At 68.0% G+C, this 49,038-nt stretch carries 41 protein-coding genes and 2 pseudogenes (1 of these 43 cut by a window edge); 18 read left to right on the forward strand and 25 right to left on the reverse strand.

Annotated features, from left to right (window positions below; genetic code table 11):
* Positions 1-185, reverse strand: partial view of an acyl-CoA thioesterase gene (locus ACZ3H8_RS28330; RefSeq protein WP_467406620.1) — the 5' end (the start) only. Its footprint begins 583 nt before the window's first position; only the first 185 of its 768 coding nucleotides appear in the window; its start codon is at positions 183-185; its stop codon lies off the left edge, out of view.
* Positions 186-414: 229 nt separating this feature from the next.
* Between ACZ3H8_RS28330 and ACZ3H8_RS28335 the strand changes: the two genes are divergently transcribed.
* The 4 genes from ACZ3H8_RS28335 to ACZ3H8_RS28350 all read left to right on the forward strand — a co-directional run bounded on the left by ACZ3H8_RS28335 (position 415) and on the right by ACZ3H8_RS28350 (position 2,723).
* The gene (locus tag ACZ3H8_RS28335) at positions 415-714 is read left to right on the forward strand and encodes a DUF1876 domain-containing protein (protein WP_467406623.1); all 300 of its coding nucleotides are present in this window, start codon (positions 415-417) and stop codon (positions 712-714) included.
* Positions 715-812: 98 nt separating this feature from the next.
* Positions 813-1,538: a hypothetical protein gene (locus tag ACZ3H8_RS28340; RefSeq protein WP_467406625.1), complete on the forward strand. Its 726-nt coding sequence runs from the start codon at positions 813-815 to the stop codon at positions 1,536-1,538.
* Positions 1,535-2,053 (forward strand): SixA phosphatase family protein, encoded by a 519-nt coding sequence (locus ACZ3H8_RS28345; protein WP_467406628.1) that lies wholly within the window; start codon positions 1,535-1,537, stop codon positions 2,051-2,053. The genes ACZ3H8_RS28340 and ACZ3H8_RS28345 overlap by 4 nt, the downstream gene beginning before the upstream one ends.
* Before the next feature lie 160 nt (positions 2,054-2,213).
* Positions 2,214-2,723, forward strand: coding sequence for a mycothiol transferase (locus ACZ3H8_RS28350; RefSeq protein WP_467406630.1), 510 nt, complete (start codon positions 2,214-2,216; stop codon positions 2,721-2,723).
* On the opposite strand, the gene ACZ3H8_RS28355 is transcribed toward ACZ3H8_RS28350, so the two are convergent.
* The 5 genes from ACZ3H8_RS28355 to ACZ3H8_RS28375 all read right to left on the reverse strand — a co-directional run bounded on the left by ACZ3H8_RS28355 (position 2,695) and on the right by ACZ3H8_RS28375 (position 10,692).
* Complete coding sequence (locus ACZ3H8_RS28355) at positions 2,695-5,151, reverse strand: SpoIIE family protein phosphatase (RefSeq protein WP_467406633.1); 2,457 nt, start codon at positions 5,149-5,151, stop codon at positions 2,695-2,697. The genes ACZ3H8_RS28350 and ACZ3H8_RS28355 overlap by 29 nt on opposite strands.
* Positions 5,152-5,153: 2 nt before the next feature.
* Complete coding sequence (locus ACZ3H8_RS28360) at positions 5,154-7,283, reverse strand: SpoIIE family protein phosphatase (RefSeq protein WP_467406636.1); 2,130 nt, start codon at positions 7,281-7,283, stop codon at positions 5,154-5,156.
* A 382-nt stretch (positions 7,284-7,665) separates the two neighbouring features.
* Positions 7,666-8,139 (reverse strand): ATP-binding protein, encoded by a 474-nt coding sequence (locus ACZ3H8_RS28365; RefSeq protein ID WP_467406638.1) that lies wholly within the window; start codon positions 8,137-8,139, stop codon positions 7,666-7,668.
* A complete protein-coding gene (locus ACZ3H8_RS28370) occupies positions 8,136-8,330 on the reverse strand; it encodes a DUF5999 family protein (RefSeq protein ID WP_398985041.1) in 195 nt (64 codons plus the stop codon). The genes ACZ3H8_RS28365 and ACZ3H8_RS28370 overlap by 4 nt, the downstream gene beginning before the upstream one ends.
* Before the next feature lie 208 nt (positions 8,331-8,538).
* Complete coding sequence (locus ACZ3H8_RS28375; RefSeq protein ID WP_467406642.1) at positions 8,539-10,692, reverse strand: ATP-binding protein; 2,154 nt, start codon at positions 10,690-10,692, stop codon at positions 8,539-8,541.
* Positions 10,693-10,918: 226 nt separating this feature from the next.
* Between ACZ3H8_RS28375 and ACZ3H8_RS28380 the strand changes: the two genes are divergently transcribed.
* Positions 10,919-13,222, forward strand: coding sequence for an ATP-binding protein (locus tag ACZ3H8_RS28380; RefSeq protein ID WP_467406644.1), 2,304 nt, complete (start codon positions 10,919-10,921; stop codon positions 13,220-13,222).
* A 56-nt stretch (positions 13,223-13,278) separates the two neighbouring features.
* Here the strand turns inward: ACZ3H8_RS28380 and ACZ3H8_RS28385 are convergent, their stop codons facing one another.
* The 4 genes from ACZ3H8_RS28385 to ACZ3H8_RS28400 form a co-directional block, all read right to left on the reverse strand.
* Positions 13,279-14,700, reverse strand: coding sequence for a cytochrome P450 (locus ACZ3H8_RS28385; protein WP_467406647.1), 1,422 nt, complete (start codon positions 14,698-14,700; stop codon positions 13,279-13,281).
* A gap of 3 nt (positions 14,701-14,703) precedes the next feature.
* A complete protein-coding gene (locus ACZ3H8_RS28390; RefSeq protein ID WP_467406649.1) occupies positions 14,704-15,786 on the reverse strand; it encodes a terpene synthase family protein in 1,083 nt (360 codons plus the stop codon).
* Positions 15,783-16,892, reverse strand: a complete 1,110-nt coding sequence (locus ACZ3H8_RS28395) for a polyprenyl synthetase family protein (RefSeq protein ID WP_467406652.1) — start codon at positions 16,890-16,892, stop codon at positions 15,783-15,785. Before ACZ3H8_RS28395 ends, ACZ3H8_RS28390 begins: the two co-directional genes overlap by 4 nt.
* Positions 16,893-17,086: 194 nt before the next feature.
* Positions 17,087-19,882, reverse strand: coding sequence for an ATP-binding protein (locus tag ACZ3H8_RS28400; protein ID WP_467406654.1), 2,796 nt, complete (start codon positions 19,880-19,882; stop codon positions 17,087-17,089).
* Positions 19,883-20,350: 468 nt separating this feature from the next.
* Between ACZ3H8_RS28400 and ACZ3H8_RS28405 the strand changes: the two genes are divergently transcribed.
* Positions 20,351-22,297 carry a diguanylate cyclase domain-containing protein gene (locus ACZ3H8_RS28405; protein WP_467406657.1) on the forward strand — a complete coding sequence of 649 codons (1,947 nt, stop codon included), beginning with the start codon at positions 20,351-20,353 and terminating at the stop codon, positions 22,295-22,297.
* Between the two features lie 10 nt (positions 22,298-22,307).
* On the opposite strand, the gene ACZ3H8_RS28410 is transcribed toward ACZ3H8_RS28405, so the two are convergent.
* The gene (locus ACZ3H8_RS28410; protein ID WP_467406658.1) at positions 22,308-23,492 is read right to left on the reverse strand and encodes an aminotransferase class I/II-fold pyridoxal phosphate-dependent enzyme; all 1,185 of its coding nucleotides are present in this window, start codon (positions 23,490-23,492) and stop codon (positions 22,308-22,310) included.
* A 757-nt stretch (positions 23,493-24,249) separates the two neighbouring features.
* Between ACZ3H8_RS28410 and ACZ3H8_RS28415 the strand changes: the two genes are divergently transcribed.
* The 7 genes from ACZ3H8_RS28415 to ACZ3H8_RS28445 all read left to right on the forward strand — a co-directional run bounded on the left by ACZ3H8_RS28415 (position 24,250) and on the right by ACZ3H8_RS28445 (position 30,884).
* Positions 24,250-25,335: an ABC transporter substrate-binding protein gene (locus ACZ3H8_RS28415; protein ID WP_467406660.1), complete on the forward strand. Its 1,086-nt coding sequence runs from the start codon at positions 24,250-24,252 to the stop codon at positions 25,333-25,335.
* Between the two features lie 86 nt (positions 25,336-25,421).
* Positions 25,422-27,092, forward strand: a complete 1,671-nt coding sequence (locus ACZ3H8_RS28420; RefSeq protein ID WP_467406663.1) for a sugar ABC transporter ATP-binding protein — start codon at positions 25,422-25,424, stop codon at positions 27,090-27,092.
* The gene (locus ACZ3H8_RS28425) at positions 27,089-28,060 is read left to right on the forward strand and encodes an ABC transporter permease (RefSeq protein WP_467406665.1); all 972 of its coding nucleotides are present in this window, start codon (positions 27,089-27,091) and stop codon (positions 28,058-28,060) included. The genes ACZ3H8_RS28420 and ACZ3H8_RS28425 overlap by 4 nt, the downstream gene beginning before the upstream one ends.
* Entirely contained in the window at positions 28,057-29,121 is a 1,065-nt protein-coding gene (locus ACZ3H8_RS28430; RefSeq protein WP_467406668.1) for an ABC transporter permease, read from the forward strand. The genes ACZ3H8_RS28425 and ACZ3H8_RS28430 overlap by 4 nt, the downstream gene beginning before the upstream one ends.
* 103 nt (positions 29,122-29,224) lie before the next feature.
* Positions 29,225-30,268 carry a LacI family DNA-binding transcriptional regulator gene (locus ACZ3H8_RS28435; RefSeq protein ID WP_467406669.1) on the forward strand — a complete coding sequence of 348 codons (1,044 nt, stop codon included), beginning with the start codon at positions 29,225-29,227 and terminating at the stop codon, positions 30,266-30,268.
* 72 nt (positions 30,269-30,340) lie between these two features.
* A complete protein-coding gene (locus ACZ3H8_RS28440; RefSeq protein ID WP_467406670.1) occupies positions 30,341-30,673 on the forward strand; it encodes an aldose epimerase family protein in 333 nt (110 codons plus the stop codon).
* A gap of 49 nt (positions 30,674-30,722) precedes the next feature.
* Complete coding sequence (locus tag ACZ3H8_RS28445) at positions 30,723-30,884, forward strand: hypothetical protein (RefSeq protein ID WP_467406673.1); 162 nt, start codon at positions 30,723-30,725, stop codon at positions 30,882-30,884.
* A 76-nt stretch (positions 30,885-30,960) separates the two neighbouring features.
* Here the strand turns inward: ACZ3H8_RS28445 and ACZ3H8_RS28450 are convergent, their stop codons facing one another.
* The 5 genes from ACZ3H8_RS28450 to ACZ3H8_RS28470 all read right to left on the reverse strand — a co-directional run bounded on the left by ACZ3H8_RS28450 (position 30,961) and on the right by ACZ3H8_RS28470 (position 36,298).
* On the reverse strand, positions 30,961-31,743 hold the full coding sequence (locus ACZ3H8_RS28450) for an Fpg/Nei family DNA glycosylase (RefSeq protein WP_467406676.1): 783 nt from the start codon (positions 31,741-31,743) through the stop codon (positions 30,961-30,963).
* 134 nt (positions 31,744-31,877) lie between these two features.
* A complete protein-coding gene (locus ACZ3H8_RS28455) occupies positions 31,878-32,714 on the reverse strand; it encodes a carbohydrate ABC transporter permease (protein WP_398985014.1) in 837 nt (278 codons plus the stop codon).
* The gene (locus tag ACZ3H8_RS28460; RefSeq protein WP_467406678.1) at positions 32,711-33,691 is read right to left on the reverse strand and encodes a carbohydrate ABC transporter permease; all 981 of its coding nucleotides are present in this window, start codon (positions 33,689-33,691) and stop codon (positions 32,711-32,713) included. Before ACZ3H8_RS28460 ends, ACZ3H8_RS28455 begins: the two co-directional genes overlap by 4 nt.
* Positions 33,692-33,704: 13 nt before the next feature.
* Positions 33,705-35,000: an ABC transporter substrate-binding protein gene (locus tag ACZ3H8_RS28465; RefSeq protein ID WP_467406681.1), complete on the reverse strand. Its 1,296-nt coding sequence runs from the start codon at positions 34,998-35,000 to the stop codon at positions 33,705-33,707.
* Positions 35,001-35,065: 65 nt separating this feature from the next.
* Positions 35,066-36,298 carry an aminotransferase class V-fold PLP-dependent enzyme gene (locus ACZ3H8_RS28470; protein WP_467406683.1) on the reverse strand — a complete coding sequence of 411 codons (1,233 nt, stop codon included), beginning with the start codon at positions 36,296-36,298 and terminating at the stop codon, positions 35,066-35,068.
* Between the two features lie 430 nt (positions 36,299-36,728).
* On the opposite strand from ACZ3H8_RS28470, the gene ACZ3H8_RS28475 reads away from it, so the two are divergent.
* The gene (locus ACZ3H8_RS28475) at positions 36,729-37,445 is read left to right on the forward strand and encodes a FadR/GntR family transcriptional regulator (RefSeq protein ID WP_467406686.1); all 717 of its coding nucleotides are present in this window, start codon (positions 36,729-36,731) and stop codon (positions 37,443-37,445) included.
* 218 nt (positions 37,446-37,663) lie between these two features.
* Here the strand turns inward: ACZ3H8_RS28475 and ACZ3H8_RS28480 are convergent, their stop codons facing one another.
* On the reverse strand, positions 37,664-38,032 hold the full coding sequence (locus ACZ3H8_RS28480; protein ID WP_467406688.1) for a dihydrofolate reductase family protein: 369 nt from the start codon (positions 38,030-38,032) through the stop codon (positions 37,664-37,666).
* 60 nt (positions 38,033-38,092) lie between these two features.
* Between ACZ3H8_RS28480 and ACZ3H8_RS28485 the strand changes: the two are divergent.
* A pseudogene (locus tag ACZ3H8_RS28485) lies at positions 38,093-38,587 on the forward strand (Rossmann-fold NAD(P)-binding domain-containing protein); the annotation flags it as partial.
* Between the two features lie 90 nt (positions 38,588-38,677).
* On the opposite strand, the gene ACZ3H8_RS28490 reads toward ACZ3H8_RS28485, so the two are convergent.
* On the reverse strand, positions 38,678-40,114 hold the full coding sequence (locus tag ACZ3H8_RS28490; RefSeq protein WP_467406691.1) for an alpha/beta hydrolase family protein: 1,437 nt from the start codon (positions 40,112-40,114) through the stop codon (positions 38,678-38,680).
* A gap of 160 nt (positions 40,115-40,274) precedes the next feature.
* On the opposite strand from ACZ3H8_RS28490, the gene ACZ3H8_RS28495 reads away from it, so the two are divergent.
* Positions 40,275-41,261: an ArsR/SmtB family transcription factor gene (locus ACZ3H8_RS28495; protein ID WP_467406693.1), complete on the forward strand. Its 987-nt coding sequence runs from the start codon at positions 40,275-40,277 to the stop codon at positions 41,259-41,261.
* Positions 41,262-41,364: 103 nt separating this feature from the next.
* On the opposite strand, the gene ACZ3H8_RS28500 is transcribed toward ACZ3H8_RS28495, so the two are convergent.
* Both ACZ3H8_RS28500 and ACZ3H8_RS28505 read right to left on the reverse strand, forming a co-directional pair.
* Positions 41,365-42,288: a glutamate ABC transporter substrate-binding protein gene (locus ACZ3H8_RS28500; RefSeq protein WP_467406695.1), complete on the reverse strand. Its 924-nt coding sequence runs from the start codon at positions 42,286-42,288 to the stop codon at positions 41,365-41,367.
* A 78-nt stretch (positions 42,289-42,366) separates the two neighbouring features.
* Positions 42,367-42,555, reverse strand: a pseudogene (locus tag ACZ3H8_RS28505) (amino acid ABC transporter ATP-binding protein); the annotation flags it as partial.
* A 206-nt stretch (positions 42,556-42,761) separates the two neighbouring features.
* On the opposite strand from ACZ3H8_RS28505, the gene ACZ3H8_RS28510 reads away from it, so the two are divergent.
* Together ACZ3H8_RS28510 and ACZ3H8_RS28515 are read left to right on the forward strand one after the other, a co-directional pair.
* Positions 42,762-43,268, forward strand: coding sequence for a GNAT family N-acetyltransferase (locus ACZ3H8_RS28510; protein WP_467406698.1), 507 nt, complete (start codon positions 42,762-42,764; stop codon positions 43,266-43,268).
* A gap of 446 nt (positions 43,269-43,714) precedes the next feature.
* Positions 43,715-45,079, forward strand: coding sequence for a DUF1996 domain-containing protein (locus tag ACZ3H8_RS28515; RefSeq protein WP_467406700.1), 1,365 nt, complete (start codon positions 43,715-43,717; stop codon positions 45,077-45,079).
* 108 nt (positions 45,080-45,187) lie between these two features.
* On the opposite strand, the gene ACZ3H8_RS28520 is transcribed toward ACZ3H8_RS28515, so the two are convergent.
* The 5 genes from ACZ3H8_RS28520 to ACZ3H8_RS28540 form a co-directional block, all read right to left on the reverse strand.
* Positions 45,188-45,496, reverse strand: coding sequence for an SCO5918 family protein (locus ACZ3H8_RS28520; protein WP_467406702.1), 309 nt, complete (start codon positions 45,494-45,496; stop codon positions 45,188-45,190).
* 52 nt (positions 45,497-45,548) lie between these two features.
* Complete coding sequence (locus ACZ3H8_RS28525; protein WP_467406704.1) at positions 45,549-45,947, reverse strand: CBS domain-containing protein; 399 nt, start codon at positions 45,945-45,947, stop codon at positions 45,549-45,551.
* Between the two features lie 58 nt (positions 45,948-46,005).
* On the reverse strand, positions 46,006-47,553 hold the full coding sequence (locus ACZ3H8_RS28530) for a DEAD/DEAH box helicase (protein WP_467406707.1): 1,548 nt from the start codon (positions 47,551-47,553) through the stop codon (positions 46,006-46,008).
* A gap of 364 nt (positions 47,554-47,917) precedes the next feature.
* Complete coding sequence (locus ACZ3H8_RS28535; protein ID WP_069775160.1) at positions 47,918-48,121, reverse strand: cold-shock protein; 204 nt, start codon at positions 48,119-48,121, stop codon at positions 47,918-47,920.
* A 454-nt stretch (positions 48,122-48,575) separates the two neighbouring features.
* Positions 48,576-48,923, reverse strand: a complete 348-nt coding sequence (locus tag ACZ3H8_RS28540) for a MerR family transcriptional regulator (RefSeq protein WP_467406709.1) — start codon at positions 48,921-48,923, stop codon at positions 48,576-48,578.
* Between the last annotated feature and the right edge of the window lie 115 nt (positions 48,924-49,038).

The following is a 49,038-nucleotide window of genomic DNA, read 5'->3' on the forward strand; positions in this document are numbered from 1 at the left end:
CGGAGGGGATGGCCGTCGACCGGTGCCAGGAAGTGCGTGGTGAGCGTCCGTACGACGGGTGCCTCGCCGAGCAGGCCGCGCATTCCGGCCAACCCCTGTGCCGCCAGATAGCCGCCGTGTACGCCGGCCCACGACCACCACGAACGACCGACGCTGACCGTTGTGCCCGCAGCCGTCATGCTCATGTCGCCGCACCGCCTCTCGGTGAGTTTGAAAACTGGACTTACAGTCGCCACCTTACTCCAGCAGGCTGGAAGAGCGAACCCGTTGCGGAGTGAACTACGCCGAAGTGCAGCACCGTCTTGGCGACTTCGGCCCGCGCGGTCATGGCACCGATGTCGGCCGTGGGGGATCCTGGAGACAGGACCGCGTCCTGGTGGCGCACTCGGGCCGGACGCGGCGAGGAGGTGTGCGATGACTCGGACGCTGGAGTGGAGCGTCCGCCTCCACCTGTCGGAGGAGGACGGCACGACGAAAGCCCGCGCGGTACTGGACACCGGTACCGCTACCCTCACCGGTCATGGGGTAGCCCGCTGCAACCCTCAGGACGTGGACATCCCCACGATCGGCGACGAACTCTCGGCGAGCCGTGCGATGAGAGACCTCGCGGTGCAGCTGATGAGGGCGGCCGACGCTGAGCTGGAGGCCGCGGGCGCCGGAGCGACGAGCGGGCGCGCCGGGCCGCCGTACAGCTGGTCGGACACGGCGACCTAGGTCTGGGGTCACCGGAGACCCGCCGCGACAGGCTCGCAGTCACTCCGACCGGTCGTTCGCGGTGCGGAGTCGGGGCCTGGGCGCCTAGGCTCGGCTGTGTGCTGCGCATCGTTGACGAACTGGCAGGCCGTGGGCCGCTGCGGATCTGCGCCCACGTGCCACCGCCCGGCGGGCCGGGCGGACTGACCGGTCTGCGCGTGCTGCTGGTCGCGGATGTGCTTGCGCGCGTCGTCGAGCTGCGCGGCAGACAGGTCCTGCTGGGGCGGACGGGCCCGAGCGTCCCGTCGGCCGCCGCTGTCGGTATCCGGCCGGCCGACGCCCACGGAACCCCGGACCACATCGCCGACATGCTCGGCGGCCCACCCGGCGTACACCTCACCGACCGCGCGTACGAGGGCGGAAGCGGCGCCTCCCTCCAGGTGGCAGAGGCACATACCTCCATGTCCCTGGCGGGACTTGAGGAGCGGGATCCGCTCGCCGTACGCCTGCTCCTGCTCTCCCACGCCCATCATGAGCCGGTCGCGCTCCGTGCCGAAGCCCTCGACGAGGCCCGCCGCACACTGGCTCGATGGCGGCGTGCCGTAGCCGATTGGGCAGAGCAGCCGTCGAAGCCGATGCCCGCCGACCGCGTGCGCCCGGTCCTTACCGCGCTGGAGGACACGCTTGGCACCCCCGCCGTACTCGACCTGCTGCGGGATCTGGAGACGGCCACGGACGTGTCGGCCGGAGCGAAGTTCGAGACCTTCGCCCATCTGGACCGCGTCCTCGGCCTGGAACTCGCCCGCGAGATCGGCCACCCGCACCCCGCGGGAGCGCCGGCATGAGCCCGCTGCGGCGGCTGGTCGTCCTGCGGCACGCCAAATCCGCACGGCCCGAGGGCGTTCCCGACCATGAGCGCCCCCTCGCCCCTCGCGGCCTGCGCGACGCCCCCGCCGCCGGCCGCTGGCTGGCGGAAGCCGATTGCCTGCCCGACCTCGTCCTGTGCTCCACCGCCCGCCGTACCCGCCAGACCTGGGAGCTGGCCGCCGCGGAGCTGGGCAGCACCCCGCCGGTGCGATACGAGTCCCGCCTCTACGCGGCGGACGACCAGACCATTCTCGATGTCGTAAGCGAAGTGCCCGCCGATGTCGGGACGTTGCTGCTGATCGGACACAACCCCGGCCTCCAGGATCTGATCCTGCTGCTCGCCGGCGAGGCACTCGGCGGCACAATGCAGCGCGCACAGACGAAGTTCCCGACGTCCGCCGTCGCCGTGCTGACCTGGCGTGGCACATGGTCCGCTCTCGCACCGGGCGCCGCGCTGCTCACAGACCTGGCCGTCCCCCGTGGACACCGGTGAGCCCGGCCTCTCATTCACCGCGGCGTGGGGCCGCAGTGCACTGGGCTGAAGCGGCCGGTGGGGTGCGCGTGTCGACCGCATGGCCAGGGCCGGCGACGGTCCATGGTGGTTTCGGAGACACAACTTCTCGCCGGGACCGCCCAGGACCGAGGATCAGCGAATGAACAGCGCAGACTTGCTGGCAGATGCGTTCGAGCGCGTCCGGGAGGCAGTACACGGGGCGGTCGAGGGGCTTTCACCGGATGACCTCAACGCCCGGCTGGACGCCGACGCGAATTCGATCGCCTGGCTCGTATGGCATCTGTCGCGCATCCAGGACGATCACGTGGCTGATGCGAGTGAAGTGGAGCAGGTGTGGTTCTCCCAGGACTGGGCGGCCCGCTTCGAGCTGCCTTTCCCCAAGGGAGCGACCGGGTTCGGCCACTCCAGCAGGCAGGTCGCCGCGGTACAGGTCCAGTCGGCCGAGCTGCTGCTCGGTTACTACGACGCCGTCCATGAGCAGACCATGCGGTTCGTGCGCGGGCTCGACGACGCGGCGCTGGACCGCGTCGTGGACGAGTCCTGGTCGCCGCCGGTCACTCTGGGAGTCCGTCTGATCAGCGTCCTGGCCGACGACCTGCAGCACGCCGGCCAGGCAGCGTTCATCCGAGGCTCGCTGGAGCGCCGTTGAGAAGCGGCTGTTCGGTCCAGATCGTCTTGCCGTCGCGCGTGTACCGGGTGCCCCACTGCTCGGTGAGCTGGGCCACCAGGAAGAGTCCGCGGCCGCCCTCGTCTGTGGTGCGGGCCCGGCGGAGGTGCGGTGAGGTGCTGCCGGTGTCGGACACCTCGCAGATGAGGTGGTCGTCACGGATGAGCCGTAGGGCGATCGGCCCGCTGCCGTACCGGTAGGCGTTGGTGACCAGTTCGCTGACGATCAGTTCGGTGGTGAAGACCATCTCCTCCAGCCCCCACTCGGCCAGCTGGCATGCCGTAAGCATCCGCGCCTGAGAAGCGGCGGTTGCCTCCACGGGCAGCTCCCACGTGGCCACCTTCTCCGCTGCCAGAACGCGGGTACGGGCGATGAGCAGAGCCACGTCATCGGCCACGTCGTCGGTGGGCCGGTCGCGCAGCAACGCGCCCTCCACCGCCCGGCATGTCTCTTCCAACGAGCGGGTCGGCGGGGTCAGTGCCCCGCACAGATCGGCCAGACTCTCGTCGACGTCTCGCTTGAGGCCCTGGATGAGGCCGTCGGTGTAGAGGGTCAGGAGGCTGCCTTCGTCCAGTTCCAGCTCGACGGCCTCGAACGGCAGCCCGCCCAGGCCCAGCGGCGGGCCTGCAGGCAGTTCGAGGAGGTATACCTGTCCGGCAGGCGTCACCACCGCGGGCGGCGGGTGGCCGGCGCGGGCCACGACGCAGTGCCGCGAGACCGGGTCGTAGACCGCGTACAGGCAGGTTGCGCCAATGACTTGAGGGGAACATTCGTCGGTCGGCTCCTGCTCGGCCGCCAGACGGCCCACGAGATCATCGAGGTGGGAGAGGACCTCGTCAGGAGTGAGGTCGAGGTTGGCCAGGGTGTGTACGGCGGTACGCAGCCGGCCCATGGTGGCCGCCGCGTGGATGCCGCGGCCGACCACGTCGCCGACGACGAGGGCGACGCGGAGCCCGGAGAGGGGGATGACGTCGAACCAGTCACCGCCGACGCCGGTCGTCGCGTCGGCCGGCAGGTAGCGGTGGGCGACTTCGACAGCCGGGTGCCTGGGCACGTCGTGCGGGAGCAGGCTGTGCTGCAGGGTGAGGGCGGCCTCGTGCTGCTGGGTGTAGCGGCGTGCGTTGTCGATGCACACGGCGGCGCGGGCGGCGAACTCCTCGGCGAGTGTGAGGTCGTCCTCCTCGAATGGCTCGACCCGCTTCGACCGCCACAGACTGAGCAGGCCGAGCACGAGCCCCCGCGCGACCAGCGGCACCACCATCAGAGAGTGGACGCCCAGACTGAGGGCGCGCTCAGCCCGCTCGGGGTCCAGGGGGAGCCACCCGGTAGGGCCTTCCAGCTGCGCTTGGAGGATCGGACGCCGCTCGGCCAGGCACCGCGCTTGCACAGTTCCCGGCGGTATCTGAATGGTGCGGCCCACCGGATACATCACCTCCGCCGTGTTCCGCAGGATGCTGCGGATCGCCGTCCGGCGCACGGGTCCGAGCGTCTCCTGGGTGGGCTCTTGGCCGCGGGTCACCGGCTCCAGCAGGTCCACGGAGACACAGTCAGCGAGGTCGGGGACCGCCACTTCGGCCAGCTCACGCGCTGTCTTCGCCACGTCCAGCGTGGTGCCGATGCGGGTGCTGGCCTCGTTGAGCAGGGCCAGCCGACGGCGGCCCTGATAGCGCTCGGTCACGTCCTCGACTGTCTGCGTCACCCCGAGGATGCGTCCGGAGGGGTCCTCCATCCTGAAGGCCGATACGGACACGACCAGTTCACGGCCGGGATCCCGCCGCAAACGGGCGTGCTGCTCGGTGAAGATCGAGGACCGGCCCGTCGCCAGTACCTCCCGCAACTGCCTCTCCACGGTGTCGCTGTCCTGCTGGATCAGGAAGTCGCTGGTGTGGAGCCCGCGATGCTGCTCGACCGGTATCTGACTGAACTTGGAGATCGCCCGGTTCACACGCAGGATGCTCAGGTCCGGGGCGCGGACGGACAGACCGATCGGGGACCGGCGGAACAGCCCGTCCAGGACCGACCGGTCCGTCTCCCACTGGACAACCTCCTCGGCGGGCGCACCGACGAGGACCCATTCGCGGGGGGAGCCGCCTCTCACGGTCATCCGGGCCCGGCACCCCAACTCCACACGATGGCCGTCGCGATGCCGGACGGGCACGACCCCGAACCATCCCCGGTCGCGTACGCATGCCGTCACCGCGTCCATGACGACGTCCTGGTCGCGCGGGTCGACCAGAAAGTCGACCGTCGGCCGCCCCAGCGCCTCCTCGGGCGGGTAGCCGAGCAGCGCCTCGGCCCGCTCGCTCCAGCCGACGACCCTCCCGCGGTCGTCCAGCACCACCAAGGCCGCGCGCCGCACCGCAAACGGGTCTTCCGGGCCTTCGCTGAACGTTGTCACCGGAGTGTCCATCCCTACCACCCTTGCACCTTCCGAGCGGGACCGCCCAAGCCGTGCCGCTCAGGGTGACTTCTCACCGGGCCTGGCGGACGCAGAGTTCTGGCGAGGAGCACCGCCACATCGTCCTGGGCCGCGGAGGGCAGCAAGCGGTCGAGGATGCGGTCGCAGATCTCCTCCAACGGGTCGTCGAGGTGTCGCAGCGCCTGGGCGAGCTGTTGCATGCCCTGGTCGAGATCTCTGTCGCGAGCCTCGATAAGTCCGTCGGTGTACAGCACCAGCAGACTGCCGGGGGGCAGCGGCACCTGCTCGGTCGGGAACTCCTGTCCGCCCGCTCCCAAGGGCGTACCCGGGGGGCCGTCGAGGAACGCGATCGTCCCCTGGGCGTCGGCCACCGCCGGAGGTGGATGGCCGGCCCTGGCGATCAGGCAGCCGCCGGCAGCCGGGTCGTGGACTGCGTAGACGCACGTCGCCATTTCGTTCTCCCCCAGGTCTGCCACGGCGGCATCCAGGGAGCAGAGGATCTGCCCCGGGGGGATGTCGTGGCGTGCCAGCGTTCGCACCGCTGTGCGCAGCTGTCCCATGACGGCCGCGGCATGGATTCCGTGCCCCATGACGTCTCCGATGACCAGCCCGGTCCTGCCGTCAGGCAGGGCGATGACGTCGAACCAGTCGCCGCCGACCTCGTGGTCGCTGGCGGGGAGGTAGCGCCCGGTGAGTTCCAGGCCGGTCACTTCCGGCAGCACGTTGTTCGTCAGGCTGCGCTGCAGAGTGAGGGCCGCTTTTCGCTGCCTGGTGTACATGCGCGCGTTGTCGATGTTCAGCGCGGCTCGGGCGACCAGCTCGTCGATGAGCACGCAGTCCTGCTCGTCGAGCGGCTCGCGGCCGCGGCTACGCGTCACCACCACGGCGCCGAGCACCTTGCCGCGGGCGACCAGCGGGACCAGTCGGGCGGAGCCCACACGGGCAGCGAGGTACGTACGCAGTCCCTCGGCGCGCGGATCGTTGATCAGCGCCGGGATGTCGGACAGGTAGAGATTCATGGGGTGCCCATCGGCGATGACCTGCTCGTACACCGAGCCGAGCGGAACCTGGAAGGTCAGGCCCGCTGCCAGCTTCTCGGCAGGGGCCAACGGATCGGTGAAGGCGGCCGCCATACGACGGACCACGCCGTGGGTGGATGCGGCCGCCTCATCGGGGTCGAGTACCTGTTCCAGCAGTTGTACGTCGGCCGAGTCGGCCAGCTGCGGCACCAGCACCTGCACCACTTCTTCGGCGGTCTGCCGCAGGTCCAAAGTAGTCCCTATCCGCGCGTCGGCCTCGGCCAGCAGGGCGAAGCGTTGCCGTGCCTGCTCGGCCTCGGCCTGAGCCTGCTGCCCCTCGGTGATGTCGATCAGGGAAGCGATCACTCCCAGCGGCCGACCGGCGCTGCCGAGCAGCGGGGCATAGGAGCAGGACCAGGTCCGGTCGTGATCGGGGTCGGCCGGGGTGCGCCCGGTGCGGCGCACGTCGACCACCGCTCTACCGCTGTCCAGGACCTGCTGCATCACCGTCTCCAGCGCCGCGGCGTTGACCCCTGGCGCGACCTCGGTCGGCCGCTTGTCGAGGTGCTCGGCCGCGGAGACGCCGTTCATCCGCGCCAGCGCGTCGTTGACCCGCAGAAAGCGCAGATCGGGGCTGAGCGTGGCCAGACCGATGGGGGACTGGGTGAACAGACCTTCCAGGGCAGCCAGCGAATCCCGCATTCGCAGCACCGCGGAGGTCTCCACGGCGATGGCCAGGAGGCCCGCTCTTCCCCGCGGGTCCACAGACGGGCAGAGCCACATCTCCATCGGCACGAGGTGCCCGTCGCGGTGCCGCAGCGGGAGGGTTCCGACAACCGTCTCACCCGCCATGACCTTCTGCGCGAGCTGCTCGGCCGACTCCCAGTTGGGCTCGGGGACCAGTATGGGGATCCCGTACCGGCCGAGCAGCTGCTCCGGCACGTAGCCGAGCAGGTCCTGGGCGGCGAGCGACCACTCCACGACGCGCCCCTGCGCATTGACTCTCCACAGCGCGATCGGAAGCAGGTCGCGGAGCACACCCGCGTACCCGATCGCCGACAGGGGGTGACCCGGCACATCGCTCGTCGACTCGTGTGTGTCCACGCAATGACCTCACCCCGGGGCGTGGGGGCTCTGCTTGCCGACCACTCCCTGGCGATCTTCCCGGCGAGCGCTGCCGACGCACAGTCAATGCAGCGGCTTCGGGTACGGCGACTTTGGGCGCAGCTTTTCCGGACGCAGTTGCTAACACATCAGCCTATCCGAGGCTCTGGCAGGGGCGAACTGAGCATCCCGTACCCGATGGCTCATGGGAGCTGTTTCATGGCGTGGAGGGCGATGGCGTGGAGGGCGATGGTGAGGCCCAGGGCCGGGAGGCTCGATGGAACTCGTCTCCCAGACCCTGGGCCCATATCGATGGCTGTCATGTTGTTCGCGTGTCTCTGTGCCGTCGATAGTTCCTCCTTCCGCCGTCAGGCGCAGCCCTCTATACGGGGCCGGTGCAGGCTTGCAGCTCGAACCACACCACCTTGCCGACGTGTGTCCGGTCGCTGCCCCAGCGGCGGGACAGCCGGTTCAGCATGTGCAGCCCCCGTCCCTCCTCGTCGTGCTCCTCGACATGGCGCCTCAGCGGTCCGGCCGGATTCGCGTCCTCGATCTCGCAGCGCAGCCCGCCGTGCGGGGAGGGCAGGCAGAAGGTGAGTCGGATCGGCCCCCACGCGTGGCGCAGGGCGTTGGTGACCAGCTCGCTGACGAGCAGCTCCGTGTCGTCGATCTGATCGTCGAGCGCCCAGTCAGCCAGCTGGGCACGGGTGAGTCGCCGTGCTTCACGCACCGAGGACAGGTCGCTGGGCAGGAGCCAGGTCCTTCTACGGGCGGGCCGGGCCGGGATACCGCCGAGCCCGGCATGCCATGGCGCGATAGCCGCGGTCTCGGGCATGGGTGCGGTGAACGGTTTCATGCCGCCCTGCCCTCCATGGCCTGAACAGTCTGAGCGGACCTGCCGTCGGGCAGGAGCTCACCCATGTCCTCGAACACCGTCACACCGTTGCAGAGGAGGCCCCACCCCTGCTCGGGGTGGTAGGCCACGAGGCGGGCGGCGTCATGGTCGGGCGCGGTTGAGGTGGGGCAGGATGGCTGGTGCTGGCACATTTTTGGTCGGACCTTCGATTCTCCGCCCGGCTGGGGTGGATCTCGTATGACGCGACCATCATGTGCCGACAGCGAAGTGACGGGGAGGGGATAAATCCCCGGATTAGTACCTGAACCACCCGCAGTGGGCCCGCGACGTGCTTCGCAGGGTGTCGAAGTCATCGCTCCGCGTGCATCGCCGCTGCGGATTCCCGCATTCCCGCCCCCGTCACTGGCCGGCCGCCGCCTCCCGAGAAGCCCACGGAGTCGAGGCCGAGGAGCCGTACAAGGCCCAGTCCGCCGCCCGGTCGAGTCCCATCTTCGCTCCGCGCCGGACTGCCGCGGCATATCGGCGATCGCCGAGATCGGTGCGGAGCCGGATCTCAGTCCCCTCGTGTCCCGCGGCCAGGTGCCGGAACCCGGACTGCGAGATCCCTATGGAACGCCACACGACCTCCGCCGCGCCCAGCAGCCGGGCACCGCGTTCCGCCTCGCCGGCTGAGGCGGCGGTCCAGGCCAGTGCCTCCATGCACAGGGCGATTCCCCACCCGTCCCCTACGACCCGGCGGGCGTTCAGGGCGTCGCGGAGGAGTTCTGCCGCACGGCTCGGCTCGCCCTGGCGCCAGAGGTGGAGGCCGAGCGCCCACAGGGCATAGGAGCGGGACCAGGGCGCGTGCGCCTCATTGCACAGGTCCAGGCACTCCTTCCCGACATCCGCGGCACGCGGATCGCCGGACATGGCGCATGCCAAGGTGAGCTGATACAGGGCGGTCATCAAGCCATTGCGGTCGCCGGCCGCGCGGTGGCCTTCCACGGCTTCTGCCAGAAGGCCGATCGCCTGGCGGAAGTCTCCTTCGTAAAGCGCGCGTCCGCCCAGGTACTGCGTGGCGTGGACCAGGGTCGAGGCATCGTGAAGCCGGAGAGCGAGAGCCCGGCACTCCTCCAGCCGCGGCAGCGCAGAGGCCGTGTCGCCCCGGAGCACCGACAGCCAGCCGTCCACCCACAGCGCCTTGCCGCGGGCCACCGTGTCCTGCGGCGCGAGCGCCAGCGCCCTGCCGAGCCAGTGGCGGCCCTCGCTGATCAGTCCGCTGCACAGCCAGTGGAACCACAGCGACGCGGCGATCTTCAGCCCCGCCTGTGTCTGGCCGGGCTCGCTGAGGCAGAACTCCAGAGCGGTGCGGATGTTGGCGTGCTCGCTCTGCAGCCGGGCGAGCCAGGTCTCCTGGCGCGGGCTCAGCCACTCCGCCTCCGCGCGGTCCACCAGCTGGAGGTACCAGTCCCGGTGGCGGCGCTGCAGGGCCGGCTTCTCCCCGGCATCGGCCAGGCGCTCCGCGCCGTACTGCCGGATCGTTTCCAGCAGGCGGTAGCGCACCTGGGTACCCTGCTCCTCCCGGATCAGGACCGACTTGTCGACCAGCCCCGCCACCAGGTCGAAGATGCGCTCCTCGGGTATGCCGTCACCCGAGCAGACCGCTTCGGCCGCCTCGAGCCCGCAGCTCCCGGCGAAGACCGACAGGCGCGCCCACAACCGCTGCTCACCGGGGGAGCAAAGATCGAAGCTCCAGTCGATCGACGAGCGCAAGGTCTCGTGCCGGGGCAGGTCCGCCGTGGTCTGTGCCGGGGAGAGCTCGAGACGCTCGTCCAGCCGTCGGAGGAGTTCTTGGGGCGTGAGCGTCCTCAGTTGCGCCGCCGCCAGTTCGATGGCGAGCGGGATGCCGTCCAGGCGCCGGCAGAGCCGAACGACCGTTTCCAGGTTTTCGGCGCCGAGGGTGAAATCCGGCGACGCCTCCGCCGCCCGCCGCTGGAGCAGCCTGACCGACGCGTAGTGGCCGGCCTCCGCGGGGCGGAGCGTCCGATGCGGTTCCGGCACGGCCAGTGCGGGCACCGAGAGGACTGACTCGCCGTCCACCCCCAGGGGCTGGCGGCTGGTGACCAGCACGCACAGCCGGGGAGCCGCACGCAGCAGCCGGTCGGTGAGCGCCGCGCAGCCGTCCAGGATGTGCTCGCAGTTGTCCAGGATCATCAGGGACCGCGCGTCACGCAGATGGTCGCAGAGCATGTCCGTCGGGTGTCTGGCCGACTGGTCCCGCAGCCCGAGCGCGGTGGCGACGGTCTGCGGGAGCAGCCCTTCTTCCTCCAGCGCGCCGAGCTCGACCAGCCATACGCCGTCCGGGAAGGCCCTTCGCACCTCGTCGGCAACTCCCGTTGCCAGCTTGGTCTTGCCCACGCCCCCCACACCGGTGAGGGTCACCAGGCGAGAATGCCGCAGCATCCGTTTGGCCTCGGCCAGCTGCCGTCGGCGGCCGATCAGCGAGGACTCGTCGCCGAAGGAAGTGCCCCGCCGGAGATGGGGACGAGTGCCATTGGCACCGTGGGCGGACATAACACCATGGTTGCACCCTGCGGGAGGCAGAGCCGGATTCCTCTTCGGCCCCCGCCGGGCGGGGACGGCCGGAGCTGCGGAGGAATAGGCTGGTTTGCGTCGGCCCGGCACAAACGGCAGGTACGCCGTGGATCGGGACCGATCCGAGGAATCGATGGCTGTCGTGGCACCAAGCGTCTCGACACGTCGGCAAGAGGGCAAGCTGCCTGCCGAGGTGACGAGCTTCGTGGGACGTCGGAACGAGGTGGCCGAGGTCCGCCGCAGGCTGTCCGGATCGCGCCTGGTGACGCTCACGGGTGTGGGGGGAGTCGGCAAGACGCGGCTGGCCTCACGTGTCGCAGCCGAGGTCCGGTCGGCGTTTCCGGACGGCGTGTGGCTGGTCGAACTCGCGGGCCTGGAGAATTCCGAGCTGCTCGCCCAGACCGTCGCCGAAGCGCTGGAGATCCGGGACCACTCGTCCCGGCCGCCACTGGACGTCCTCACCGACCACCTGCGGGACAAGCGCACGCTGGTGATCCTGGACAACTGCGAGCACCTGCTGCCGCAGTGCGCAGTGCTGGCCGATTCCCTGCTGCGCTCCACCGCCGACCTGAAGATCCTGGCCACCAGTCGGCAGGTGCTCGGCCTCACATACGAGCACACCCTGGCCGTGCCGACGCTGGACCTGCCGAGCACCGAGAACCCCCGGCTCTCCACCAAGTCGCTGACCCGGTGCGACGCCGTACGCCTGTTCATCGAGAGGGCGGGCGCCGTCCTGCCCGGCTTCTCCGTCACCGAGGCCAACCGCGAAGCAGTGGAACGGATCTGCCGGCAGCTGGACGGCATCCCCCTGGGAATCGAGCTTGCCGTCGTCCGGCTGCGGGCCCTTTCCGTACAACAGTTGCTGGAGCGGCTGGACGACCGGTTCCAGTTGCTGACCGCCGGTTCGCGGGTGGTGCTGCCGCGCCACCAGACACTGCGCGCGCTGATCGACTGGAGTTACGTTCTGTGCACCGACCAGGAGCGGATGCTCTGGGCTCGCGCCTCGGTATTCACCGGCGGCTTCGACCTGGAGGCGGCCGAGGAGGTGTGCTCCGGCGACGGCATCAGCCGCGAAGAGGTCCTCGACGTGGTGACCGGACTGGTCGACAAGTCCGTCCTCCTCAGAGAGGAGCCCCATGCGACGGTGCGCTACCGGCTGCTGGACACACTGCGGCAGTACGGCCGGGAGCAGCTCGTCGCAGCCGGGCAGACGGGGCCTTGGCAACGGCGCCACCGCGACTACTACCGGCGGCTGGCGGGCGAAGCGCGTGCCGAGCTGTTCGGTCCGTCCCAGGTGGCCTGGTTCACCCGGCTCCACCTGGAGCACACCAACCTGCGCACAGCCCTGGAGTACAGCTTCGCCGAACCGGGGGAGGCCGAGACCGGCCTGGCCATGGCCTCGGACCTCCTCTACCACTGGATCACGAGTTACTACCTCGGCGAGGGACGGCGCTGGCTGGACGAAGGGCTCGCCATCTGCACCGAACCGAGCCGGGTCCGGGCCCGAGCGCTGTGGACCAACAGCTGGCTGGCCGTCATCCAGTCCGAGACCGCCGTCGCGGCGACCATGCTCGAGGAGAGCGGGAAGCTCGGTAAACAGCTCGCGGACGAGTCCGTACTCGCCTACACCGCGCTGTACTCCGGCATGATCGCCATGTACCGGGGGGACGCCGAATCCGCGATCGGGCTCTACGAGGAGGCGGTGGCCCGGCATCAGGCCACCAACGACCCCGTGGGACTCGCGCTGTCGCTGATCCGGCTCTCCCTGCTCCACTCGTTCCTCGGTGACTCGCCGCGCGCCATCTCCATCGGCGAGGAGTCCCTGAGGGTGTGTGACGCCTATGGAGAGGGCTGGCACCGGGCCTACACGATGATGGCGCTCGGAATCGAGGTCTGGCGCCAGGGCGACACCCGTCGCGCCGCCGAGCTCGAAAAGGCGAGCCTGGGCTTCAACCGTTCGCTCGACGATCCGCTGGGGGTCGGCGTCAACCTCGAGGTGCTGGCCTGGATCGCCGCCACGGCGGAGCACTACGAGCGCGCCGCCCAGCTCCTGGGCATCCTGCAGACCGTCTGGCAGGCGATCGGCGCGCCGCTGTCCGGGTACGGGCACCTCGTCAAGTACCACGACGAATGCGAGTCCCGCACGAGCGGGGCCCTCGGCACGACGGCCTTCCGTGCCGCCGTCAAGAAGGGCTGTCGGCTCTCCTACGAAGAGGCGCTCAGCTACGCGCTCGAGGAGCACCTGGCAGCGGTGGAGCCGGGTGGAGAGGACGAGCGGCCCTCCCCGCTGACCCGTCGGGAGACCGAGATCGCCCAGCTGGTCGCTCAGGGGCTGAGCAACAAGGAGATCGCGGCCACGCTGGTGATCGCCCAGCGCACGGCGGAGGGCCATATCGAGCACATACTGAGCAAACTCGGCTTCACCTCCCGTGCCCAGGTGGCTGTCTGGGTCTTCGAACACGACCGCGCGGCAGGCGGGGAGGAGCGCTCCCCCGAGGGCGAGCGGTGACCGGCTGAGCCGGCCGCCGGATGAGCGCCGCCGCTCGGCAGACCGGTGGGTCGGTGTCAGGGATTCGTACCCCCCGAGCCTGCCCCGAAGCGGCGCGGCTCGGGGAGCATGCGGAGGGGACCGGTGCCCAGGGCCGCTTCCGGCTTCGGCCGGATCGTCGTCCCGGGCACGGGCCGCAGCTGCCACCGTGTGCTGACGGCGGCGAGAGCCAGGATCGCCTCGGCCAGGCCGAAGGTGTCACCGACGCATTTGCGGCTGCCTGCGCCGAACGGCACCATTGCGCCGCGCGGCACTGATGACGCCCGCTCGGGAAGCCAGCGATCGGGGTCGAAGCGATCGGGGCCGGAGAAAGAGTGGGGGTTGCGGCCGAGAACGTAAGGGCTGAACAGAACGGCCGTACCCGGCTTCAGCTTCTGCCCGCACAGTTCCGTCTCGACGGTGACGATCCGGCTGAGCAGCCAGGCGGGCGGATAGAGGCGAAGAGTTTCGGTGACGACGCGTCGGGCGTAGTCCAGGGCGGGCAGGTCGGCGAAGGCAGGCAGTCGGCCGTCGAGGATGCGGTCGGCTTCGTCCTGCAACTGCTGCTCGACCTCGGGGTGCCGGCTCAGGAGGTGGAAGGTCCACGCCAGGACGCTCGCGGTGGTCTCGGTACCGGCGATCAGCAGGGTCATGACCTGGTCGCGGATGTCGTCATCGGTGAAGCGCTCACCGCTTTCCTCGTCCTGGGCCCCGACCAGGATCGACAGCAGGTCCCCGTTGTCCGCCCCCGAGAGCCGGCAGCCCTGGACCGTCTCGTCGATAACTGCGCGCAGCCTCCTGCGTGCTTGCTCGAAGCGCCTGTTCTCCGGAGTGGGCAGTCGCTCCAGGAGACCGACCGGCGCGGTCATCCGCCGGTAGATGCCCCGAAGGATGATGGGCAGACACTGCTGTACGTCGGCAACGGCCCGACCACCGATCGTGGTGGAGAACAACGTTCGCGTGGTGACCCGGACCGTCAGCGCATGCAGCGTGGCGCCGAGGTCGATGGCACGGCCTTCCTGCCACGAACCGAGCACGGCGTCGATCTCCTCGCACATCACGGCGGCGTACGACGCCGTCCGGCTGGAGTGAAAGGCGGGCTGCACCAGTCGGCGCTGCAACCGGTGCTCCGCCCAGGCCGAGGTGAACAGGCCGTTGCCCACGAGGGGGCGGACCTTGTCGAACAGCGGGCCGCCCTTGTCGTAGGTGCGCGGGTCCAGCAGGACCTGACGTACGAGCTCGGAGTGGCAGGCCAGGTAGGCGCGCTGGGGGCCGAGACGGACCTCGACCAGGTCGCCGTGGGCGGGCAGGGCAGCCAGGAACTCCAGCGGACGGCGCCGCAGAGGGATCGCATGGCCGAGAACGGGGAGCCGGCCGGGAGCGACGCCCTTCGTCGACGGCGCAGCCATGCCGGTGCCCGACAGGCGGGTGCTCGACCGCATGCGTGCAGTCTCTGCCACTCTTCAGCTCCTCGTCATGGATGGTGTCGCCGTCTGCGGCCTGCCGCTATCGGTATGGGTATGGGTGTTGGGCCGTGCTTGGAGTCGGGTGACGGGAGCGGTGAGGCTGATCCAGCCCGAGGTGGAACCGTCCCAGACGTAGCCGTCGCCGAAGTAGCGAGGCGTGAGGTACTCGAACTCCGCGCTGCCACCGATCAGATGGTCCAGGCCGTTCAGGTACGCGCGGATGTCCGCCCGCGTCGCGTGTGGACCGTTCAGCACCTGGTCCCGGGCTGCGATATAGGCCCGCTCGTGGTGCTCGACCAGCTCACGAAGCCGGTCGACGCAACTCTGCAGACCGAGTCCCTCGCGCTCGATCAGCACGCGGGCCACCGTCATCTTGTCGTCCTGCGCATGCTCCTTGCGCCACGAGAGCAGGTCGTTGACGATGATCATCTGCCGCATGCAGTGCGTGTGCACGTCCGCGAGCAGCCGATCGCATCCGGTCATGTCGACGCCCGCCGCGTATTCGGTCATCAACCGGATGAAGCCGCAGCCGAAACTGTTCAGACGCACGGTCATACAGGTCTCGTAGTCCGGCACCCGCTCCGTCAGCTTGAAGCGGATCTCGGTGACGCACCCGTGCAGAAACGCCTCGAGAGCACCGGCGAACCGTCGAATCTGACCAGGAGAGAGCCCGGGACTGATACGACGCCACAGCTCCTTGCCCGCCAAGCCGTAGGGAAAGTCCTCGCTCCCGCCGCCGTCACCGTGGAAGTTGTCCATGATGTCGGCGAACACCTCGCGCGCACCGGCCTCATCGGCTCCCAGCGCCGAACGGTCCGAGACGAAGCTGTCGATGACGGTGACGTACTGGTACCAGTCGGCTACATCGAGCGCCCGCTGCTCGTCGGCGTACGGCACGGTCAGTGGTCCGTACAGTCCGTTCCGCTGACGTAAGAAGGAAAGCAGGTCTTCCTCACTCGCGAAGCAGTCGCCGAGTCGGCGGCGCACCCAGCCGTTCGACCGGAACTCGATCTGCGCCGCCTTGGGGTGGTAGGCCACCGGCAGCAGCCGAGGCAGCTCGGGCAGGAAAAATTCGGTCATGACGTCCTTACGGAAGCGGCGTGGGCAAGTTGGCGCAGGGTTTCGACGGCAGCCTCCGGGAAGGGGGCGTGGTCGAGGGCATTCATGGCTCGGCGCAAGCGACGGGCGATCATCCGCTCCACCGCGAGGCGGGCACCGGTGGCTTCCAGAACGGCCCGCACGGAGTCGGCCTGCTCCTCGGTCAGATCGGGGCGGCCCACCAGAGCACGCAGAAGGCGGAGTTGCGCAGGCGTGGCTCTTGCGACGGCGAGGGCCATCAGCACGGTGCACTTACCGTGGCGGAAGTCGTCACTGATGGGTTTGCCGGTCGCCGCGGGATCGCCGAATCCTCCCAGGAGGTCGTCCCGGAGTTGGAACGCCTCTCCGATGGGAAGGGCGTAGGCGGTGCAGGCTTCCATGACGGCGGTGCTGCATCCGGCCAGAGCGCCACCGAGATGCAGCGGTCGCTCCACGGTGTACTTGGCGGTCTTGAAGCGGCTCACCGTCAGGGCATAGGCGATATTGCCGGTCGGCCTGCCAGTGCCGAGCAGGTCGAGATACTGGCCGTACATGACCTCGGTACGCATGGCGTTCACCACGCCAAGGGCCGCACGCATTGGCACGGGCGCGAGGCCCGCCGAGTGGAGCAACTCGTCGGACCAGGCCAGTGCGAGGTCGCCGAGCAGGATGGCGGCGTTCGCACCGAACTGGTCGGCGTCCCCGGGGCCTTGGCGGCTTCGGTGACGGTCGGCCAGGGATGCGTGGACGCTTCGATGCCCTCTGCGCGTGTCGCTGTCGTCCATGACGTCGTCATGAATGAGGGCGGAGGTGTGGAACAGCTCCAAAGACGCCGCGGCCCGCAGCACCGGTTCCGGGTCTCCGCGACCATGTGCGGCGCACCAGCCGCACACGCACATCACTGGTCGTATTCGCTTGCCGCCCACGCAGAGGAATCTGCGTAACGTGTCGATGAGTTCCGTGAGTTGGGGAGGAGCCGAACGGCTCTTCGCCGCCAGAAACTCCGCAAGCACCGTGTCGACCGCTTGCCGGATCTCCACCATGTCCAGCACGGCATCATTGAGGGCCATCGTGGTGTGGCCCCCCGCACCTGCCACAGCAACGCGCATGGCCCCCTCCGAGGGAGCGAGACGAGGAAAGCAAGAGCGAGCAAATCAGTGCGGAGACATGTACTCCCCGTTCGTTCGCCCTTGATGCTTCACCTCTCCACCCCGGGGGAAACCACGATGCTGCTGCCCCTGGCGCACCATTGCCCACCATGTGGTGCACGGCACAGCGCGCACGGCCTACCGTGCGCCGTTGACTACGCGGATGGTGCTCCGCTAAGGGGCTCGTGCCGCACCATCTCCAAGCGGCGCGGCCTCAGCCCCGCCGCGACCAGCTCGTCGCGCGCCCGCGCCGCAACACCCCCCGCCCCGCACTGACCGGCCAGGTCCACACCACGGTGCAGGGGCTCGGCCGCTTGCGAGAGGAGTCCGGCGCGGCGAAGCGCGGTGCCGAGCTCCACCAGAGCACCGGCGAGTTCGTACGACGACGGCGCCAACTCCAGCGTGGTGACGGCGCGCTGCAGCAGAGCAATCCACTCGGGCCCGTCCGTCACCCGGGCGAGCACACACAGCGCTTTCCCCACCGCCGTTGCCGTACCGAAGCGCTCGGCGCGGCGCAGCGCCTCCCGCGCCAGGTCCAGCGCCCGCCCAGCGTCCGTTGTCCGGGTGGCCAGCGCGAGATGGGGCAGCCACGGGCACCAGGCCGGATTGCGCATACCGCGCAGATCGAGGCGGCGGCCCACCGCGGCCAGCTCTTCGGCAGCCTGCTTGTCCATTCCCCGCGCCAACAGCAGTTCGCCGTGGACGGTCTCGGCATCGGGAAGCGTCACGGCCGACGGGAACGGCTTGCCGAACCGGCGTTCCACTGCCAGCTCCTGGGCAGCCGCTGTCTCCCCGCGGGCCAGCAGGATTTCGATCAGGCTTGCCATCGCGTACCACTGGGCATGGGTGCCCGCGGTCCCCAGGCGGTCCCCGAGCTGCAGTCCGGCGCGTACGAAGTCCTCGGCCTCGGTGAGCTGGCCTTTCCAGAAGCGGATATAGCCGAGCAGGCTGTAGGCGAGCGAGAGGTGCACCCCTCGCCAGCCCTGCTGTTCGTACTCTGCGATGGCTTCCGAATACAGCTCCTCGGCCCGGTCCGGGCGGTCGCAGTACAGGAAGGTGAGGGCCACCAGTGACGGGGCTTCGAAGCCCCACTGCTCGTCCGTCCAGCTCATCCCGCCGGAGCCCAGCGCCCGCTCCGCGAACTCCAGTGCGGTCGCCGCCGGTTCGCCGCGCACCATCGCATCCCATGCGCGCAGCCCGTAGAGATAGCGTTCGGTCTGGCTCTGGCCGGACAGCCGCTGCGTGAGTTGGCTGAGCCGACGCGACAGGACCGGCGCTTGCCGGTCGTCGGAGGTGAACGCCGACAGCATGAAATGTTCCATGAGCATGCGCAGACGTACTCGGGAGTCCGTGGCGATACGGATTTCCTCCATCGCCACCTCCGCGGCTTCCGTGAGCCGGTCGCAATGCGACAGCGCCCTCCCGAGACGGATGACGATGCTCTGCCGCAGTTCCGACGGCAGAGCCGGCTCCTGCAACGCAGCCTGCAAATGGTTCACCGTCACCGTCGGATCGTGCAGCAGCGCCGGGGAACCGAGTTCGTGCAGCACGTTGGCCCGCAGTCTCGCGGGCGGAGGCTCGCGCAGCGCGCGGCTCAGACAGCGCCGGGCAGCGTCGGGAGCACCGCGGTGCACATACTCCCTGGCCGCTTCGCGCAGTTGCTCCGCCACCCAGGCGTCGCCCTCCGGTTGTGTCTCCAGCAGATGCCGAGCCGCCACGGCCGGACCCTCGCCCGCCTCGACGAGCTCCCAGGCGGCCTTGCCGTGCAGTGCCACCCGCATCGCGGGCGGGATGGCCCGATAGACCGCCGTCGCGATCAGCGGATGGACGAACTCCGGCTTCATGCCGTACGTCAGAATGCGCTCGGTCCTCAGCACATCCGCCGCTTCCGCGGCCTCGGCCGGTCCCAGCGCTGCCAGCGACGACGCAAGGCTGAAGGTCGCCTCGGAGCCAAGTACGGCAACGGCCCAGGCCAGCCGCACCGCGATCGTGCCCAGCTGCTCCAGCCGGTCCACCAGGCCGCCGCCCTTGGTCTCGGCCGCGAGGTCCCGCAACGTACAGGCGTTCTCCCGCCTGGGGGCCAGGTGACGGTCGCGTACCTTCGCCGCCAACTCGACCGTCTCAAAGGGGTTCCCGCCCGTGACCAGCCAGGCTTCGTGACAGAAGTCGTCGTCGACCTCGGTGCCCAGCGCCTCGCGCAACAGATCGGCGACCGCGGCGGGCGTCAGCGGCGCCAGGTCCAGCGGACGCACCCTGTTCCGCTCGACCATGTCGCTGAACGCCTTGGCCTCATCCGGCATTTCCTCCGGGCGGTAGGCGACGACCACGAGTACGGGCAGGTCCTCGACCCGCGCGGCAAAGGAGTTCAGCCAGGCCAGGGACTCCGCATCCGCCCAGTGTGCGTCGTCGACGACCAGGACCAAGGGGCCGCGCCGTACCGCGACATGAGTGACCACCCAGTCCAGACCGTCCCGCACCCCCTGCGGATCCGGCACCGCGCGCTCCACGGCGGGACTCAAGCCGACACAGGGACCGACGATGCCGTACCAGTCGCCCAGCACCTCCCGGCGCTCGCTCTCGGAGTACGAGGCCAGCAGCGGCTGGAGCAACTGCCGCACCACATGGAAGGCCAGACTCTGCTCCTGCTCGCCGCCTTTCGCGAAGAGCCCTGTGCAGTCCCGGTCGGCCATAAGGCGACGCACCTCCTCCAGGAGGGTCGTCTTGCCTGCCCCGGCCGGTCCGGTGAAGGCCAGCAAGCCACCGCGGCGTGCGGAGGGAATCACCGCACCCGCCGTCGAACGGCCGCTCACCGCGTCCAACGCCGCCTTGACAATGACCAGTTCGGCGTCTCGCTCAAGGGTTCTGGGAACGATCCGTATGTCCCGCTCGCGCTGCTCCTCGTCCGGTGCTCGGCCTTCGGCTCGCTGCGTGTCCGACCGGTCCGCGACCACCCGTTCTCCTCCCGGCACGGTGAACATGCCCGTCGGCGATCTCGTTCTTCACGTAGCGTATCTCCCGACTAACCGTCAGCGAGAGGACGGCGGAGCATGTACATCCTCATGAGTGGACGCGCCGTTACTCTGTCCCGCTCCTCCGCCATGACGGCCGACCCTTCCGCGGTCAGCCAGCCCCCACCACCGGCATTGACCTCCTCGTGTCCACGCGGCCAGCGTCCGACGAGTGGCGTGAGCCTGAAGAGCAGGCCAGGGCGGCGATGTCGCAACTGCCGCGACCTCTTACCACGCAGCAGTCTTATCAGCCTCGACGATGCCTGGATCTGTCGTTAATTCAGGTGAACTCCGAATCATACGTCCCGATTAGAGGCAGGGATCCTCTACCTTCCTGCCGTCCCTACTCATCGTGGAGGTTCGGGGCGAAGCTTCTGAGCCGGGCACAATCTCGGGGAGTTCGTGTTGCGTATGGTGCTTGAGCGCGCTGACGGGGGAGGGTCGCCACAGGCCGAGCTGCGCAGCAGGTGGCTGTACGTGGCGGGAGTGGGGCAGGCCGTGTGCATCGGCTCCGCGGTCGCCGCTGCGGTGGGCGGGCGGTTCGCCCAGCTGGGGCTGCCGGTGGCCGATGTCGGGGTGCCCGCTGCGCACGGCGTGGCCGTCCTCTCCATCCTCGCGCGGGCGCGATCGGCCACGGGACGAGTGCGGCTGCGCCTGTTGTTGCTCGGTCTGTCGACGGGTGCGGCCGGCATGCATGAGCTTGTGCTGCGCCAGTTGACAGCATTGCTCCGGTCGCCCACCGGGATGCTCTATTGGGCGGTCGAACTGCTTGCCGTGGCCGGCATCGCCGTCGCGCTCTGTCTGGGCGTGGCCGGGCTGGTAGTCGCGGCCGGCGACGGCGGCACGCGGCTGGCCTGGCTGCGACGGCTGTTGGACGGGTGGATGATTGCTGGATCGTTGTTCACTCTTGGCTGGGTACTCCTCTTGCATCGGGCAGATCTGGGCGGTGACATCCTGGCAGCGCTGTCCGATCTCGGCCGAGTGGTCGCGGACATCCTCGTTCTGGGACTGCTGCTGGTCCTGCGCTTCGCCATGGCACGCGGGCATCGTGCGTCCGTCACCGTTGCGGCATTCGGTCTCGCGGTCTTCGCGGTAAGCGACATGCTCCGCATCTTTTCGGCAGAGCCGGTCGTCTCAACCACGATTCCGGTCACCGAGACATGCTCGATGACCGGTATGTTCCTCATCGCCGCCGCGCCGTGGCTGCCCGGCGGCGACAGCGTCCTGGGCGTGGACCGGCGGGAGTTGCCCGTGGCGGGAGTGGTGGCGGCGTTCCTCCCCGTAGTCGTTTGTGCGCTGGCCGTGGTGGTGCACACCTTGTCCGGTTACCGCCTCGATGTGGTCATGCTGGTCGTCGGAGGCACCGTGTTGTTCGCACTGAGTGTGCGTCAAGGCGTGGTGCATGCTGACAGTCTCTGCCTCACGAGAGAGGTCGCCACCCGCGAGGATCACTTCCGTACGCTCGTCCAGGGTTCGAGTGACGTGATTGCTATCGCCGGCGAGGACTGTGTGCTGCTCTACATCAGTCCGGCTGTGCACCAGGTTTTCGGGTACCGGCCCGAGGACCTTCTTGGCACCCGCTTGCCGCTGCTCATTCACCCCGACGACTTGCCGCCGCTGAAACAGACCATCGGGAAGCTGAGGGAGGAAGACGAACTCAGCAGCCACAGCCTGAGCCGTCGTGTTTCCTGCCGGATGCGGTCGGCCGACGGACAATGGCGCCACATCGAGTCAACGATCAGCCTTCACCACGACGGGTTGATCGCCAACAGCCGGGATGTGAGCGAACGAGTCGCGCTGCAGGCACAGCTGGAGCATTTGGCGTTCCACGATGCGCTGACCGGCCTGCCCAATCGTGCTTTGTTCGCTGATCGGATCAAGCACGCCCTGGCCAAGCGGTCGGCCGACAGTGCACCGCCCGCAGTGCTCTTCCTCGACCTGGACGGCTTCAAGCAAGTCAACGATTCGGCCGGGCATGCGGCGGGTGACGAGCTGCTCATCCAGGCCGGGCGGCGGCTGCAGGCAGCGGTACGAGCGGAAGACACCGTTGCCCGCCTCGGCGGCGATGAGTTCGGCGCACTGCTGGAGGGGGAGGCTGGGGCTTGTGAGTCCCGGACGCGGGAGGTGGCGGAGCGGCTGCTGCTCGCCTTGGCACAGCCCTACCGCCTCGCCGGTACCGAGGCCGTGGTCGCGGCTTCGATCGGGCTCGCGGTGGCTACCCCGGGAATCACCCCCGACGAATTGATGCGCAATGCCGACCTGGCGATGTACGGCGCCAAGGCCGCAGGCAAGCGACGCATTCAGATGTATCAGCCGCAGACGCACAGCAATCAGCGTCCAAGTTGGGCGGCACTGTGACCGTGTCATTTCAATTGATAAAGTCGTCATAGAGTAGTTGGTGGCGGACTGCGTCGAAGCCCTCGAGGGCTCGTGCGAGTTGCTCTTCGGTGTGCACCGCGATGTAGCTGCTTCTCAGGCGGGGCGACGCGGCGGGAGGGAGTACCGCGTTGACATATACACCTTGCTCAATCAGGAGATTCCACGCGATGAGAGTGCGTTTTTCGTTCACCGTATCGATGGGGACTATTGGTGCTTGGCCGGCGCCGGTTGGATAGCCGAGCGACGCCAGTTCCCTTCGCATGAAATCCGCCTTTGAAATCACTTCTTTGGAGCGCCACGGCTCCTCCTGAAGTATGTGCAGCGACTCCAGAGCTGCTGCCGTGCTGGCCGGGCTCAGGCTCGCGGAGAACAACAGGCTGCGTGCGTTGTGGCGGAGGTACTCAATTACCTCCTCATCGCCGAGGATCGCTCCGCCAGTTGATCCGAAAGCCTTGGAGAAGGTGAGCGTGACGAGTGGCACTTCCTCCACGAGGCCGTAGTGGGCGCACGTTCCCCTGCCCTCGGCCAACACGCCGACACCATGCGCGTCGTCGACAAGGAGAGTGGCTCCGTACTGTCGGCACACCCGTACTAATTCAGGCAGCGGACAAAGGTCGCCCTCCATGCTGTAGACGCCGTCCACCACAACCATCCGACCGGCCTGCTCGGGAAGTTGATCGAGTTTGCGGCTCAGATCCTGTGTGTCGTTGTGCGCGAACCACTGGACCCTGGCCCGACTGAGCCGAGCGGCGTCGACGAGGGAAGCGTGTGCCTGCTTGTCGATGAGAATATGATCCCCTGGGCCGCAGAGGCCGGTGACAGCAGCCAGGTTGGTCTGATAGCCCGTGGTCAGCAACAGGGCGGCTGGTTTGCCGAAGTACTTGGCGAGCTTCCTCTCCAAGTGGTCATGGAGGTCGAGGTTGCCATTCAGGAGCCGAGAACCCGTGCAGCCTGCGCCATATCGGCGCGATGCTTCTGCGGCGGCGTCACATACCCGTGGGTCGGTGCTCAGTCCTAGGTAGTCGTTGGAGCCGCACATGATGACTTCGCGGCCGTCTGGAAGCCGAGCTACGCCCTGGTCCCGCTCGCTGAAATTGAGGTAAAAAGGGTAAAGTCCGCTCTTTTTCAGTTCGCGGGAACGGCTATACCCGGTGCACTTTCTGGTGACGTTCATAAATGGCCTTCCCCCCCGAGGGCTCCCGGAGTTGAGCGAGCGTATCGGCTCGTCCGCGTAGGGACCCGCCCAGCCCGGTAAGCGAATAAATATTCTCCGATTCGACACGCAGACCTATAAAATGCAACCTCCAATCGGTCAAAATTGATCATTCTCGATACTCAGCCCTCTCCAACTCCCGTTGAGGCGTGGTGAAGGACGAGGACGCTTCGCGTCACCGCGTCGCGCCCTGCCGAATTACGCGCCCCGCGACGGGAGTTCCACGCGCAGTGTCAGGCCGCCGGAAGCTTCGGGCGGCCTGTGAGGGTGCCGTGGTGGGTTTCCCCCGGTGAGCGGCGCCGTCCGACAAAGTCCGCGGTGGCAAGTGGCGTACCCGGCCCGCTGTTTCAACGTTGGAAACCTGAGTGACAGCGGAATGACGGCACGTCGCCCGGCGGCTGTCCAGAGGTTCGGCAACAGGTGTCCCCGCTCGTCCACATCCGGGCATGTCAGCCTGCCGCGTCGGCTCGGACACGCTTCGGAAACGTCGCTGCAACCCTCTTGCCGCTGGCGCCAAGGCGCCTATATAACGTTGTAAAGCCAGTCGGAGACAGCCCGGAACTGAGCCAGTTACACGGCTTTCCCGCAGCTCACAGCCTCTTTCGGCAACCGTACGCCCACGCTCCGGTCATCCAGGGCGGCACGGCTGCACTCCCGCACTGCCCGTGACCGTACGCCGCCCGGCGGCGCCGTCCCGTCCGCCAAGGAGTGTCCTTTCATGACCACCACGCGCAGGTCCCGCACGCTCTCCGCCGTAGGCCTCTCCGTCGCGGCCATCACGCTTGCCGCCACCGGCTGTTCGAAGTCGGAGACGACCGACAACGGGGGCAGCGACGCGTCCCAGGCTGCGCAGTCCGCCAAGACGCCGGAGGCGAGTTCCGGCCCGGGTTGCGCCCTGACCGCCTACGGTGCCCCGAAGGTCGACCTGAAGAACGCAATCGTCGGCTTCTCCCAGTCGGAGAAGGAGGCCAACCCCTTCCGCATCGCCGAGACGCAGTCCATCAAGGACGAGGCGGCGAAGGTCGGGGTCAAGAAGCTGCTGACCACCAATGCGCAGTCGCAACTGTCCAAGCAGATCAGCGACATCCAGGACATGCTCGCCCAGGGGGCACAGTTCCTCATCGTCGCCCCGCTCAACTCCGACGGTCTTGAGCCGGCCCTCAAGGCCGCGGCCGACAAGCACGTGCCGGTCCTGACGATCGACCGGAAGATCAACGCCACGGCGTGCAAGGACTACCTCGCCTTCCTGGGCTCGGACTTCGTGGAGCAGGGCAAGCGGGCAGCCGACGCGATGATCAAGGCCACGGGCGGCAAGGGCAAGGTCGCCATTCTGCTGGGCGCCTCCGGAAACAACGTCACCACCGACCGCACCAAGGGGTTCGTCGACCAGATCAAGGCCAAGTCGCCCGGTCTGGAGATCGTCGCCCAGCAGACCGGCGAGTTCGCACGCGACAAGGGCCAGCAGGTCATGGAGCAGCTCATTCAGTCCAAGCCGGAGATCACCGCGGTCTACGCCGAGAACGACGAGATGGGCCTCGGCGCGCTCACCGCTCTCAAGGGTGCCGGCAAGAAGCCCGGCAAGGACATCAAGATCGTCTCTATCGATGGCACGCGCAACGCCGTCCAGGCCCTGGCCAACGGCGAGTACAACGCGGTCATCGAGTCCAACCCGAGGTTCGGCCCGCTCGCCTTCGCGACCGCGCAGAAGTTCTACGGTGGCGAGTCCATCCCGGAGAACGTCATCATCTCCGACCGCGCCTACGACGAGGCCAACGCCAAGTCGTCGATCGGCGGAGCGTACTGACCATGCCCGCTGCGGGCCGTCACGACCCCCGTCTCATCTCGTGGCGGCCTGGGATCCACCCATACGATCTCCGGAAGGCCAGGTTGATGGCACCCCCCGAAGCGGCAGCGTCCGCTGCGGCAGGCGCGCAGCCGCCGAACGCACCGGCACTGCTGCAGGCCCGCGGCGTCAGCAAGCGGTTCCCCGGCGTAGTCGCCCTCGACGACGTCTCGTTCACCGTTCACGCGGCAGAGACCCACGCCCTCGTCGGCGAGAACGGGGCGGGCAAGTCCACCTTGATCAAGGTGCTCACCGGCGTCCACCGCCCGGACGGCGGCGAACTGCTGCTGTCCGGACGGCAGATGCACTTCACTCGCCCCTTCGAGGCGCAGCAGGCGGGCATCTCCACGATCTACCAGGAGGTGAACCTTGTCCCTCTGATGAGCGTGGCCCGCAACATCTTCCTCGGCCGTGAGCCCAAGTCCCGTTTCGGGCTGATCGATTTCGGGCGCATGCACAGCGAGGCGGCCGAGCTGCTCGCCCGGTTCGGCGTCCGCGTCGATCCCCGGCGGCCGCTGCACACCTTGGGCGTCGGGACGCAGCAGATGGTCGCGCTGGCCCGCGCAGTGTCTGTCCAGGCCCAGGTGGTGGTCATGGACGAACCCACCTCATCCCTGGAACCACGAGAGGTGGAGACCCTGTTCCAGGTCATCGGGGATTTGCGGCGGCAGAACATCGCTGTCGTCTACGTCAGCCACCGCATGGACGAGCTGTATCGCGTCTGCGACCGGGTCACCGTTCTGCGCGACGGCCGGCACGTCCACACAGGCGACCTGGCCGACGTGGACCGCATGCACCTGGTGTCCATGATGCTCGGCCGGGAGATCACGGAGGTCCGCCGGCACGGCGTGACAGCATTCGGCGGCGAGGGACATGACGTCGCGCGCCGGCCCGTCCTCACGGCCAACGGTCTGACCCGCAGACATCAATTGGACGACATCAGCCTGGATCTCCATGCGGGTGAAGTGCTCGGACTTGGCGGCCTGTTGGGATCCGGGCGCAGCGAGACGGCCAAGGCGCTGGCCGGCGCCCTGCCCCTGGACGCGGGAGAGATCAGCATTGCAGGCAGGTCCCTGCGTCGGACGACCTCCGCGAGTGCCATCCGCGCCGGGATCAGTCTGTTGCCCGAGGACCGTAAGGCGGAGGGCATCGTGCCGGGCCTGTCGGTCCGGGAGAACATCGTGCTCGCCGCCATGCCCCGGCTGTCCCGGGCCGGCGTCGTCTCGCGCAAGCAGCAGGACCGCATCGTGGACGTTTTCATGAAGCGGCTGCGGATCAAGGCCTCCAGCCCGGAGCAGAAGGTCGGTGAACTCTCCGGCGGCAACCAGCAGAAGGTGCTGCTCGCGCGATGGCTGTGCCTGGAGCCCAAGGTGCTGCTGCTGGATGAGCCCACTCGCGGCATCGACGTCGGCGCCAAGGCCGAGGTGCAGGCGCTCATCGACGAACTGGCCCAGGAAGGCCTCGCCGTCCTGCTGATCTCCTCCGACCTCGAGGAACTGGTCGAGGGCTCCGACCGGATCGTGGTGTTGCGGGGCGGGTCCGTGGCCGGAGAGCTGACCGGCGATCAGGTCGGCGAGAGCGCACTGCTGGAAGTGCTCGCCGACCATTCCGCAGCCGCTGCTCCGGCAGGAACGGATCCCGCCCCGGACTCCGATACCACCGGCGCCGGCCCGCACATCCCGGCCAAGACCTCGGCCGGCAAGGAGGATCTGCGATGACCAGCCCAGCGACCGTAGTGCCGGGGCGCGGCCTGTCACAGCTGCGCGGCCCCGCATGGTTCCAGGAGTACGGCGTGTACGCCGCAGTGGCCGCGCTGCTGGTCTTCAACGCCTTCTTCACAGAACACTTCGTCACCGTCGACAATTTCCGCACCCAGTTGATCCAGGCCGCCCCGGTTGTCATCGTGGCTCTGGGCATGGCTCTGGTGATCGGCACCGAGGGCGTGGACCTGTCCGTGGGTTCGGCCATGGCGCTGGCCGCCGCCCTGCTGCCGCTCTACCTCGGCTACGGCCTCGTGCCGGCCCTCCTCATCGCTCTCCTGGCCGGCGCCGTGGTCGGCGCGGTGAACGGCACCTTGGTGTCGCTGGTCGGCCTTCAACCCATCGTCGCCACCCTCGCGCTGTTCGTCGGCGGCCGCGGGATCGCCCTGGTCGTGGCCGACGGCCGGCTGAAGCAGATCGCCAACCGCGATCTGCTCGCCCTGGGCACCGGAAGCTTCCTCGGCATCCCGCTGGTCGTTCTGATCGCCGGTGTGCTGGCGCTCGCTGTGGCCTTCCTGGTACACCGCACCACTTTCGGCCGACAGGTCGTCGCGATCGGTGGGAACCGCCCCGCGGCGGCACTGGCAGGTCTGCCGGTCAAACGGGTCCTGACCGGTGTGTACGTCCTGTGCGGCGTGCTCGCGGCGCTGGCGGGCGTGCTGGCCACCGCCCGGCTCACCGCCAGCGACCCCTCCTCCCTGGGCAACTTGATGGAGCTGTCCGCGATCACCGCCGTGGTCGTGGGCGGGACACCGCTCAGCGGCGGTTCCATCCGCGTCCTCGGCACCGTCGCCGGCGCCCTGCTCATGCAGCTGCTGCGCGCCACCCTGGTCAAGCACGATCTGCCCGACTCCGCCGCCCAGATAGCCCAGGCGGCCATCATTCTCGCCGCCGTCTACGTCGCCCGGGAGCGCCGATCCCGATGAAACTCCTCTCAGCACTCGGTTCCTCCGAGGCCGGTTCCCGACCGCCGGCCGCATCCGTTCCGCCCGGCAGCCCGCCCCGGCAGCACGCCGCTGCCGAACAGCCGACCGGCAGGGAGCGCTTCGCCTCACTGGTCCAACGCCAGGGCGTACTCGCCGTTCTGGTCCTCGTGGTGGTTGTCTCGTCGTTCGTCTATCCGACCTTCGCCACCATGGACAATGCCCGTGGAGTGACGGTCCAGGCATCCTTCCTCGCCATCGTGGCACTGGGCATGACCCTGGTGATCATCACGGGTGGCATCGACCTGTCCGTCGGCTCGGTATTCGCGCTCGGCGGCGTACTCGCGGCCTGGGCCTCGCAATGGGGCATCCTCCCGGCCCTGCTGGTCCCACTCGCCGTGTGCGGAGCGATCGGCGCCCTCAACGGACTCCTCATCGCAGGCGCCGGTCTGGCGCCGTTCATCGTCACCCTCGCCTCGCTGCTGGCCGCCCGTGGGCTGCTGCTTGCCATCACCGACGAGGGCTCCACGACGTACCTGGTTCCCAAGGAGTCGGCCTTCGCCCACATCGGGCAGGGCGGCATCTGGGGATTCGGCTGTCCGATCCTGATCGCGGCAGTGCTCTTCGGCGCCGGAGGTCTGGTCCTGCAACGCACCTCCTTCGGCCAGACACTGTTCGCCGTGGGCGGCAGCGCCGACGCGGCGACGCTCATGGGTCTCCCCGTCGCCCGAGCGAAAGTCATGGTCTACCTGCTCAGCGGGCTACTGGCCGGCCTGGCAGGCGCGATCAACGCGGCGCGGCTCTCCTCCGGCGTCACCATCATCGGTGTCGGCATGGAACTTGACGCCATCTCGGCGGTCGTCATCGGAGGCACGCTGCTCATCGGAGGCGCGGGTTCGGTGAGCGGCACACTGTGGGGGGTGCTGCTGCTCGCGGTGATCCAGAACCTCATCAACCAGATCGGTTCGCTCAATTCCTCCTACCAGTCCGTGGTCAGCGGCGGCTTCCTGATCGTGGTCGTGGTGGCGCAGCGATACCTGGCACGGAGCCGCAGAACCACCTGAGGAACGCCGGGTGCCGCACGGCCGCAGTGCCGGCGGCGCCCGGCGCACAGCATGCCGGACCCGGATGTCTCCGGGCCCCGGTCCGGTCCAGCGAAGGAGTGCAGTGGGCGTCAGTCTGAAAGACGTCGCGCAGCGGGCGGGCGTTTCGGTCAAGACCGTGTCGAACGTGGTGAACAACTATCCCCACGTCACACCGCACATGCGCGCAAAGGTGCAGCAGGCCATCGACGAACTCGGTTACCGCCCCAACCTCACCGCGCGCCATCTGCGTAAAGGACGCACCGGCATCATCGCCCTCGCCGTCCCCGAACTCGGCAACCCGTACTTCGCCGAGTTGGCCGGCGCGGTCATCGACGCGGCCGCCCGGTACGACTACACCGTTCTGGTGGACCACACGGCCGGACTGCGTGAGCAGGAGGTCCTGGTCAGCCAGGGATTTCGCTCCCATGTCATCGACGGACTCATTCTGAGTCCGATCCATCTGGAAACGGAGGACCTGACCGGGCGGGACGAGACTGCGCCGCTGGTGCTGCTGGGGGAGCGGGAGTACGAGGCCCCCTACGATCACATCGCCATCGACAACGTGGCCGCGGCTCGTGAGGCAGTCCGTCATCTCCTCTCCATCGGACGCCGGCGGATCGCCTTCATCGGTTCCCGCACCGGCCGTGAGCGCCAGCCGGCACACCTGCGGTTGCGCGGCTGGCGGGAAGAACTCGTCGCCGCCGGACTGGAGCCCGACGAAGACCTGGTTGCCGCAACCGACGGCTACGGACGCGCCGACGGCGCCACCGCCATGGCCGCTTTGCTGGACCGCGGTGAGCAGCCCGACGCCGTCTTCGCCTACAACGACCTGATCGCCATCGGGGCGATGCGTACGCTCACCGAGCGGGGCCTCATCGTGCCCGACGACGTCGCCGTGGTCGGCTTCGACGACATCGAGGAGAGCCGGTTCGGCGCCGTCACCCTCACCACGATCTCCCCCGACAAGCAGGCCATCGCCCGTCTCGCCGTGGAGAGCCTCGTCGAACGGCTCGCCGGCCATCGGGCCGAACCCCTCCGGGCCCGGCCCGGATACCGCCTCCTCGTCCGCGAGTCCACCAGTACCGGCGGGCCCGCCGCGAAGGCGGTCCGAACCGGGCACCGCTAGGACCTGGCTGCCCGCGGCTGAGGTGCGAACCCGGCTGCTCCGCACGAACACCGCTCACGACGAGGACTCCTCATGCCCCGGCCCACCCTGCACCGCAGCCCTTGCGGAACCTCCCCCGGGGGCGAGGACGTCGATCTGTTGCGTCTGGACTCCGGTACCGGTGTGCGGGCCGAAGTCCTCACGTACGGCGGCATCCTGCACTCGCTGTCCGTGCCCGACGCGACAGGCGACACCTCCTCCGTCGTGCTGTCGCTCGCCTCCGTCGGCCAGTACGCCGAGAAGAGCCCGTATTTCGGCGCGTTCATCGGCCGTTACGCCAACCGCACCACGCCGACTACCCCACCGCTGTGCTGCGTCCTGACGAGGTCCGGCACAGCCGCACCGAGTACCGCTTTCCGCATCTGACCGCGACGGGGGAGCGAGCAGCCGGCCCGCCAGAGATCACTGAGAGGAAGTGAATCAGTGCCGCGTCCCTGGCGCCACCGCGCCCATCGGCACCAAGATCAGCTTTACCGGCACCGACATCCTGCGCACCGAACACGGCAAGGTCGTCGAGTACTGGCTCCACTCCGACACCATCGTGCTCCTCGGTCAGCTCGGCGCCGGCGCCAAGTAACCACCCACACCACAGCCCATAGAAAAAGGGTCACGCAGTCCGGCGGCCGTCTTCGGCAGGGCTCGCAGGTGCGGGCTCATGAGCCGGCCGGCTGGCACCGGGGGCACCACACAGTGCCGCGCCCGCCGACACGCTTGCGGCTCAGCGTCCCATCGCAGCGCGGGCACGTCGGGTTGGGGTCGTCCCGGCGGCCGGTGAGCCAGGACTTCCGTGTGGGAACGCGCCCGGCGCGCACCGCCGAGCGCAGGGTGCGGCGCATTTGTGTGTGCAGTCGGCGGCGCTCGTCGTCGGTCAGCTCGTCGGCCCGGCGTTCCGGATGCAGGCGGGCGCGCCACAGGATCTCGTCGGCGAGCAGATTGCCGAGCCCGGCGAGCACGGACTGGTCAGTGAGGGCCGACTTGATGCGGCCGCGCCGACGGGACAGCAGCTCGTCGAACTCGGCCCGGTCCACCTCCATCGCGTCAGGCCCCTGGTCGTCCAGGATCCGCGCGACGTCGGCGTCGTCTGCGAGCCAGAGGCCCTGCAACTTGCGCTGGTCGCGGTAGCTCAGGTGGTCCCGGCCTACGGTGAACACGACGCGGTCGTGCGGGTGGGGCGGGTCCGTCTCGTGGCAGCAGACCAGCTGTCCGGTCATCCCGAAGTGCAGCAGCACAGTGGGACCGTCGGTGCGGGCGAGCAGCCACTTGCCGTGCCGCTCCGGTTCGCGGAACCGGCGGCCTTCCAGGTCGCGGCTCAGCCGCTCCGCGCTCACCCCGTGCAGGACGCCCGCGTCGTTCACCTCGACCCGCTTGATCCGCTTGCCCTGCGCGCAGGAGGCGAGGACTTCGCGGAACCCCTCGACATCGGGCAGCTCGGGCATGACATCACCCGCCGATCTTCGTACCCCCTTGGCGGTTGGCAGCACATCCAGGGTGGCACCGCGAATGGATCACCACCAGGCGACCACCACCACCGGGCGATGCGCAGGCCCCTGGGTTTGTGGCCCCGCGGCCACTACCCCTTGACCGCACCCGAGGTGAGCCCCTGGACGATATGGCGGCTGGCGAAGGCGAAGAGCACCATCGTCGGCAGAATCGTGAGCACCGCCGCCGCAGACATCGAACCCCAGTCGATGTTGAAGCTCGAGATGAAGCCGTTCAACGCCGTGGGGATCGTCTTGTTGTCGTCGCTGTTCATGAGCGTGACCGAAAGGAAGAGCTCGTTCCAGCAGTTCACGAAGTTGAAGATGAACGCGGCGATGATGCCCGGCTTCATCACCGGCAGGAGCACCCGGAAGAGGGCCCCGAACCGTGAGAGGCCGTCGATCATGGCGGCTTCCTCCAGTGCGTCCGGGATGTTCGCGAAGAATCCACGGAGCATCACCGTGCAGAAGGGGATGCAGACCCCGACGTACACCAGGATGAGCCCGAGCCGGTTGTCCACCAGTTTCAGCTCGGTCATCATCAGGTACAGCGGGCCCAGCGCGATGAAGGTGGGGATCATCTGCGTGATCAGAGCCGCCATCAGCAGCGCGCTCTTGCTCCGGAATTCGAAACGGGCCAGCACATAAGCCGACAGCATCGAGATCGCGGTTGCCACCGCGCCTGCGACCGTCGCGACGATCAGGCTGTTGGTGAGATAGACGCCGAACTGCGCATTGCTGAACAGTCCGGCGTAGTTCTCCAGCGAGAAGTGCTCCGGCCAGTAGGCGATCGGGAACGTGAAGATGTCGCCTGGGCTCTTCAGCGATGTAATGGTGATCCAGTACAGCGGGAAGACCGTGACGACTAGCCAGAGCGCGAGGAAGGTGACTCTGGTGACGCGTCCCGGAACGGACTCCTTGTTGATCACGAAATTGCTCCCTTCTTCTCGCGCGTGGCCATGAGGTAGAAGACCGAGAAGACCAGCAGCACCGCGACGACGATGAGACCGAGCGCGGACGCCTTCCCGTAGTCACCCTGCTGCGTGATCGTGATCATCCACGTGGTCACGATGTGCGTCTCGTTGTTCGGGCCGCCGCCGGTCATTCCGAAGATGATGTCGGGGAAGTTGAAGATCCAGATCACCCGCAGCAGCACGGTCAGCGCCAGCGTCACCCGGATGTAGGGAATGGTGACCTGGAACAGTGTGCGGACCTTGCCGGCCCCGTCGAGTTCGGCCGCCTCGTACAGCTCGTTGGGGACCGACTGCAGTGCGGCCAGGATCATGATGGAGAAAAAGGTGACGCCGTACCAGATGTTGGCGACGATGACGGCGATCATCGCCATCTTCGGATCCGCGAGCCAGGCGATCGGCTGGTCGATCAGTCCCGCCTTCTCCAGAAGGTCGTTGACGACCCCGAACTCGCTGTTGAACATCCAGCGGAACAGTATGCCGATGAGGAATCCGGAAATGGCCCAGGGGAAGAAGATCAGCGCCTGGTACAGCCCGCGGAAGCGGAAACGGCGGCGCAGCCACAGCGCGATGGCGAAACCGATCACGAACTGGGGAATGATGGAAGCGAACACCCACAGCGCGGTATTGCTGAGGACGGTGCTCCATGCCGGATCCGTGAAGATCGCCTGGAAGTTCTCGAAGCCCACCCAGGACGTGTCGGTGAGGTCCGTGAGGTTCCAGTGGCGGAAGGCCATCTGACTGCCCCGGAGCATGGGGTAGTAGATGAAGACAGCGACGAAGAGTACGGCCGGGGCCATGTACGCGGCGATGACCAGGCCGCGGCGTGCCGTGAAGGCCGGCTTGCGCGGACGCTGACTGGACGTTGTCGGTGCGGGCCGAGCGCCCCCCTTGAGGGAGGGGCGCTCCACCTGCTCGTAGGTCGATCGGGTCACGTCCGCCTTCCCCTCAGCCCTTGCTCTTCCACTTCTCGGTCCAGTACTTGTCCCAGCTGTCGAGCAGCTGCTTCGGGGTCATCTTGCCGAGCAGCACCCGCTGGATCTCCGCGTCGGCCTTCTGGGACCACTCGGTCCACCAGGGCGCGTCACGGGGCTGGGTGACGGTGATGTACTTGTCCGGGTTCTCGGTCATCGTCACGTAGCTGGCCCACGGACCGGTCTTGTAGAACTCGTCCTCGCTTGCCGCTTTGAGGATCGGGACCAGGCTGTTCTCCTTGCTGAAGGTGGTCGACGCCTCGCCCTGCGAGAGGAACTTGATCAGCTTGATGGACTCCGCCTTGTGCTTGCTGCCCTTGGCGATTCCCCAGCCGGCGGTCGCCAGCGGCTGAACGGCCTTACCGCCTGGACCTGCGAGCAGGGGAGCGGTGGTCCACTGGTCCTTCTTGATCGCCTTCGACTGCCCCACCGTCGCGATCACTTCGGGGTCCTGGAGCAGGAACGCAGTGGAACCGTTTGAGAAGCCCTCGACCATCTCCGGGTATCCCCATGCGACCGACGACGGCGGCGACGCCTGCTTGAACAGCTTGAAGTAGGTGTTCAGCGCGTCGAGGGCCTCCGGCGCGGAGAAGATCGTGCTGCCGTCGGTGAGCTTGTAGCCGTTCTCGCGGTCGACCTTGTCGGCGACGTACGCCTCGATGGCCGCGGTCACATTGCCGTTGGCGTTGGTTCCGCCCCGGAACGCATAGCCGTACTTGCGCTTGCCCTTGTCCTGGATCGCGGTGGCCTGCTCCAGCAGCTCGTCCCAGTTCGTGGGCGGACTACTGGATCCGGCTTCCTTGATCAGGTCGGTACGGTAGAAGAGGCTCAGCCCGTAGAAGCCGTACGGGACGAAGTACGTGTTTCCCTTGGCGTTCTTGGAGGCCTTGGTGGCGTTCTCGGTCATGTCCTTCCAGCCGGCCCACCCCTCAAGGTCCTTGCCCATGTCGTAGAGCCAGCCGTTGGTCGACCACGGGCCGGCGGTGATGTCCCGGACTTCCAGGGTGTCGACGCCGCTGCCGGACTGGAGCATCTGCTGGATCTTCTGATCTGCCTGGTCGGTCGGCGGCGAGATCAGATTGACCTTGATCTTCGGGTTTTCCTTCTGGAATTCCGCGATGAGTTTCTTCAGGAGCTCTGTGCGGGCGGGGTTCGTCAGGCTCTCCACCATCTGAAGGGTGACGGTCCCGTCACTCGCACTCGTGGAGCAGCCCGTCAGTACCATCGCGGCAGCGATGCCGAGGGCGGCTATTGCCTTCCTTCTTCTCAACTGTCCTCCTCCATAGGTGTGATTCCGGCAAAGCAGCGTCGGGTGGGAACGTGCCTCGCGCGTCTCTACGGTGCGGCGTCCGCAGTGCGGGCCCACTCGCCGAGCACCGGGACGCAGCGCTCGGCGAAGTACTCGAAGTCGGCGGCCGTGTTGTACACATGCGTCGACAGACGGATGTAGCCGACGCCGTCGAAGCTGGTGAACGCCGCTGCGACGCCCAGCTCCTGCGCCACCCGATCGCGCAGCGCGTCGGCGGCGGCATGGCTGGTGGCCAGGCCTGCGGGCAGGCGCACCAGCCGCAGGGCGTTGACCGGCATGCCGACGTCAACTGCGCTGCTTGTACCGGTGAGTTCGGCGAAGGCGTCGCCGACGATCCGCTCCGCATAGTCGGCCAGGTCCTGCATATAGCTACGTGCCGTCTTCCAGCCCCAGGTGCGCTCGATGAAGTCGAGAGAGGTCGGCGCCGCGAGATAGCTGGTGACGTCCACCGTTCCCTGGGTGTCGAAGCGCTCGGGGAACGGATCGGCGGCGCCCCAGGAGTCGATCAGCGGACAGAGGTCGTCGCGCAGCGCGCCGCGGGCGACCAGAGCCGATGTGCCACGGGGGGCGCAGCCGAACTTGTGAAGGTTGCCGATCCAGAAGTCGCACTCCAGACCGGAGAGAGGATCGTCGATCAGGCCGGGAACGTGCGCCCCGTCCACGAGGAGCGGGATGCCGCGCCTCCGCGCCTCGGCGCCGATCCGCTCCACGGGCATCCGGCGCGCGGTGGCCGAGGTGATGTGGTCCACGACGATCAGTTCCGTCGCGTCGCTGAGCTCGGCGGCGATCGCTTCGTAGGCGTGCTTCTCGTCTGCGTCGAGGGGAACCCTCACCGTGCGAACGGTGCCGCCCCAGCGCCTCGCGAGGCGCTGGGCCCCCATGGTGACCGCTCCGTAGCCATGGTCCGTCACGATGATCTCGCCGCCGCGTCTGGCCGGCAGGTTCGCGTAGACGACGCTCGCGCCGCCACTCGCATTCGGCACGAGAGCGAGGTCTTCCACGGCGACGCGCAGGAACGCGGCGATGTCAGCTCTGGCAGTAGCGACCCGCTTGGGGAGTGCCGGGAACCACACCAGCGGGGACCGTTCCATCTCCTTGCGCAACCGGTTCTGTTCGTCCTGCGCGACGACCGGCACCGCCCCGAACGATCCGTGGTTGAGATGTTTGTGCCCGGGGTCCAGCGACCAGGCTTCCGCGGCGGCCCGCCCGTCAGGGAGGAGCAGCGGGCGTGGTTCTGGGGTGAGGTCGGTCTCGCTCACGTGACTCCCGATCTCCCGTGATCTTCCAGATCGCATGTGACATCAGATGATTCTCAAAAGAGATATGACGACTTGGGGCGGCATCCTGACATGCAGCCCCTGGCGAGAGCAATAGCCTCGCGCCGGTTCGTGTGGACGCGTCAGTCTGATGACCGGCGGTCGACCAGACACCTTCTACCAAGTGCTGAGTTTTACCTTGCAAAATAAGGATGATTGGCGCTGATACCTTGTGTTGTTGTTCTCTGCTGGCGTGTGACTGTGCGTCTACTGTCGGCTGGTCTGTAGTCTTGATCGGGTCGAGAAGCCGTCCGGGCGTCGCTCGGGCGCAAAGTCATCTAATGACTTCTTGTTGATCCGGATGCACTGTCTGATGACTCGGTAGACTGTTCGGAGGTCGGGCGATGCTGCCGGGCCATCCGGGGAGGAAGCGATGTCCGCAGTCGACAAGGCATTTCACGGCCTCAGGCACATGATCGCCACCGGTCGTCTCGGCGCGGGGGAGCGTATTCCGCCCGAGAACGAGCTGTGCGAGGAGCTTGGTGTGTCCCGGGGGCCCCTCCGCGAGGCGGTGCGGATGCTCGTGGCGCTGCGCATCGTCGAGCCGCGTCACGGCTCGGGCACCTACGTCTCCCAGCTGCGGCCGGAAGACATCATCGGCAGCCTCTCGTTGACCGTCGACCTCCTGCCGCTGAGCGGGCTGCTCGAGGTGTACGAGCTCCGGCGCGTTCTGGAATCCCACGTCGCTGCTCAGGCGGCTGCTCGTGTGACACCCGAAGCGCTGAAGACGATCTTCGGACACATCGAGGCGATGGAAGCGATGGAGGCGATGGAGGACCCGTCCAAGATCTCCGAGATCGACCACCGCTTCCACACGGCGATCGCGCGGATCGGAGGCAACCCGACTTTGGAGTCCCTGCTCGGCGTGTTCCGCGCGCGCTCACGCGCTTACCAGGTGTTCACGCTTCCCGAGAGTGCTGAGATCAAGCGTGCAAGCGATGAGGAACACCGGGCGATTGCCACGGCGATCGCCAATCGGGACCCTGTCGCCGCTGCCAGCGCGGCGGCGACCCACGTCGCTCACACGGAGAGATGGCTGCACGCCTTTCTGCCGTCTGCGGAGGGGGACAGCCCGAACACGTCGTCGTGACGACCACGCATGCGGCTGCGGCAGCTGCGTGATCAGTAACGGCGATGGCCCGCGTCACGAGCTGTTTCTCCCAAGAGGTCTGGACGCTGCAGACGTGGTGAGTAGCCGCGACACCGCGTGATCATGTCGTGGTGTCCCGGAGCCACAAGATGAGCGAAACTCGCCGCCGTCGCCGACGTCTTGGCCCTGACTCTGTGCGAGGCGCCACTTGGCGACAGTCATTTCGGCGAGGAACCCTCGGTGCGCTGGTAGTGGAGGAGGACGACCCCGTTGCCGAACGTCCGGGTCTCGGCGAGGTCGGCACCACCGAGCGCCAGATCTCCGCCCGGCTTCGCCTTGAGCGCCATGATCTCCTCGACGACGACGTCCCGCACGATGGTGGTGTTCGGGTCGGTGTCGGCGGTCGGCCAGAACTCGGCCATGAGCTCATAGGTGACCCGTCCGTTGAGGAAGGCGCCCATCGTCCTGAGCTGCTCGTTGAAGTGGCTGTGCAGCTCGTCATCGACCATGTGCCAGTCGATCTGCCGCTCCGGTCCCTCGATGAAGCCATCAAGAGACACCGACATACTCAAGATGATTTTTCTCATCGCGGTCGTCACCGAAGTCGTCAGGGATCGAGGTTCCACCGACCAGATCGCACGGAGCCCATCGAGGGCGGCGCCGTCGTCTACCACTGCGTGAACGTGGGCTACCACCTGCAGGTCGAGGTGATGCCCCATATCCAGCGGGCCGTGCTCGGTGCGGTCGAGGCGATCGGAGCTCGGCTCGTCGTCCTGGACACCCTTTACCCGTACCGGCCTACCGGCGGGATCCCGATGACCGAAGACACCCCCTGGAATGCCACCACCCGCAAGGGCCGCATGCGCGCCGAGCTGGACGCCGCCTACCTTGCCGCCCACCGCTCGGGCCGCGCCCGCGTGGTGCTGGGCCGCTCGGCGGACTTCGCCGGCCCCGGCGTGATCAACTCCACCCTCGGCGGCGCGGTCTTCCCCGGCGCGCTCACCGCAGGCCCGGTACTCGCCCTGGGCGACATCGACCTGCCGCACAGCTACACCGACATCCGCGAGGTTGCCGCCGGCCTCGCCACCCTCGGCGAGCATCCCGAGGCCGACGGCCGGGTCTGGCACCTGCCCACCGCCCCACCGCCTTCCAGCACGCCTTCGGCGCCACCGCCCGCCCACTGGAGACCACGGTCGCCGACACCCTGGAGTGGTTCCGCCCATGGCTCGACATCAAGGCTGCGTAGTCGCGTTGAGCCCACTGCGCGGCCGACGCGAGCTGCGCCCAAGTTTGTGCGCGACCTGCGGAACGTCACGGTCAGGTGAGGATTCACGACATCGGAACGTTCCTGCCCGGTCAGTGTGAGGCAGGTGCCGGGCAAAGAACGAGAGCACGTAATTGCGCACCATCGGCACTGATGTGGCCGGGTCGATCGCCCCGACCAGCTTGATCCGGTTGTCCGCCGTCATCAGTCCGCCGGCTTGCAACTGGGGCGCTATGGCGCCGTAGTCCGTGAACACCCAGTGCGCGGCGTTGTCGAGCTGCCGCCGGCGGGTGCACCCTTGCGAGTGGGCGAGCATGGCCGACCAGGAACGCTCCAACCCCTTCTTGTCGGGGAACCCATCGGTTCCCAACAGGAGCAACGGCCGGTTAGCCCCGTGCTCGGCAATCGGGAACAGCTTCCCTTCCTGGCCGGGCGTCTCGGGCGGAAAGTCCAGATAGCCCTCCAAGTTGACGGCCGCGTCGATGCGGTGATCCTCGTACATCGTCTCGGCCGCGGTGGTGCCGCCGGCCGAGTGGCCGTAGATGCCCACCCGCCGCAGATCCAGCGCACGACCGAGGTTCTCCGGCAACGCGCGTCCCTCCGCGTCCGGGTTCCGCCCCGCTGCCAGCACTTCCAGCTGGTTCAGTACAAACCGGGTATCCGAGATCCGGGTGCCGATCATGGTGCGGGCGAGCTGCGGATCCGCCCGGGGATCTCCCCTCAAAACGGTCTCACGAAGCACCGTGTCCCTGTACGCCGTCCTGCTGGGAAACTCGACCTCTGTGGCATCCCCGGGGTGGTCGATGGTCACCACCACGTAGCCGTGGCTCGCCAGTTCTTCGGCGATCCCGGTGCCCATGGTGCGCGGGTCGCCGCCTCCCGGGCTGTACAGCAGCACCGGTCGCCGTACGGCCTGTGCGGGCGCGCCCGTGTGCGAATGCGTCGTGGTGACTGCCCAGTTCACACCCGCATGCGGCAACTCCGGATGCGCCATGGGGCAGAGCGCCGTGAACGACTCCGCGGCTTTCTTGGCCATCTGCCGTGCGACCGGGTAGCCGCGGACGGTGCGGGCGGGATAGAACACCGTGACCATCACTTCGCGGACGGGGATGGTGCTGTCCCACGGGTCGCGCCTGGAGCGATCGACCAGATACAGCGTGGTGACCCCGATCCGGTACGGGCCGGTCGGCGCCGGCAACCGCACGGTGACGTTGTCCGCGGCGCGTGCCTGGGTGATGCCCCCGCCGCCCGAGAGCAGCAGCGCGGCGGCCAGTACAGCTGACTTGGTGACGGTCCGCCGGTCTACTGCGGCGGCACCCTCACCCCTGGGAACGACATCAAAGCCTCGCTCGAGCGCACACGCTCGGCCTGCACGCTCACCGTCGCCGAACTTACTGCGAAACATGGCTCCCCTTTGTGACTCTGTGACTTCAGTCCTTAGCGCCTTCAGACAGCCCCCTGAGTGAATGAAGAGGGCATGACCTGAATGCTGGCGCCCAGCGGGGAGCGCAGGCGATCATTTAGGCTCTGCCCGAAACGATGGCGCAGCGCGGCCAGGGAGAGTAGTGATCCGGATCCATTTCACGGCCGCCGACTTGGCCCGGGTCCGGTTCGCGTCCCGGCCGGCCCCGTTGCAAGAACTGAACGTGGCTCTCATGAGGATGTGCCGCCCGGACGACGAGTTGCTTTTCGGTCGCTGGAGACGACGGTTGCTCCAGTCCTTGCCGGTCACCGTCGGGCCGCTGAGGGACCTGGTCCCTACGGGGGAGGCCCCCAACTTCATCGACGTGGTCAGCGACAATCTGAAGGACGGATTGGACACCGTCCGAGCTTCGCGCCCGGACCTGGTCCGCTCCGAAATCGAGCGAGTGTACGCCAAACGCGCGTCGCCGGCTCCGCTGTGGATACGCGACCTGCACAGCGGTGATGCCGATGCCTGGCAACTCCTCCGCCGCGCACAGCATGCGGCCTTCGATACGGTACTGCGCCCCGTGTGGCCCCTGGTGCAGGACCTGCACCAGACGGAGTTCACCCGTCACGCCCTGGCCGTGGCTGAGCACGGCATCGGCGCCGCACTCTCCGCACTTGTCCCTGGCACCCGGCTGCACGAGGGCGTCTGGGAGTTCGAGGGGCCCAGTGACAGGGACATCAAGCTGCGCGGTCGCGGCGTGGTGCTACTGCCCACCTTCCACTGGACCGGCCATCCCCTCATCTCCCACCTGCCCGATCGCCCCCTGGTCCTGACTTACCCGGCCGGTCCGGGCCTGCCGCTCCTGCCGACCGGTCCGGGCGGCACGGACGACGCGCTGGCCGGGGTGCTCGGGCGAACCCGCGTCGACATACTGCTCCTGCTCGCGGAGGAGCACACCACCAGCGAGCTCGCCCGGCGGCTGCGCGTCAGCAATGCCACTGTTTCCGCCCACACCGCCGCGCTGCGCGGCGCGGGCCTGATCACCACGGCCCGCGCCGGACGGGCGGTCCTGCACCAGCGCACTGCTCTGGGGGGTTTGCTGGTTCAGCGACGCAGTGGAACGCGGAGCGCGAACAGCTGAGGTCCAGAGGCCAATGCCGCGCTGGGGCTACGGCTTGCGCGTGCGCGACGCGCCTCGGAGGGGCGCCGCGCCGCCGAGGCGCCGATGGGCAGTGTCGGCGCAGTCAGTAGCGCTCGACCATCGACGCTCCGCCGTATCTGGAGCCGGAAAGGCCAAGCGTCGCGTCGTATGCCCTCTTGTGATCGCCGCTCTTGTCGTGCGCCTCGATGGCGTCCGAAACCGCGTCACGCAGCGCCTTGTCATCCTTGTTCATGCCGATGCCGTAGGGCTCCTCGGTGAACGGGCTCCCGACGACCTTCAGCTTCTCCGGGCGCTGGGCTGCGTAGCCCATGAGGATGGCATCGTCCGTGGTGACGGCATCGACCTCGTCATTGAGCAATTTCTGAACGCACTCGTTGTACTTGGACGTTTCGACGGTCGTGGTGTTGTAATCGGGCTTCTTGATCTCCTTGATCGCGGTTGAGCCCTTGACCGAGCAGACCGTCTTGCCCTGAAGGGAATACGGACCGCTGATCGTCCCGTCGTTCTTGCGGACCAGGAGGTCGGCGCCCGCCGTGTAGTACGGGCCGGCGAAGCCCACTTTCTTCTTGCGCTCGTCGTTGATCGTGTACGTGCCGACGTACAGGTCGACCTCGCCGTTGGAGATGGAGGCCTCGCGGTTGCGGGTGTCGACCGTTTTGAACTCGATCTTGTCCGGCGAGAACCCGAGGTCGGCGGCGATCATCTTGGCGATCTCGATGTCGAAGCCGGACCGCTTGCCGCCCGCGTCCTCGAAGCCGAGGAACGGCTGGTCGTTCTTGGCGCCGATGACGAGCTTGCCCGCCTTCTGGGCCTTCTTCAGGGTCGGAGAGTCGATCTTGACGTTCTTGGCGACCGTGTAAGTGGGCAGCGTCGGCTGGTCCCCGCTGTCCGAGCTACCGGTGGGACTGTCACCGGCACTGCCGGACTCGCTGTCACAGGCGGTTGCCGTGAGGGCGACCGCAAGCACGGCGATCGTCGCGAGTGCGGCGGACTTGCAGGGCTTCATCGTGAAACATCCTTCGTATCAACAGCTGCGGCAGGCTCAACGGTTGGGGACAAGGGCGTCGCCGCAGGACGTCGCGCGTCAAGGGTGCAGGATCTTGGACAGTGAGTCCTTGGTCCGGTCGCTGCGTGGGTTGTTGCAGAACTCATCCGGCGATGCCTCTTCGACGATCTTGCCGTCGGCCACGAGCACGACCCGCTTCACGGCGGACCGTGCAAAGCCCATCTCGTGCGTGACGACGATCGTCGTTGTCGCGTCGCGCGCGAGCTGCGTAGGGAGGACAGTAAGGAGTCGATCCTCTCGGCGTCATTACATCTGAGCAGAACTTGAGCATCACGGTCCGGCTACGGCCGGACATATCCGGCATAGACCTGGGCTGCCCACCGGGCACACCTACTCTCGATCCACGGAGCGGGCCGGCCGACTTGCTGCCCCCTCCACACTCGCCCGAGTGCGAGGATGCGTAGCGTTCTCCCATGCCTGAACTCCAGCGCCTTCGCCTCGACCACGCCCCGGCCCTGCTCGCGTTCGAGCAGGAGAACCGGGCCTACTTCGCCGCGTCGATTCCAGACCGTGGCGACGACTACTTCACCCATTTCGACGCACGGCACCGTGACCTGCTCGCCGAGCAGGCCGCCGGGCTGCACTTCTTCCACGTGCTGGTGGGCAGCGGCGGTGAGGTGCTGGGGCGGGTCAACCTGATCGATGTGGCGGACGGTTCTGCCGAGCTCGGGTACCGGATCGCCGAGAGGGCGGCCCGTCAAGGCCTGGCCACGACCGCCGTCCACCAGACATGCGCCCTGGCCGCTACGGAGTACGGTCTGACCACGCTGCGGGCCGTGACGACGCTCGACAACGCCGGCTCGCGAGCCGTGCTGGCCCGTACGGGATTCGTACCCACCGGCGAGACCCTGCTGGGCGGCCGCCCAGGGATCTGCTACGAACGTGACTTGAGTGGGCTGTTCCGGGCCCCTGTCGCATGATGATGGCGGCTCGTGGAGCCGGGGTGAGCGTCCGGGCTTCGCTCCGCACCCCCGAACAGCGCTACCTGCCCGGCGACTTGCTGGACCGTCTGCTCGCCGGCGGCGTAGCCTCTCCCGCTGATGCCCCCGCTGAAGGCCTGCCCCATGGTGCCCGAGCAGCAGCAGGGCCCTTCGGCGCCCGCCCGGCGCACGGACTTTCAAAGACCTTCCGTTCTTGTTGAGCAGAACAGTCCTCGTCTCCGTATGTGTCGGTGTTGTGCTGTGCCTCCGCCCGAGCGGGTGAGGGCACGGTCCGACTCGGCCGAGGGCATGAAGTCCCCGGTGTGCGAAGGCAACCAAGGAGGGGCGGACTTGTGAGCTACAGACAGAGACACAAGCGGTCCAGATGGATCGGCATGACAGTCGCGGGAGTGGCAGCAATGGCCGTGGGGGGCGGGGCTCTCCTGATGACCGACAACAGCGCCTCGGCCAGCCGGGAATCCGCGCGCCAGCCGGCGGCGGCGCAGGCGCCGATGACCATCAACTGCCCTGACGTCGCAGTCCGTTTGTCGAGTGTGCCGCAGGAGGCGCGGCCCACTGTGGACAATGAACTGGCGCAGCTGGATACCCAGGTCGCAGATGCCTATGGGCAACTCGCCGCGGGTGGCGCGAAAGCCGACCAGAATTGGGTGCGCACGCGGGTGTTGGATCCGCTGTCGTCCCAGCGCCGCAGCACACTGGACCGTATCGCGGCCGAGATCGACCGGGTCTCGACCAGCCCGGAGGGACTGGACTCGCTGGCGTCCTGCACGGTCAAGCGGGACGACGTGGCCCCCGCTTCCGCGTCCGGGTCCGACGCTGCGGCTCCCGGCGCCCCCGCTGCGAGCGCCCCTGCTGCGAGCGCCCCTGCTCCCGGTGCCTCCGCTCCGGCCGCAGGCGGTCAGGCGCAGACCGGTCCCCGAAGGTCGGACTTCGTGGACATCCGCAAAGTACGGCCCAATGTCGCCAACCCCCGCCTACAGCCCAATGCCTCCCGCGGCACGTTCAAGTCGCGCTGCGGGCGTAACGAGAACAAGCACTTCAACCCCGACAACGTGATCGTCGCACCCGGCGTCAGCAACGGCGCCCACCACATGCACGACTACGTCGGCAATCTCGAGACCGACGCCTTCTCCAGCAATGACGACCTCGCCACCGCCGAGACGACATGCACCAACGGAGACCGCTCCACCCACTACTGGCCGGTCCTGCGACTGCGCAACGGAAAGAACGAGGGTGACGTAAACCTCCCCGGCGGAGGACAGGACGGCAACGTCGGACGCATTCTCCAGCCCGCTTCAGTGCAACTCACCTTCCGCGGCAGCCCCGTCGGCAAAGTCACGGCGATGCCCACGTTCCTGCGCATCATCACTGGCGACGCCAAGGCGTTCACCAACGGAACAGCCAACGCCAACGCCTCGTGGAGCTGCACCGGCTTCGAGAACCGACAGCTGAAGGACAAGTACCCGCTGTGCCCGCGGGGCAGCAATGTGGTGCGTACGTTCAAGTTCCAGAGCTGCTGGGACGGTCAGAACACCGACAGTGCGAACCATCGCACGCATGTGGCCTTCGCCCAGGCCAACGGCTCGTGCCCCAAGGGATTCCGGGCCATCCCGCAGCTGGTCCAGCGGATCACGTACAAGATTTCGCCCGGCTCGGTGTTCGCCGTCGACAGCTTCCCTGAGCAGTTGCACAAGCCGGTGACGGACCATGGCGACTTCATCAACGTGATGTCCTCGTCGCTGATGAGGAACGCAGTGAGCTGCATCAACAACGGCCGTAGGTGCGGCTGACGCCCGGACCCGGCACGGCGAACGCTACGTCGCTGCCGGGTCCACCACAGTGCGGGCGGGCGGCACAGCCGGCCGCCAGCCCAGGTCAGGAGTCGTCGCCGGTCCCGGTCACATGCGCGCTGCTGTTCCGAGCTGTGCTGACGCCGTCTCGAGCGGGGTGAGGACCGGTGCGCGGACGACCGTGGGGGCGGTGTGGCAGGTGAAACCGAGACGTGTCAGCGCCCTGGTCACTTCGCCGGCGGTGAAGTCGCGGCGATCCTGTCCGGTGATCACTTCGCCCACCTGCTTGACGGGGAAGATGCGGCGGCCGATGGTCACGGAGTCACCGGTGACGGGTTCAGGCTTGATGCCCGTCATCGATTGCTGAACATCACTCTTGACCAGGTCGAAGGGGAAGCGGGCGATGACGCAGCGCATAGTGCCTCAACAGGGTTGGAGGGAAGGGCGGACGAATGCCGGCCCGGGGAGATCAGCGTGTGAGGGTGAGGACGCCGAGGATGTACCCCTCCTCGTCGACCACAGGCGAGACACCAAGCTTTCGGGCCCGCATGGCGTAATCCGCTTCGACCAGCGACGTTTCGGACAGGGTGAACGGCCCCCGGTCGTGGACGATGTCCCGCAACCGCGTGTCCTCGGCGTACCAGGAGCCGCTGCGGTACGCGGTGAGCTGGGCCCGGGAGACCAGGCCGGCGCAGCGGTCGTCCTCACCGCGGACGATCAGGTGCCCCACGCCGGCGCCGATGAGGACGGACAGGGCCACATCGACGATCATGTCATCGCCGACCTGCGGTCCCGGTGAGGTCATGGCGTCGGCGGCGGTCAGCCCGATCCGGTCCGTCTGCCGCGGTTGCGTGAGGATCAGCGTCAATGGACACCTTCTGTGTTCGGTGGATCAATGGACCGCGGCGACCGCCGGGGCTGCGATTTCATGCGGCGCTTGTGTACGAGGTCGGGCGCTGCGAGGTGCCTGCCCGCCCTTGGGACGAAGCGGGGGAGCGGCGGCCCTGGGCGCTGCGGCTGCGTCGGCCACCGGTGGAGGAGGTGCTGCGCTTGGGGCGCTCCACAACCGGTGCGGTAATGGTGACGGGTACACCCGAGGGGGCCTGGGCGCCGGTGATGCGGCTCAGTTCGGCCTCGCCGGAGCGGACCTGCGCGGTCTGCGGGGTGATGCCGGCGGCGGCCATCAGGCGCGTCATGTCGCGGCGCTGGTTGGGCAGGACCAGGGTGACGACGCTGCCGGACTCTCCGGCGCGGGCGGTGCGCCCGCCTCGGTGCAGGTAGTCCTTGTGGTCGCTGGGCGGGTCGACGTTGACGACGAGGTCGAGGTTGTCGACGTGGATGCCGCGGGCCGCGACGTTGGTGGCGACCAGCACTGTGACGTGGCCGGTCTTGAACTGGGCCAGTGTGCGGGTGCGTTGGGGCTGGGACTTGCCGCCATGCAGCGCGGCGGCGCGTACACCACTGTGCAGCAGGTGCTTGGTGAGCTGGTCAACGGCGTGCTTGGTGTCCAGGAACATGATCACCCGCCCGTCGCGGGCGGCGATCTCGGTGGCGGTGGCGTACTTGTCGGCGCCGTGGACGTGCAGTACGTGGTGCTCCATCGTGGTGACCGTGGCTGCCGAGGGGTCCACCGAGTGGACCACGGGGTCGTTCAGGTACCGGCGGACCAGGAGGTCGACGTTGCGGTCCAGGGTGGCGGAGAAGAGCATCCGCTGACCGCCGGGACGGACCTGGTCCAGCAGCTCGGTGACCTGCGGCATGAAGCCCATGTCCGCCATCTGGTCCGCCTCGTCCAAGACGGTGATGTCCACCCGGTCCAGACGGCAGTCCTTGCGCTCGATGAGGTCCTTGAGCCGTCCCGGGGTCGCGACAACGACCTCGGCCCCACCACGCAGGGCGCCGGCCTGGCGGCCGATCGACATCCCACCGACCACCGTCGCCAGCCGCAGCTTCAGCGAACGGGCGTACGGGGTGAGCGCGTCGGTGACCTGTTGCGCCAGCTCCCGGGTGGGAACCAGGACCAGAGCCAGCGGCTGCCGGGGCTCGGCGCGTTTGCCCTCGGTTCGAGCCAGCAGGGCCAGGCCGAAGGCGAGTGTCTTGCCCGAGCCGGTGCGGCCGCGGCCCAGAACGTCGCGGCCGGCCAGGGTGTTCGGCAGGGTTGCAGCCTGGATCGGGAACGGCACGGTCACGCCCTCGGTGCGGAGCGCCGCCAGCAGCGGCGCGGGCATATCCAGTTCGGCGAACGCCTCGACGGCCGACAGGGCCGGGGTAACGGTGACGGGGAGCGCGAACTCCCCCTGCAGTGCGGCGGGACGGCGTCCGTAGCCGCCGGAGCGGCCGGAGGTACCCGAGCGGCCCGGATTGCCCTGGCGCCCCTGTGACTGCGAACGGAAGCCGCCGCCTCTGCCGGAGCCGGCGGTGCCGCCCTTGCGGGTGCGGGAGTAGCGGTCGTTCGTGCGAGCTGCGCGGTTCATGCAAAACCTTCCTCGATGCGGCACGCATCCAGGAATTCTCGGCAGCAGTGAGCGGCATAGAGAATTGCAAGAACGAGCCGAAGTGAAAACGAAGACGAAGTCCGGCCGCCGCCGACGCAAAAGGCGGGGGGCGGACACGTAAAATTGACTGACATGCACCGCAGCGGCTGGGATGCAAAATCATGGGGAACGGGCGGACCTGTGTCCTGCAGGAGTCGTGAGCGAATCGTCCGCCGTACGGTGAGGAAAAATGTTGCGTCTCGCCGTGTGTGAAGTCGCTGCGGCCCGGCCGGCCCGGAGAAATGCAACGAGCTGGGGCCCGCACCCCAAGGTGCGGGCCCCAGCTACGTCGTGCGCGTCAGCGTCAGGCGGGAACGATGTTCTCGGCCTGCGGGCCCTTCTGGCCCTGCGTGACGTCGAAGTTCACCTTCTGGCCCTCCTGCAGCTCGCGGAAGCCCTGGGCGGCGATGTTCGAGTAGTGGGCGAAGACGTCAGCGCCGCCGCCGTCCTGCTCGATGAAGCCGAAACCCTTTTCCGCGTTGAACCACTTGACGGTGCCAGTAGCCATGTCATATCTCCTTCGGGGCAGTGCCCGGTGCCCGCACTGTGCGAGCTCCGCGTCGCCGCGATGATTGCCCCGTCCGGAAAGAATCCGGAAATACAGAAGTGCACGCTCCGGCAAAAACGCCGGCACGGGCACTTGAAGTCTCTGGGAACCACAACTGCAACTGAGAACAACGGTAGCACGGCGCAAGCGGACGGGCGCGGCGAGTAATATCACTCCGCCCGCTGCACTATAAACCCTCATCGGGCATCGCTCGAATATCTATGCCTGCGGCAATAGATATTCGGGTGTGCGGAGCTCGTCCGAGTCATCCGAGCGAAACGGACTGCGCTGCCGACGCGGTGTCGGGTATGCGAGCGCGACCTCTTCGCCAGGCCGGCGAACGCCAGGCCTGTCCGGGTGTGCCGTGATTTGGGGCGAGGCTTCTCCGATGCCCGGGCGTCAGTCGGGGCGTCAGTCAGGAGCCGGCGGCTCCGCCCGAGTCTGCCGTGGGCCGGCGCAGTTCCTCGTTGATTCGCAGGGCTTCCTCGAGCTGGTCTTCCAGAATGACGATGCGGCAGGCTGCGTCGATCGGCGTGCCGCCGTCGACCAGTTCGCGCGCGCGAGCGGCGATACGCAGTTGGTAGCGGGAGTAGCGGCGATGGCCGCCTTCGGACCGCAGCGGGGTGATCAGCCGGGCTTCGCCGACCGCCCGGAGGAAGCCGGGCGTGGCGCCGATCATTTCGGCGGCGCGACCCATGGTGTAGGCGGGGTAGTCGTCATCGTCGAATCGATCGGTGGTGTGCGGCGGGATCTCTGGGGGCATTTGCACCTCTTCCTGGAACGCGTCGAGGGGCCCCGGTGCGTACGCACCGGGGCCCCGCGGGGTATCAACACCAAAAAGCGCCGCGGTTCGCGGGGATTCCTATTACGACTTTGCC

Source organism: Streptomyces sp. NPDC002868 (assembly GCF_055563295.1).

Coding starts and splice junctions, on each gene's coding strand:
- ACZ3H8_RS28335 (WP_467406623.1), top strand. CDS start 415: ATGACTCGGACGCTGGAGTGGAGCGTCCGCCTCCACCTGTCGGAGGAG.
- ACZ3H8_RS28345 (WP_467406628.1), top strand. CDS start 1,535: ATGAGCCCGCTGCGGCGGCTGGTCGTCCTGCGGCACGCCAAATCCGCA.
- ACZ3H8_RS28350 (WP_467406630.1), top strand. CDS start 2,214: ATGAACAGCGCAGACTTGCTGGCAGATGCGTTCGAGCGCGTCCGGGAG.
- ACZ3H8_RS28355 (WP_467406633.1), bottom strand. CDS start 5,151: ATGGACACTCCGGTGACAACGTTCAGCGAAGGCCCGGAAGACCCGTTT.
- ACZ3H8_RS28365 (WP_467406638.1), bottom strand. CDS start 8,139: ATGAAACCGTTCACCGCACCCATGCCCGAGACCGCGGCTATCGCGCCA.
- ACZ3H8_RS28370 (WP_398985041.1), bottom strand. CDS start 8,330: ATGTGCCAGCACCAGCCATCCTGCCCCACCTCAACCGCGCCCGACCAT.
- ACZ3H8_RS28375 (WP_467406642.1), bottom strand. CDS start 10,692: ATGTCCGCCCACGGTGCCAATGGCACTCGTCCCCATCTCCGGCGGGGC.
- ACZ3H8_RS28390 (WP_467406649.1), bottom strand. CDS start 15,786: ATGACCGAATTTTTCCTGCCCGAGCTGCCTCGGCTGCTGCCGGTGGCC.
- ACZ3H8_RS28395 (WP_467406652.1), bottom strand. CDS start 16,892: ATGCGCGTTGCTGTGGCAGGTGCGGGGGGCCACACCACGATGGCCCTC.
- ACZ3H8_RS28405 (WP_467406657.1), top strand. CDS start 20,351: ATGGTGCTTGAGCGCGCTGACGGGGGAGGGTCGCCACAGGCCGAGCTG.
- ACZ3H8_RS28410 (WP_467406658.1), bottom strand. CDS start 23,492: ATGAACGTCACCAGAAAGTGCACCGGGTATAGCCGTTCCCGCGAACTG.
- ACZ3H8_RS28415 (WP_467406660.1), top strand. CDS start 24,250: ATGACCACCACGCGCAGGTCCCGCACGCTCTCCGCCGTAGGCCTCTCC.
- ACZ3H8_RS28420 (WP_467406663.1), top strand. CDS start 25,422: ATGGCACCCCCCGAAGCGGCAGCGTCCGCTGCGGCAGGCGCGCAGCCG.
- ACZ3H8_RS28425 (WP_467406665.1), top strand. CDS start 27,089: ATGACCAGCCCAGCGACCGTAGTGCCGGGGCGCGGCCTGTCACAGCTG.
- ACZ3H8_RS28430 (WP_467406668.1), top strand. CDS start 28,057: ATGAAACTCCTCTCAGCACTCGGTTCCTCCGAGGCCGGTTCCCGACCG.
- ACZ3H8_RS28440 (WP_467406670.1), top strand. CDS start 30,341: ATGCCCCGGCCCACCCTGCACCGCAGCCCTTGCGGAACCTCCCCCGGG.
- ACZ3H8_RS28450 (WP_467406676.1), bottom strand. CDS start 31,743: ATGCCCGAGCTGCCCGATGTCGAGGGGTTCCGCGAAGTCCTCGCCTCC.
- ACZ3H8_RS28475 (WP_467406686.1), top strand. CDS start 36,729: ATGTCCGCAGTCGACAAGGCATTTCACGGCCTCAGGCACATGATCGCC.
- ACZ3H8_RS28480 (WP_467406688.1), bottom strand. CDS start 38,032: ATGAGAAAAATCATCTTGAGTATGTCGGTGTCTCTTGATGGCTTCATC.
- ACZ3H8_RS28490 (WP_467406691.1), bottom strand. CDS start 40,114: ATGTTTCGCAGTAAGTTCGGCGACGGTGAGCGTGCAGGCCGAGCGTGT.
- ACZ3H8_RS28500 (WP_467406695.1), bottom strand. CDS start 42,288: ATGAAGCCCTGCAAGTCCGCCGCACTCGCGACGATCGCCGTGCTTGCG.
- ACZ3H8_RS28510 (WP_467406698.1), top strand. CDS start 42,762: ATGCCTGAACTCCAGCGCCTTCGCCTCGACCACGCCCCGGCCCTGCTC.
- ACZ3H8_RS28515 (WP_467406700.1), top strand. CDS start 43,715: ATGACCGACAACAGCGCCTCGGCCAGCCGGGAATCCGCGCGCCAGCCG.
- ACZ3H8_RS28520 (WP_467406702.1), bottom strand. CDS start 45,496: ATGCGCTGCGTCATCGCCCGCTTCCCCTTCGACCTGGTCAAGAGTGAT.
- ACZ3H8_RS28530 (WP_467406707.1), bottom strand. CDS start 47,553: ATGAACCGCGCAGCTCGCACGAACGACCGCTACTCCCGCACCCGCAAG.
- ACZ3H8_RS28535 (WP_069775160.1), bottom strand. CDS start 48,121: ATGGCTACTGGCACCGTCAAGTGGTTCAACGCGGAAAAGGGTTTCGGC.
- ACZ3H8_RS28540 (WP_467406709.1), bottom strand. CDS start 48,923: ATGCCCCCAGAGATCCCGCCGCACACCACCGATCGATTCGACGATGAC.